Source organism: Clavibacter sp. GW821-FHT01D01 (assembly GCF_059422605.1).
Genome location: NZ_JBWKXC010000009.1, coordinates 1 through 55,485, shown reverse-complemented (window position 1 = coordinate 55,485; position 55,485 = coordinate 1). Strand labels below are relative to the sequence as shown.

Sequence of the window (55,485 nt, the reverse complement as noted above, 5' to 3'; positions counted from 1 at the left end):
TGACGCGCATCAGCGCGGTCTCGAAGGCGTGCCGCTCGGCCGCCACCTGCGCCACGCGGGGGTCGTCGACGGCGACCGCGTCGTCCAGGGCCTCCTCGGCGGCGTCGACCCGGTCGGACTCCGCGCGCAGCGCCGGGTCGGCGGCCAGGGCGAGGAAGCGGCCGGCCTGCACGGCGGCGCCGAGCGGACCGAAGATCCGCTCGGTGACCAGCAGGACGTCCAGGTCGTCCTGCCGGAGCGAGCCCGCGGGTGCGCCCTCGAGGCGGCCGGAGACCAGGCCGTCGAGCAGTCCCAGCCGGTCGCCGAGGGTCCGCATGCGCTGCACCCGGGCCCGCTGCCGCTGCAGCTCGGCCTCCTGCGCGGCGAGGGCGTCCTCCAGCCGCGCGAGGACGTCGGCGATCCCGTCGGCTCCGCCCGCGCCGCCGTCGCCGCCGGCGCCGTCGGGCGCGCGGCCGTCGTCCGCGGGGCGCGCGGGCGCCGGCCCGCCGGGTGCGGCGCCGTCGAAGGCGTCGCGGATGTCGTCGAGCGCGATCCCGGCGTCGGCCATGCGCCGGATCCACAGCAGCCGGATGATCTCCTCGTAGCCGTAGCGGCGCCGGCCGTCCGCGCCCCGCTCCGGCTCGGGCAGGAGGCCGATCTGGTGGTAGTGCCGGATCGACCGGGGCGTGATGCCGACGAACGCGGCGGCGTCGCCGATCTGGACCTGTCGGGGTGGTGCCGGGAACGGGTGCATGGCGGACCTCTCGGGGTGGGGCGGGATGTTCTCCGAGCAGACCACATGACGCTGCGTCAGGAGCAAGCCCGGTCCTCGCGGATCGGTGGACGCGTCAGTCGACGACGGCCGCGACCGCCTCGACCTCCACGAGCTGGTCGTCGTAGCCCAGCACGGTGACGCCGAGGAGCGTGCTCGGCGGGTCGTGCGGCGCGAGCGCGTCGCGCACCACCTCCCACGCCGTGACCAGGTCGGCCTGCCGGCTCGACGCGACGAGGACGCGGGTGCTGACGAGGTCGGCCGTCGTCGCGCCCGCCGCCTCGAGCGCGAGGCGCAGGTTCTCGACGCACCGGGCCGCCTGGGCGGCGTGGTCGCCGACGCCGACCGTGCGGCCCTCGGCGTCGAGGGGGCAGGATCCGGCGAGGAAGACGAGCCGGGCGTCGGCCGGGGCCGTGGCGGCGTAGGCGTACTCGGCGACGCCGGAGAGGGCAACGGAGCGGATCAGGGTCACGGCGGTCATGGGTCTCCCGTCTCGGTGCGGGCGGGGTCCGCCCGACGCCAGCCTGCCAGGGCAGCCGTGCGGCCCGGACGGGGGCTGGTCCCCGCGGCCCCGACGCCCTAGCTTGAGGGCATGGCGGCCGTGGGGGATCCGCGGCCGAGCGCGCGCGCCCCGACGGGCCTGCCCGCTCCCGGCCGCATCGGGGACGCGTCGGCGACGGCGCGGCCCGCTGGACGCGCGCCCGGGGCGGGCGGCGATCCGATGTCGCTGCGGGTCGGGGTCGAGCGCGGCATGGTCCGGACGACGGCCGTGGTCGCGCCCCTGCTCGTCCTCCTGTCCCTCCCCCGCCTCCTGGTGGACGATCCCGGGGCCGGGATGGCGCTCACGGTCGTTGCCCTCCTGCTGGCGGCGCTCCTCGTCGCCCTGGTGCCGCTCGCCCTGCTCCGCCCGGCCATGCCCGCCCGCGGATGGCTGCGCGTCGTCCCCGCCGTCTACGCCGCGCTCCTCCTGCTCGAGCCGCTCCGGATCGGCGCGCCCGGCCTGCCCGGACCGTTCCCGCTCCCGTGGCTCATCGGGCTGTCGCCCGTCGTCCTCAGCTGCATCGCGCTCGGCACGCGGCGCCCGCTGGCGGCCGGCATCGGCTGCGGCGGCGTCCTCGTGCTGCTGGTCGCGGTCCACGCCGGCCGGATGCCGTCCGCCCACCTGGCGGCGCAGGGCGTGTGGCTCGCGATCCTCTCGGCGGGCCTCGTCGTGGGCGTGCGGGAGCTGCGGGTCCGGGCCCGGAGCGCGGACGATGCCGGACGCCGCGCGCAGGAGCTGTTCGAGAGCAGCCGACGCGCGGCCGCCATGGCGGCGCAGCGCGTCCGGACGGACGCGCTGCTGCACGACACCGTGCTCGCGGCGTTCCTCGCCGCCGCGCAGGGCCTCGGCGACCGGGCGGTGCCCATGGCGCGCTCCGCGCTCGAGATCGTGTCCGACACCCAGGACCCGCTCGCCGGCAGCCCGGGGACGGTGCGGTTCGCGGAGGCGCTCGCGTCCGCGGAGCGGGAGCTCGCGCCGCTGGCCGGCCAGGTGCACCTCGACCTGGCCGCCGCGGAGGCGATCGAGCTGCCGTCCCCGGTGGCGGAGGCCGTCGTGTCCGCCATGCTGCAGGCGATCGCCAACAGCGAGCTGCACGCGGGACCGGGCGCCGTGCGCACCGCGACCGCGTGGGCGACGGCGGGCGGCGGCCTGCGGATCCGGATCAGCGACGACGGCTGCGGGTTCGACCCGCAGGGCCTCGCCCCGGCGCGGCTGGGCGTCCGGGTGTCGATCGTGGAGCGCCTGCAGCGCGTCGGCGCGTCGGCGGACGTGCGCTCGACCCCGGGCCGCGGCACCTCCGTGGTGATCTCGTGGCAGCCCGCGCCGCCGGCCCCGATGCCGGACAGCACGGCCAGCACGGACGGCGCGGACGGCATGGACGGCGCGGCCGGCGCGACCCGGGTCACGCTCATCCCGCGCCACGCGCTCTCCGGGGTGCTGACCGCCCTCGTCATGGTGGCGGTCCTCGTCGCGACCGCGGAGGCCGCGTTCTTCTTCCAGGCGGTCGGTCCGCTCCTCGCGGCGATCCTCGGGACCGCGGTCCTGCCCTCGATCGTGCGGGGAGCCCGCCGGGGGTCGATGCGCACCCGGACGGCCTGGTCGCTCGCCGCCGTGGGGGCGGTGATCTGCGGCGTCGCGACCCTCGGCGTCTCCCCGGACGAGGTCGACTCGGTCACGATCTCGTGGTTCACCTGCGGCGTCCTCGCGGGCTGCGCCCTGGTCTGGATGGCGGGCCAGCGGCTCCCGCCCCTGGCCGCGACCGCCTGCCTCGTCGTCGCGATCGGCATCTGGGCCGGCCCCGCGGGCATCATCCGCCTCGGGCTCGCCGGCGAGGTGGTCCTCGTCATCGGCGGCCTGATGATGCACCGCGCCCTCCGTCGCGTCACCGAGGCGACGCGCGTCGCCGCCGCGGCGGAACGGGAGACGCTGGCCCGGCGGGCCGAGCTGGACGCGTCGGAGCAGGAGCGGCACGCGCGGCTCCGCTCCGCGCACCGCAACGTCGCGCCGCTGCTCGGGCGCATCATCCGCGAGGGCGGGCGCCTCGACGCGGCCGCGCGCGCGGAGTGCCGCGTGGTCGAGCAGACCCTCCGCGACGAGATCCGCGGCCGCCTGCTGCTCAACGACGCGACGCGCGCCGCGATCCTCCGTCACCGGCGCCGCGGCGCGGTCGTGCAGGTGCTCGACGACGGGGGCCTCGACGACGTCCCGGCCGCCGCGCTCGGGGCGCTCCTCGACGAGGTGGCTGAGCTGCTGGGGCCCGTCCGGTCCCGCCGCATCGTCATCCGGGCGGCGCAGCCCCGCTCCCGCACGGCGATCTCCCTCGTGGCGTCCTCCCCCGACGAGACGGCCGCGGCGCTCGGCCTCGACACCGACGACGACGTCGACCTGTGGGTGTCCCTCCCCCGGCCGGCCGCGTCCGAGCCGACTGCGTCGGAGTCGGCCCCGGCCTCCTCCCGCGACGCCTAGGGCGCCGGCGCCGCCGCCGGGCGCGCTTCCCGTGCGCGCGCGAGGATCCCGCCGATGACCTCGGACTTCGCCTCCGCGTAGTCGTTCATGTCGTCCCAGCGGCGCGTCATGAGCGCCCGCTTCGTGCGCGCGTACAGGTCCCGGTCGGCGACGTCGGAGCGCAGCCGGTCGCGGAGGAGCAGGTAGGCCTCGATCGCGTCCGCGCCCGCCTCGTAGACGTGCACGTGGACGTCGCGCGCGGGCGTCCGCACGAGCCGGTGCCCGGGCTCCCGCACCCGGAGGACGTACCCGGCCGCGACCAGCTGCGCCACGTGGTCCTCCTCCGCCGTGATGTCCGGCACCACGAGCACCACGTCGACGACGGGCTTGGCCGCGAGGCCCGGCACGGAGGTGGAGCCGATGTGCTCGACGGCGAGCGCCGCGTCGCCGACCGCGGCGAGGATCCGCGCGCGGTGCTCCCGGAAGGCGTCCGCCCACGCCGGGTCGTGCTCGCGGAGCGGGACCGCGAGCGCCTCGGGACCTCCCACGAGCTCCAGGCCGGTCACGTCCGGACGGCGGCGGGCGGGGCGACGGCCGGGGTCAGGGTCATGCATCACCGGGTCATCCTGCCAGGGCGGCCGGCAGCCGCACCCGCACCCGGCGTCAGTCCGCTCCACCGCCCGGGAAGGCGACGTGCTGCATCACCCACGCGTGCATGACGACCGCGGCGGCCGCGGACGCGTTGATGGATCGGGTCGACCCGAACTGCGAGATGGCCACGGTCATGTCGGCGGCCTGGATCGCCTCGTCGCTGAGGCCCGGCCCCTCCTGCCCGAAGACGAGCACGCAGCGCTCGGGGAGCGACGTGGTCTCCAGGAGCACGGATCCGTCCACGTTGTCGATCGCGATGACCGGCAGGCCCTCGCCCGCCGCCCACTCGACCAGGTCGGCGATCGTCGCGTGGTGGACGACGTGCTGGTAGCGGTCGGTGACCATGGCGCCGCGCTTGTTCCAGCGGCGCCGGCCGACGATGTGCACGGTGTCGGCGGCGAACGCGTTGGCGCTCCGCACGATCGACCCGATGTTCATGTCGTGCTGCCAGTTCTCGATGGCGACGTGGAACGGGTGCCGACGCTCGTCGAGGTCGGCGACGATCGCGTCCATGCGCCAGTAGCGGTAGCGGTCGATCACGTTGCGCGTGTCCCCGCGCTCGAGCAGCTCCGGGTCCAGGTGCGGCTCGTCCGGCCACTCCTCGGCCCCGCCCGGCCACGGTCCCACGCCGTGGGTGGAGAGCTCGACGGTCGGCGTCGGTCCGGCGGCGCTGCCGGCCCCCGCGGCGCTGCCGGCCCCGGCGGCGCCGTCCACCCCGGCGGCCGTCTCCCGCTCCGGCATCAGATGTAGATCCCCGGGTCGACGAAGAAGGCCGGGTCGACGTGCGCGTCGGGCCCACGGCCCACCCGCTTCCCCGTCTCGACGGCCGGGATGCCCGTGAGCACGGATCCGGCGGGTGCGTCCTTCACGACCACCGCGTTCGCGCCGATGACGCTGCCGGCGCCCACCGTGATCGGCCCGAGCAGCTTCGCGCCGGCGCCGATGGTGACCCCGTCGCCCACGGTCGGGTGCCGCTTGCCGTGCACGAGGCTCTTCCCGCCGAGCGTCACGCCGTGGTACATGAGCACGTCGTCGCCGACCTCCGCCGTCGCGCCGATGACCACGCCCATGCCGTGGTCGATGAACAGCCGTCGGCCGATGCGCGCGCCCGGGTGGATCTCGACGCCCGTCAGCGCCCGCCCGACCTGCGCGAGCAGGCGCGCCGGCAGCCGGATCCGCCGCCGCCACAGCGCGTGCGACACCCGGTGCAGCCACACGGCGTGCAGCCCCGGGTAGCCGAGCACCATCTCCAGGTACCCGCGCGCGGCCGGATCGTGGGCGCGGGCGGAGCGGAGGTCCTCGACGACGCGGTCGACTGCTCCCACGCCTAGTCGCGCAGGTCGTCGAACAGCACGGTCGAGAGGTACCGCTCGCCGTAGTCGCACACGATCGCCACGATCGTCTTGCCGGCGCTCTCGGGGCGCTTGGCGATCTCGAGGGCGGCCCAGACGATGGATCCGGAGGAGATGCCGCAGAGGATGCCCTCGTCGGTGGCGAGCGCGCGGGAGACGCGGATGGAGTCCTCGAGCGACACGTCGACGACCTCGTCGTACACCTCGGTGTCGAGGATCTCGGGCACGAAGTTCGCCCCGATGCCCTGGATCTTGTGGGGGCCGGGCTTGCCGCCGTTCAGGATGGGCGAGTCGAGCGGCTCGACGGCGACGATGCGCACGTCGGGCTTGCGCTCCTTGAGCACCTGGCCGACGCCCGTGATGGTGCCGCCCGTGCCGACGCCCGCGATGAACACGTCGACGGCGCCGTCGGTGTCCGCCCAGACCTCCTCGGCGGTCGTCTCGCGGTGCTTCTGCGGGTTCGCGGCGTTCGCGAACTGCTTCGCCCAGATGGCGTTCGGCGTCTCGTCGACGATCTGCTTCGCCCGCTCGACGGCGCCGCGCATGCCCTCGGGGCCGGGAGTCAGCACGATCTCGGCGCCGTAGGCCCGGAGCACCAGGCGGCGCTCCATGCTCATGGTCTCCGGCATCGTGAGGACGACCTTGTAGCCGCGCGCCGCCCCGACCATCGCGAGCGCGATGCCGGTGTTGCCGCTCGTGCCCTCGACGATGGTGCCGCCCGGCTTCAGCTGCCCGGACGCCTCGGCCGCGTCGATGATCGCGACGCCGATGCGGTCCTTCACGCTGGATGCGGGGTTGTGCGACTCGAGCTTCACCAGCACCGTCGCGTCGAGGCCCTCGGTGAGCCGGTTGAGCCGGACGAGCGGCGTGCCGCCGACCAGCTGGGTGATGTCGTCGTAGACGCGACCTGCCATGGGTTCCACCTTCGTCGTGATCCTGGTCGGTGCGGGGCCGGGCCGCGCGCACCTGCTCGTCGTCGAGCCTATGGGAGCCCAACCGCGTGTGTCGCGGCGGCATTCCTGGGCGGCGGATGCTCTGCCTGGACATTCTGTGGAGAAGGCCGCCGCCGCCGGTGGCGCCCGGGCCAGGGTGCGCGCGACCATCCCGAGGCGATCCCGCGGCGTCCGTCATCCGCACCCGAACCGGGATCCCTCCTGCTCACGAAGGAGGGACATGCCCATCCCCGCGCGTCCAGTCACGATGATGCTCGTCGTCACCGCTGCCTCGCTGGTCGGGGCCATGACCGCAGCCGTGGGAGCGGTTCCCGGCACCGTGCCGGAAGCCGCGCAGCGCCAGTCGAGGGTCGTGCACGCGGGCGTCGGCAGCGCCGCCCCGACGACACCGGCAACCCTCCTGGCCTCCGCCCCCGCCATGAGCGACGCCGACCTCGACGGCCTCGTCGCTGTGCTGGACGCTCTGCCCGACGACGTCAAGTCGGCCGACCCCCGCACGACACCGCACTACGAGCGGCGTCTGAGCCGCGCGATCGATCGGGTGACTGCTTCGTCGGACACCGGCGACACAGCCCGGTCCTCAGCGGCGGACGACGCGCTCTACCTCATCGGCACGGGACGCGGCGCGCTGGCGACGGATCTCCGCGGCTCCGCTCCGACGGCTCGACTCACCATCGACTGGATCGGTTGCGCCGCGTCGATCGCCGGCGTCATCGCGCAGTACGGATTGCCGGTGTTCAAGGTGGTGAGCTTCATCAGGGAGGCGCGTGCGCTGTTCGGCAGCGCCTACGACATCCATCTGGCCATCCGCTACGGCCGGGCGGCCGCCGAGATGGGAGAAGAGGCGACTCAGATCATCGAAGCGCTCCTCGGGGTCGACGGCGTCGTATCGGCATGCTTCGGCGCCGCCGCCATGGACGTCTGACATGCAGTCCGGCGAGCCCTTCCACGACGACCGCGCGCCCTCGACATGGGAGCCACCACCCGTCTGGGCGCCGGTCGTCGGTCACTTCTCCGTCGCCTTCCTGAAGATGCCACTGGTGGTGGTGATCTGCTTCGGGGGGACTCGGATCTTCGGCCTCGGCAGCCCCACTCTCTCCGCGATCATCGGCGGGACCATCCTGCTCACGGCAGTCAACATCTGCGTGACGGTGGCGGCGGAACGGCCCTTCGTCCTTCGACGTCGCAGCCTGGTCCCCGGCGGATGGGGCTTCGCCCTCGTGCCATGGCTCGCGGGTGCGACGAGCGCATGCGCCCTGGCTGGCTTCCTCCTGCCCGGGACGGCCTCCGTGGTACTCGCGACCGCGATGACGGCGGTGGAGACGGTCGAGCTCGCGTGGTCGCGCCCCTGGCGCCCCGGCGACACCGATGCCGAGTTCCGCGAGAAGTGGGTGGCCGTGAGGGATCTGACGAAGGAGACATTCGCGCCCGACGTCGAGGAGATCCGTCACAGGCTGGACGAGCGGGCGATGGATGGGTACCGCCGGAAGATCGCCGAGCGTGACACCGAGCGGGCGCGGGACGAGGAGCAGGAGCACGACGAGAGGGACGGTCCGCCGCGGGACGCGTGACTCGGGGTCCGCGGACACGGCAGGCTGGACCCATGAGCGCGCGCATCGAGGTGGAAGGGCCCGGCGGGCCCGAGGTCATGACCCTGACGGACGGCCCGGTGCCGGATCCCGGCCCCGGCGAGGTGCGCATCCGCGTGCACGCCGCGGGCGTCAACTTCATCGACACCTACCGGCGCAGCGGCGTGTACCCGATGGCGCACCCGTACGTGCCGGGATCCGAGGCGGCCGGCGTGATCGAGGCGCTCGGCGACGGCGTGAGCGGCGTCCACGTCGGCGACCGCGTCGCCACGGCGGAGGCGGAGGGCACCTACTCCCAGCACGCGCTGGTGCGCGCCGAGACCCTCCTGCCCGTCCCCGACGGCGTCGAGATGGAGACCGCCGCGGCGCTCCCGCTCCAGGGCCTCACCGCGCACTACCTCGCGACGAGCTCCTACCCGGCCGGCCCCGGGGATCGCGCGCTCGTGCACGCGGGCGCCGGCGGCGTCGGCCTCCTGCTCACGCAGCTGCTCGCCGACCGCGGCGTCGAGGTCATCACGACCGTCTCGAACGAGGAGAAGGCCGCCCTCTCGCGCGCGGCCGGCGCGACGCACGTGCTCGGGTACGACGACGTGCCGGTCCGGGTGCGCGAGCTGACCGACGGCCGCGGGGTCGACGTGGTGTACGACGGCGTGGGCCGCGACACGTTCGACGGCTCGCTCGCGTCGCTCCGCATCCGCGGCACCCTGGTGCTCTTCGGCGGAGCCAGCGGCCAGGTGCCGCCGTTCGACCTGCAGCGCCTGAACTCCGGCGGATCCCTGTCGGTCACCCGCCCGACCCTCGCCCACTTCCTGCTCGACGCCGAGGAGCGGCGCTGGCGCGCGGGCGAGCTCTTCGCGGCCGTCCTCGACGGCTCGCTCGACGTGCGGGTCGGTGCGACGTACCCGCTGGCCGATGCCGCTCGCGCCCACGAGGACCTGGAGGCCCGGCGCACGACGGGCTCCATCGTGCTCATCCCCTGACACGGGAGCCCGCCGAACACTTGCCATGGAGGAAAATCAGATGTAGGTTTCCCTCATGGAAAACGACCGAGCAGCAGACGCGGCCGCCGCCCTCGACGGCCTCCACTCCGACCGCGAGGCCCTGGCCGCCCGCATCCCCGTGCCGCGCTGGCACCTCGCGGGATTCGGGGCCATCGCCCTCGCCTGGGTCGCCCAGGCCGTGACCCTCTCCCCCGGCGCCGGATACGAGCCGCCGCGGACCTCCTGGCTGCTCATCGCGGCCGCGGTCGTGCTGCTGGTGCTCATCCGCCGCCGCACGGGCATCCGGTTCCGCGGCGTCGGGCTGCGCGCGGTGCTCCTCGTCGCGGCCGCGCTCCTCGGCTGCCTCGTGCTGTTCTCGATCTCGCTGGGCCTCGTCGCGCAGGGCCTCGGCTGGGCCGTCGCGCTCACCGCGCTGGCCGCCTTCGGCCTCGTGACCTGGTTGTCGACGCTGGCGTTCCGCGCGGCCGTCGACGGGATCCGGCGCCGTGGCTGAGGCCGCCTTCGACGAGCTGATCCACGCCCCCGTCCGCCTCCGCATCTGCGGCATCCTCCGGCGGGTCGACCAGATCGACTTCGCCGTCCTGCGCGACACCCTCGGCGTCGCCGACGCCAGCCTGTCCAAGCACCTCCGGCAGCTGACGGAGAGCGGCTACGTCGCCTCGCGCAAGGCCTCCTCGGCCGGGCGCGCGGACAAGCGGCAGCTCACCTGGCTGTCGCTCACCGCATCCGGCCGCCGGGCGTTCGACGGGCACCTGGCCGCGCTGACCGACATCGCGGGGGCCGGGGCCGACGCCTGACCGGGCGGCCCACCGGACCCGCAGCCCGAGCGCCTAGCCTCGTCGCATGCCCGCACCCGGATCCGCGCCGACGCGCATCGGCTTCCTCACCACCGGCCCGTTCGACCCGGTCGATCCCGCCACCGGCCTCGAGGAGGCGCTGCGGCTCGTGGAGCTGGGCGACGCGCTCGGCCTCGACACCGCGTGGCTCCGGCCCGACCACCTGCGGCACGCGATCTCCTCCCCCGTCGCCATGCTCGCCGCGGCCTCCCAGCGCACGCGCCGCATCGGGCTCGGCACGGCGTCGATCCCCGTGCGCGCCGAGAACCCGTTGCGCCTCGCCGAGGACCTCGCGACCGTCGACCTCCTCTCCGGCGGGCGCCTGCGCCCCGGCCTCTCGGTCGGGAACCCGGGCCGCGTCGCCGCGGTCGACCGCGCCGTCCACCCGACGACGGCCGAGCACGAGGAGCCGGGCCGCGACCGCCTCCTCCGCTTCCGCGAGCTGCTGCGCGGCGGCCGCGTGCCGGGAGCGGACGACCGGCCCGACGCATCCGATGATGAGCACGACGAGGCCCTCACGCCCACGGTGCAGCCGTCGTCCCCCGGCCTCGCGGACCGCCTCGCCTACGGCGCGGCGACGCTCCGCACGGCGGCCTGGGCGGGATCGCACGGCTTCCGCCTGCTCGCCTCCGACGTGACTGAGCGCGGAACCGGCGGCGGCCACGGCTTCGCGGCCGACCAGCGCGCCCTCATCGACGCCTACCGGGCCGCGCATCCGGATCCGGCCGCCGCGCACGTCACGCTGGCGCTCGTCGTGGTGCCCACCGACGGCGCCACCTCGGAGCAGCGCGCCCGGTACGCGGACGACGCCGCGGCGCGCGCCGAGCGGGCCGCCCGGGCGGACCAGTCGGAGGGCCCGGGAGCCGGGTCGAGCATGGTCCGCGCTCCGGATCTCGTGGGCCCGTCCGACCGGCTGGCGGCCGCGCTGCTCGCACACCCGGCCGTGCAGGCCGCCGACGAGCTCGCCATCGCCCTGCCGGCGGGGCTGCCCACGGGCGACGTCACGCAGATCCTCACCGACGTCGCCCAGCACCTCGGCCCGGCGCTCGGCTGGTCGCCCGCGACCTCCTGACCCGGCCGGCGCCGGACCCTCGACGGCCCGTGCCCGCCGGGGCCCGGACGGGAGCCCCGGCCCGCCCGCCTAGCATCGGTCCATGCCCGCATCCGGTACCCCGCTCGCCCGCCTCGGCTTCCTCACCATCGGCACGTTCGACCCGGCGGATCCCGCCGAGGGCCACGAGGCCACCCTCCGGATCATCGAGAGGGGCGAGCAGCTCGGCCTCGACAGCGCGTGGCTCCGGCACCGCCACCTGCAGCACGGGATCTCCTCCCCCGTCGCCGTGATGGCCGCGGCCTCACAGCGCACGCGCCGCATCGACCTCGGCACGGCCGTCACGCCCATCGGCGCCGAGAACCCGTTCCGCCTCGCCGAGGACCTCGCGACCGTCGACCTCCTCACCGGCGGCCGCCTCCAGCCGGGCTTCTCGATCGGCACGCCCATGCGCTTCGACACGTACCGCGACGCGATCTACCCGACGACCGCCGACCTCGAGGACCTCGGCTACGACCGCCTCCTCCGCTTCCGCGACCTCGTGCACGGCCGGACCGTCAGCGACGCCGCCGCCCGCGAGGGACAGGAGGAGTACGCCTCCACCGTGCAGCCGCACGCCGCGGGACTCGCCGAGCGGATCTGGTACGGCGCCGCGAGCACGCGCTCCGCGGTCTGGGCCGGCGAGAACGGCTTCCGCCTCCTCACGTCGAGCGTGATCCAGGGCGAGCTCGGGCCGGACTTCGGCGCGAACCAGCGCGCGCAGATCGACGCGTACCGGGCAGCCCATCCGACCGGCGCCGACGCCCGGGTGTCGCAGGGCCTCGTCGTGATCCCCACCGACCGCGCGACCCCCGAGCAGCGCGCCCGCTACGAGGCGTACGCGGCGTCCCGGGCGCATCGGGTGGGCGTCCCGCAGGGTCCGCGGGGGCTGCTCTTCGCCGAGGACCTCGTGGGCACCTCGGAGGAGATCGCCGCGCGCCTGCACGCCGACCCCGCGTACCAGGCCGTCGACGAGGTCGCGTTCGCCCTGCCGTTCACCCTCGGCGAGGCCGACCTCGAGCAGATCCTCACCGACATCGCCGAGCTCCTCGGCCCGGCCCTCGGCTGGTCGCCCGCCGTCTGACCCGGCCCGCGCACGACGACGCCCCTCCCGCCCGACCATGAGGGTCGGTGCGGGAGGGGCGTCGTCCTTCGCCCTAGTCGCGACTTCGGCGCCGGCGGCGCTTCTGGAAGGACACGGAGACCAGGTACGTGACGCCGAACATGAGCACAGCGACCACGCTCGCGGGCACGGCCTGCGTGGCAGGGGAACGCCCGTCGAGCAGAGGCACGATCACCAACTGCGAGAAGAGGAAGAACGCGACGACGATGGACGACGATGCGAGGGCACGGCTTCGATCTGCTCGGTGGTCCTCCGGTTCAATCACGACGGCACTGCACTTCCAACGTCGGAAGGTAGATCCGCATGTTCCGGTTGCGTGTGCAGACGCCATGGGCTGTGGCTACCGCGACGATGGTCGCTCCCACCCCGACGCCGACTGCGCACGCGAGGCCACCGCTCTCCGGGCCGAGTGCCGCACAGATCAGCAAGCCCAGCGTGCCCGCCGCGCCAGCCGCTTGTTCGGAGGGGTCGAGGCTGACGTACGGGAACGGATCCGCCCCGGCTCGTACGAGAGGACTACCCAGCTCCTCCTGTGTCGGTGCCCCGACCACCGGCGCTCCTCCCGGTGAGTAGGTGTAGGTGATGGTCACTCCGTCGCCGATGCGGTACGTCACGCGCTGGCCGAATGCGGTACTGACGGCGTCCCGCGGAACCGCGCTCTCGCGGAGCGCGATGCCGGCTCTCTCGATGCGCTCCGTGGATGGAACAGCGTCGGAGACGTCCGCCGTTCGAGCAGGCCCGGAGGAGAATGAGGCGCTGATGCGGCTCGGGGGAGTCCTCGTCGGCGTCGCCGAGGCGCTGGACGCGAAGGAGAGCGTCGACAGTGCGACGGCTGCGATGACCCCCATGAGGGGGATCGGATGGATGCGCATGGTTGCTCCTAGCTAGTCGGAGTGCTTCGGGGGAGGTTCGCAGGTCGCGCACTTGCGCGAGCGAAGCGCACACACCCCGGCGGAGGCGGAGGTCAGCGCGACTTCATGTGCCGACCCGGCCGGGAGGCGACGACGCCCCTCCCGCGCGATGCGGGAGGGGCGTCGTCGATGATCCGGCGCGGGATCAGTGCATGCTGACGGCCTCGGTCGACGCGCCCTCGCGGAAGCGCTCGAGCGGGACGCGCACCATCGACCAGGAGATGATCGAGGCGCAGGCCACGCCGATCGCCGCGGCGAGGAACACCACGTGGTAGCCGTCCACCTGCTGCTGCAGCGGGTCCTGGACGCCGTCGGCGGTCGCGGCCGTGACGGCCGACGCGAACAGTGCGGTGAAGACCGCCGTGCCGATGGATCCGCCGATCTGCTGCGTGCCCGTGAGCGCCGCGCCCGCGACGCCCGCGTCCCGCGGCTCGATGCCGGAGAGCGCGACGTTCTGCATGGGCACGAAGACGCACGCGAGCCCGATGCCGAGGAGGATCTGCCCGGGGAGCACCTGCACGACGTAGGCGCCGTCGACCGTGACCCGGCTGAACCAGAGGAGACCGGCGGCGGCGACGAGCGGGCCGACCGTCATGAGCACGCGCGGGCCCACCTTCGGCAGCAGCCGCGCCACCTGCGGGGCGGTGAGCATGATCGACGCGGCCATCGGCAGCGACGCGAGGCCGGAGATCAGCGGCGACATGCCGAGCACGATCTGGAAGTGGAGCGTGAGGTACAGCAGCCCGCCGAGGAGCGCCGCGCCCACCATCACCGAGGTGAGGTACGCGCCGCCGCGGGTGCGGTCGGCGACCACGCGGAGCGGCAGGAGCGGGTTCCGCGCCTTCGACTCCCACCAGACGAAGGCGACCATGATGCCCACCCCGAGCGCGAGGAAGCCGATGGTCTGCGGCTGGCCCCAGCCCTCCTCCGCACGGGAGAAGCCGTAGACGATCGACGCGAGGCCGACGGTCACGAGCAGGGCGCCGGGCACGTCGTAGCTGCGGTCGCCGTCGGCGCGGCTCTCCTTCACCAGCGGGATGCCGGCCACGATCGCGACGATCGCGATCGGCACGTTGACGAGGAGGCACCAGTGCCAGCTCAGGTACTCGGTGAGCACGCCGCCGAGGAGGAGGCCGACGGCTGCACCGGATCCGGCGATCGTGCCGTAGACCGCGAACGCCTTGACCCGGTCGGGTCCGGACGGGAAGGTCACCGACAGGAGCGCGAGCGCGGCGGGGGCGAGGAGCGCCGCGAAGACGCCCTGGAGGCCCCGCGCGATGAGGAGCATCTCGCTCGAGGCGGCGAAGCCGCCGAGCGCGGAGGCGGCCGCGAAGCCGACCATGCCGAGGAGGAAGGAGCGCTTGCGCCCCCAGTAGTCGGCGATGCGCCCGCCGAGGAGGAGGAGCGAGCCGAACGCGAGCGCGTACACGGTGACGACCCAGGTGCGGTCGGCGTCGCTCATGCCGAGGTCGCGCTGCGCGGCCGGGAGTGCGATGTTCACGATGGTGCCGTCGAGCACGACCATGAGCTGGGCGAGGGCGACGACCGCCAGCAGGATCCACTTGCTGCGGGCGGAGGGGGCCGCCGGGGTGGCGGGGCCGGCCGGTGCGGCCGGGCCGGAGGCGGGGGAGGTCGAGGGCGGTGCGCTCTCGGGGGTGCGTGCGTGGGAGATCTGGTGCTCCTGAGGGTCGTGCGGCGCCCGGGCGGGCGAGGACGGTCCAATCTAGGGCCGCGGCGCGCGGAGAGTCAAACGAACCGGTTCGTTTGACATACGCTGTTCACATGGCAGAGACGACGGGGTCCGCCCGCTCCACCGATGACCGGCCCGACGACGTCCGGCACCGCATCCTCCTGGCCGCGCGCGAGGAGTTCGCGGCGCACGGGCTCGCGGGAGCGCGCGTCGACCGCATCGCCCGCTCCGGACGGGCCAGCAAGGAGCGGCTGTACGCGCACTTCACCGACAAGGAGTCGCTGTTCCACGCGGTGCTGAAGCTCAACGGCGTCGAGTTCTTCTCGGCCGTGACGCTGGATCCAGCCGATCTGCCGGGCTTCGTCGGCCACATCTTCGACCACGCCTACGAGCACCCGGAGCACCGCCGCATGCTCGCGTGGGCCCGGCTCGACGGCGTGACGCTCGACGTGCCGCACAGCGAGACCTCGCCGTCGGCGAAGGTCGAGGCCATCCGCCGCGGGCAGGAGGCGGGCACCATCGACCCGTCGTGGGACCCACAGCGCCTCCTCACCATGCTGTTCGCGCTCGCGCAGTCGTGGGTGCAGTCGCCGTACCCGGCGATGCACGACGACGGGCCCGCCGCACGCGCCGCGGACCGGGCGGCGGTCGTCGAGGCCGCGCGCCGGATCACGGCGCCGCCCTCCCGCTGAGGACGACGGGCCCCGCGGGTCGATCGTCACGGCATCCTGCGGATTCCCCGGATGAGGGGGACGGTTCCCAGGACTCGCCCGTACCGTGGGCCCATGTCCGACACCCTGACCCGCGAGTACGAGGCGGGGTCGAGCCACGCGCATCCCCTCCGCCGCTTCCTGCGCCGTTGCCGGGCCTGGATCGAGCTGCACCCGAGGGCCCGCTGGCTGTACCGGATCCTCGTCGGGATCCTCGGCGTCGCCATCGTCCTCGTCGGCGTCGTCCTCATCCCCCTGCCGGGGCCGGGCTGGCTCATCGTCTTCCTCGGCATCGCCGTGCTGGGCACCGAGTTCCCCGCGGCGCACCGCGTGAACGTGTTCCTCAAGCGCCAGCTCCACCGGTTCTGGGACGCCTGGCGCCGCTGGCGGGCCTCCCGCGCGGAACGCCGCGCCGCACGCGTGCGCTGACCCTCCCGCGCGGAGGCTCGCGCCCGGAGCCCCGCCCGCGACCGCGTCGCCGCCCCGCCCCCCTGCGACCCCGGCCCCGCCTCCCCCATGTGCCGCGCGCATCTCCCCCCTCCGGTCGATACGGCGGCGTGACGCGTGTCCCTAGGGTCGGACCATGTCCTCTCCCGCAGCGCACGCTCCCCGCGACCTCCCGCCGGGACGCGTCCCGGTGCCCGGACGGGTCCCGCGACCCGTCGGCGACGGCGATCCCGGCGACGGCAGAGCGCCGACCCGGGGCCGCGCCCTCGGCCGCACGCTCGTCATCGGGCGGGAGGCGGGGCTCATGCTCCTGGCGCTCGTGGTCGGCGTCGTCGCCTTCGGCGGCGTGCTCACGCTCCTCGAGGAGTCGGGGACGACGGGCGCCCGCGTCGACGTCCTGCTCCTCGTCGACGCCGGGGTCGGGCTCGTGGCCGTCGCGCTCCTGCCGGTCCGTCGCGTCGTGCCCCTCCCGATCGCCCTCGTGCTCGGGGTCGTCGCGGCCGTGTCGAGCGTCGGGCTGCCCGCCGCCGCCATCGCCCTGGCCTCCCTCGCCGCCCGCCGCCGCCCACGGGAGATCGCGCTGGCCGCCGGCACCTGGGTCGTCGCCGTCGGCACGTGGGAGCTCGCCGGGCTCTCCTACCTGCCCACGACGCCGCGCGAGGTCCCGGTCGTCGGCGCCCTGCTCGTCGCCATGCTCGGGCTCCTCGTCGTCGTCGGGCTCTACGTGGGCGGCCGACGCGAGCTGATGGCGTCGCTGCGGGAGCGCGCGCGCCTCTCCGACGAGGAGCAGGCCCTCCGCGCGGCGCAGGCGGCGGACCGCGAGCGCACCCGCATCGCCCGCGAGATGCACGACGTGCTCGCGCACCGGCTCTCGCTGGTCGCGCTGCACGCGGGGGCGCTGGAGTACCGCGACGACCTCGACCCGGCCGAGGTCCGCGCCACCGCGGGCGTCGTGCGGGACAACGCGCGGACGGCCCTCACGGAGCTCCGCGAGGTCCTCGGCGTGCTGCGCGACCCGTCCGGCGGTCCGGCCCTCGCGCCGCCCCAGCCGACGCTCGCCGACCTCCCCGGGCTCCTCGAGGAGGCGTGCGCGCTCGGCGTGGAGGTGCACGCCGACGTCCACCCCGACACCCGGGACGAGCTGCCGACCCTCTCGGCGACGACCTCCCGGCACGCCTACCGCGTCGTCCAGGAGTGCCTCACGAACGCCCGCCGCCACGCCCCGGGCGCACCGGTGACGCTCACGGTCGACGGGCGCGCCGGCGGATCCCTCCGCATCGCGGTCGAGAACCCGGTGCCGTCCGAGGAACCCGGCGCCGACGATCCGGCCGTGCCCCCGGCCGGTCACGGCCTCGCGGGCATCGCCGAGCGGGCGCTCTCGCTCGACGGCACCCTGGCGGTCGCCCGCCGCGACGGCCGGCACGTGGTGGAGGCGGTGCTCCCGTGGACCGCGTGAGCACCGGCGGCCCGACGGCATCCGGTCCGACGGCGCCCGATCCGACGGCGCCCGGCCCCGCAGCCGGGGGCACTGACCTCGCGGGCGTCGTGCCCGCGGGCGGCCCGCCCATCCGCGTGGTGATCGTCGACGACGACGCGCTCGTGCGCGCCGGCCTGGGGATGCTGCTCGGCGGCGGGCACGGGCTCGAGGTGGTCGGCGAGGCCGCCGACGGCCTGGCCGCGGGTCGCGTCATCGCCCGGACGGCGCCCGACGTCGTGCTCATGGACATCCGCATGCCGGTCTGCGACGGGATCGCCGCCACGGCCCGCGAGGTGGCCCGACGCCCCGACCTCCCCGTCATCGTGCTCACGACCTTCGACGCCGACGAGCTCGTGCTCGGGGCGCTGCGGGCCGGCGCGCGCGGGTTCCTGCTGAAGGACACCCCGCCCGTCGAGCTCGTGGCGGCGGTGCGCCAGGTCGCCGCGGGCCGCTCGATCCTGTCCCCCTCGGTGCTCGACACCGTGATCGGCGTGGCGGCCCAGCGCGACCGCGCCGACCGCACGGCCGAGCGGGCGCGCTTCGGTACCCTGACGGAGCGCGAGCAGGAGGTGGCGCTCGCCATCGCGCGCGGTCACTCGAACGCCCGCATCGCGGCCGACATGCACCTCGGCGTCGCGACCGTGAAGACGCACGTGGGCCACGTGCTCGACAAGCTCGGCCTCGAGGGCCGCGTGCAGGTCGCCGTGCTCGTGCACGAGGCCGGGCTCGCTCCGTCGGAGTGAGCCCGGCCTCGGGCGGTGCCGGCCGGAGCCGGTCAGGTGCGGCGGATCAGCCGGCGAGCGCCGGGTAGTCCGTGTAGCCCTCGGCGCCGGGGCCGTAGAAGGTGTCGCCGTTCGGCTCGTTGACCTCCGCGTCCTGCTCCCAGCGCTCGACGAGGTCGGGGTTGGCGATGACCATGCGGCCGACGGCGACCAGGTCGGCGCTGCCGTCCTCGACGAGGTCGACGGCGTCCTGGCGCTCGGTGACGACGCCGAAGCCGCTGTTGACCATGAGCGGTCCGCCGAACGTGGCGCGCAGGCCCTGCACGAGCTCGCCGCGCGGCTCGGCGTGCAGCACGCTGAGGTACGCGAGGCCGAGGGGCGCGATGCCCGCGAGGAGCGCCTCGTAGGTGGCGCGCGTCTCGTCGGCGTCCTCCTCGAGCACGTCCTGGATGTTGTGGCTCGGCGAGATGCGGATGCCGACGCGGCCGGCCCCGATCTCGCGCGCGACCGCGTGGGCCACGTCGATGCCGAGCTTCGCGCGGTTGGCGGGCGACCCGCCGTAGGCGTCCGTGCGGACGTTGGAGACGGGCGAGAGGAACTCGTGCAGCAGGTAGCCGTTGGCGGAGTGGATCTCCACGCCGTCGAACCCGGCGTCCACCGCGTTGCGCGCCGCGACCGCGAGCTCGTCGACGATGAGCGGGACCTCGTCGGTCTCCGGCTCGCTGGGGACGGGGTACGGGGCCTTGCCGGTGGGCGTGTGGACCTCGCCCTGGATGGCGATGGCGCTCGGCGCGAGCAGCGGCAGTCCGCCCGTGATCTCCTCGTGCGACACGCGGCCGCCGTGCATGAGCTGCATGACGATGCGCCCGCCGGCGGCGTGCACCGCGTCGGTCACCCGACGCCAGCCGGCGATCTGCTCGTCCGTCACGATGCCGGGCTGGCCCGGGTACGCCTTGCTGCGCTCGCTCGTGAACACGCCCTCGGACACGATGAGGCCCGTGGACGCGCGCTGGCGGTAGTACTCGACGACGAGGTCGCCGGGCACGCCGTGCTCGTCGGAGCGCATGCGCGTGAGCGGCGCCATGGCGACGCGGTTGGGGAGCTCGAGGGCGCCCAGGGTGAGGGGGGAGAAGAGCTTCACGTGGTGGATCCTTCGTCTCGCAGATGGCCGCCGCGCGCCCGGACGGGTCACGTCGGGCAGGGAGGCGGGGCCAGCGGCCCGAGCGGACCGCGCTCGGGCAACCCCCGCGCCCGTCCGCGGCATTCCGGGGGCGGCGCTTCTCCCAGGCCCTCGTCAGGCTGATCGCGCCCCGGGCGCGTCAGGAGGAGGGGTAGGGCTCCGTGCGCCGCGCGAGGACGACGTCGTCGGCGGCGAGGTCGTGCCAGCCGCGGAGGAGGTGGCGGGAGTCCCAGCCGACCGACGCGTACGGCAGCCACACCGTGAAGAGGGAGCCGATGGCGAACGCGTTCTGCACCACGCCGCGGAGCAGCGCGCGGCCGAAGCCGAGCATCCCGGGCTGCGAGAAGCGCTGGACGCGGATGCCGACCATCGCCTTGCCGGGCGTGGTGCCCTTCCAGCCGAGCCACCAGGTGGCGATGAGGAGGTACGAGACGAGGCTGAGGAACGTGGCGAGGACGGCCCCGCCCGCGTAGGTGTCCATGAGGTCCTCGGCGGCCTCGCCGAACAGCTGCTGGTCGACGATCCGCTGCTGCGCGATCCCCTGCAGCGGGATGATGAACGCGCCCGCGGAGAGCGCGCCGACGAAGCCGAAGACCACCTGGTCGAGGATCCGGCCGGCCGCGCGTCGCCCCACTCCCGCGAGACGCCAGGACGGGTCGATGTGCGGTGGCAGGGGGCGCTGGGCCGACGGGAGCAGCATCATCCCGTAGCCGGGCGGCGGGACGGCTCCCGGGTACGCGGCGGCCGGGTAGCCGGCGCCGGGGTACGCGGCCGGCGGGTACCCGGCGTCGGGGTAGGCGGCGGGGTACGCCCCGGGGTAGGCGGCCGGCGCGGCCGGTGCGGCCGGCGCCGGTGAGTACGCGGGCGGCGCGTCCTCGACCGCGGCGCCCTCCCGCGCGTGGTCCCGCGCGTCGTCCCGCCCCTGGTCGAGGTCCCGCTGCCCGTCGTCGTGCCTGTCGCTCATCGCGTCTCCCCTGGTCCCGCGCCCCCGCGGCGCGCGTCCAGATTATCCAGCGGGTGGGGGATCGAGGCGCCCGGACGCCAGGAGGGCCTGGCACCCGCATGGGTGCCGGGCCCTCCCGGTGATGATGACGTCGGCGTCAGCCCTGGATCTCCCCACGGGAGACGGCCTCGGCGTACTTGCGGAGGTCCGGTCCCGGCTCGAAGTCGATGAACCGGTCCTTCAGCTGCTCGAAGAGCCGCTGGTAGACGGTCTCCCAGTCCTGGCCCTCGAGCTCCCTGGCCGCCGTCTGCACGGCCTCCTGGAGCACGCGGTCGCTGTCCGTGAGGATCTTGTCGCGCGCCTCCTGGTTCCAGCGGATGTCGTCCGTCTGCATGATCAGGCCTGGACGTCGCCGCGCCAGGCGCCGTCCTCGGTGCCGCGCTTCTCGATGAACTCCTTGAAGTTCTTCAGGTCCGCCTTGATGACGTGGTCGTCCACGCCGATCGCCGCGCCCACCTTCTCGACGAGGCCCTTGGCCTCCCAGTCCAGCTGGACGGTGACGCGGGTCTCGGTGTCGCTCAGCTTGTGGAACGTGACGACGCCGGCGTGGTCCTCGTCGCCGCCCGTGGAGTTCCAGGCGACGCGCTCGTCGGGGTGCTGCTCCGTGATGTTGGCCTCGAACGTGCGCTCGACGCCGCCGATCTTGACCTTCCACTCGGTGAGCGTGTCGGTGACCTGCGTGATCGACTCGACGTAGCTGAGGAAGTTCGGGAACGACTCGAACTGGGTCCACTGGTTGTACGCGGTGCTGACGGGGACGTTGACGTCGACGGTCTCGATTACCTGGGGCATTGCTTCTCCTCGTGCGTTCTCGGTGCTGGGGTCGGATCCGCGTTCGATCCGAGAGCCCGGGCCCCGGTGTGGACACCGGGACGGGCACGCGTCCGACGCTACGCCGGGGCCCCCTCCCGTATCCCGCACCCGAGGAATGCACAGGGAACGTTCAACCGCCGGTCATCCCTCGGGGCTCGGGACCGGTCCGAGCATCCGCTGGACGAACGCGCGCGACCACGACGCGTAGACGCGGGAGGCCTGCGCGGAGTCGGGATCGCCGAGGTCGATGACGCTCTCGCGGGGGAACGGCACGGAGAGGGCGTCGGCGCGCGAGGCGACGATCTCCCCCGTCACGCGGTTGAGCAGGCGCGCGTGCCGGGCCGCCACGGCCCGCCACGGGGCGGGGATGCCGACGCTCTCCCGCAGGGGCGGGACCTCGGGGACGAGCACGCGCGCGCCCTCGGGCAAACCCTGGCACAGGTCGTCGATGGCGGAGCAGAGCAGCCGGCGCCAGGTGCGCTGCGGCGTCAACCGGATGCTGTCGCCGACGCCCACCATCAGCAGCACGACGTCGACGCCCGCCAGCAGGGCGCGGTCGCGGACCGTGCCGGCGGCCGTGTGGATCGTGAGGTCGGCGAAGGGGCGCGTGGTCCACTCGACGCCGCGGCCCGTGCGCCGCGCGAGCTGGCGCGAGAAGTGCCCCGCCATGCCGAGCTCGTGCGAGAGCACGCCGAACCCGACGGCCGTCGCCTCGCCGATGACGAGGACGCGCTGCGGGGACTCGCCGGGGACGAAGCCGGATCCCGCGTCGCGGGGGAAGACGGTGCTCCGGAGGCCGGCGCGGAGCGCCCGGTACTGCACGAAGATCGCGGGCCGGAGCACGGCCTGCGCGACACGTCGGATGCGTCCCGTCATGATCCGCACCCCCCGGCTCGTCGACGCGCCCAGCGTACCCGCGCTCAGACGCCGCGGGCGCGGAGGAACGGCATGGGCGAGGTGGCGACGCCGCCCTGCCGGATCTCGAAGTGCAGGTGGCAGCCGGTGGACAGGCCCGCGCTGCCGACGGCGCCGATCTGCTGGCCGGCCTGGACCGTCTGCCCGGTGCGCACCATGACGCCGTAGGAGTACATGTGGCCGTAGACGCTCGTGACGCCGCCCCCGTGGTTCAGGGTGATCGCGTTGCCGAAGCCGCTGGATCCGCCCGCGAACTGCACGGTGCCGGACGCCGTGGCGTAGATGGGCGTGCCGCAGCCGGCGCCGAAGTCGTCGCCCGCGTGGAGGCGCCAGTAGCCGAGGATCGGGTGCAGGCGCATGCCGTACGACTGGTACGAGCCGTAGCTGCGGATGGGCATGGTCCAGCCGGATGCGGACGGCTGGCCGCCCGAGGACGGCGGACGGGGCGCGTTGGCCGGCGGACGCGCGGCGGCGTTCGCGGCGGCGGCGGCAGCGGCGGCAGCGGCACGGGCATCGGCCTGGCGGCGCGCCTCCGCGGCCGCCTCCTCCTGCCGCTTCCGCTCGCCGATGGCGTACCCCTCCTCGACGGAGATGCGGGAGTCGCGCAGGGTGGTGAGCTGCGCCTGCAGCTCGGAGCTGCGGGCCTGCTGCTCGGCGAGGGCCTGATCGGCGCGGGCCTGCGCGGCCGACGCCTCCTGGAGCTTCGCCTCGGCGTCGGCGGCCAGGACGGCGAGCGCGTCCTTGGCGACGGAGGCCTGCTTGCCGAGCGACTCGGCGGTGCGGGCCGCCGTGACGGCGGCGGTGAACGCGGTGTCCTGGCGGTCGGCGAGCTTGGTGGCGGTGCCCATGCGGGACAGGAGCGCGTCGGCGTCCTCGCCGCCGCTCGTGAGCAGGCGGAGGGAGACGTCGCCGCCGCCCCCGCCGCTGCGGGCGAGCTGGGCGACGAGGCGGCCGACCTGGCGCTTGGCCTCGTCGGCATCGGCCTGGGCGCGCTCGGCCTTGGACTGCAGCGCCTGGAGCTCGCCGGTGGCCCGGTCGAGCTCGTCCACGGCAGCGGCGTGCTCGTCGGCGCGCTGGAGGGCCAGGGCGTTCGCGGCCTCGACCTCGGCGGCGAGCCCGGAGATGAGGGAGGTGATGCGCGTGACCTGCTCGGCGGTGGCCTGCTCGCTCGAGCGGGCGGCCTGAACCTCCGACCAGGTGGGGTACTCCTCCGCGGCCTGCGCGGACGGGACCCCGAGCCCCAGGAGGAGGCCGGATGCGGCGAGGGCGGCGGCCAGTCGGAGGCGCGGCGCGACGGTCGCCCGCGGGCGTCCGGGGACGCGGCGGGGGGTGCGAGCGGTGCGGGAGATGGCGGGCCTCGTCGAGGTCGGTGGAGCACGGATCCTCCGACGCTAACCGAAATCATCACGAACACCACCATCAACTTTCGTTTCAGTAGGTGAGGAAACCCGGTGGTTCGCAGTTTCCCGGACGTAGCCTGAGCGCGCGCTCCACCCGAGGCGCGCGGCTCCGGCCGCACCCGACAGTCGCCCCGGCGACCCGCACGGACGGCGGCACGCATGGGCATCGACCCGCAGGGCATCATCGAGGGCGCCGGCGTCTGGGGCCTCGTCGTCGTGTGCGCGATCGTCTTCGCGGAGAGCGGCCTGCTCGTGGGCTTCTTCCTGCCGGGCGACACGCTCCTCTTCTTCACGGGCGTCCTCACGTACACGGGCGCCATCGCCCTCCCCGTGCCGCTCGTGGTCCTCCTCGTGCTCGCCGCGGCGTTCCTCGGCGACCAGCTCGGCTTCGCGATCGGGAGGTCGGCGGGTCCGCGCGTCTTCGAGCGGAGGGACTCCGGGCTCTTCAGCCGTCGGAACGTGGATCGCACGCAGGGGTTCTTCGACCGCTTCGGCAGCTGGGCCGTGACGCTCGCGCGCTTCGTGCCCGTCGTCCGCACCTTCGCGCCGGTCGCCGCCGGGGTGGGCCGCATGCGCTACGGCCGGTTCGCGGCCTTCAACGCCGTCGGCGCGGCGGCCTGGACGGTGCTCGTGATCGGGCTCGGGTACGGCCTCGCGGGCATCCCCGGCGTGGCCGACGTGGTGGGTCGCTACATGGACGTCGTCCTCGTGGGGATCGCGGCGATCAGCGTCGGCGGCATCCTCCTCACGCTCCTCCGTCAGCGCCGCAGGGCCGCCGCGCACGGCGCCGACGGGCGCGGCACCGGCGCGTGAGAGCGTCGCGCCGACCCTAGGATCGGGCGGCAGGACGACCGGCGTCCGGTCGGGAGCGCGCATGACGGTCATCGAGGCGCCGGGCGGCCGTGCGCAGGCGCGCGGGGCGGGGATCGTGACCGCGGTCGTCGGGTTCGCCGGCACCTCCGCCGTGGTCCTCACGGGGCTCACGGCGGTCGGGGCGTCGCCCTCCGAGGCCGCGTCCGGGCTGCTGGCGCTGTGCGTCACGCAGGGGCTCGGCACCGTGCTGCTCGCCCACCGGTTCCGCCGTCCCATCACGCTGTCCTGGTCGACGCCGGGAGCGGCGCTCCTCATCGGCTCGGGCGCGGTCGAGGGCGGCTGGGCCGCGGCGGTGGGCGCGTTCCTCGTCTGCGGCATCCTCGTGCTCGCGACCGCGCTCTGGCCGCTGCTCGGCCGCCTCGTGCGCCTCATCCCGGCCAGCGTCGCCGCCGCGATGCTCGCCGGCGTGCTCCTCCCCCTCTGCGTCGCGACCGTGACGGCGGCGGTCGCGACGCCCCTCGTGGTGCTCCCCGTGGTGCTCGCGTGGCTCGCCGCCGCCCGCTGGGCGCCGCGCTGGGCGGCCCCGACGGCGCTGGCCGCCGCTCTCGTGGTGGTCGGCGTCTCGCTGGCCGTCGCGGGGCCCGCGCCCGGGTCGACGCTCGACCTCGCGCACCTCGTGCCGCGGATCGAGCTGACCGCGCCCGTGTTCACGGTGGCGTCGGCCGTCGCGCTCGGCGTGCCGCTGTTCGTCGTCACCATGGCGTCGCAGAACCTGCCGGGCGTCGCGGTGCTCGCGAGCTTCGGCTACGAGACGCCATGGCGCGCCGCGATGGCGACGACGGCCGCCGCGACCCTCGTGAGCGCGCCGCTCGGCGGCCACGCCGTGAACCTCGCCGCGCTGTCCGCCGCGCTGTCGGCGGCGCCCTCCGCGCATCCGGATCCGGACGAGCGGTGGCGCGCGGCCAGCACGGCCGGGTGGACGAACCTCGTGCTCGGGCTCGCGTCGGCGGCGCTGGCCACGGTCATCGTGGCCGGTCCCGCCGGCGTCGTCGCGGCCGCCGCCGGGCTCGCGCTCGCCCCGTCGCTCGCGTCGAGCCTCGCGTCGGCGGTGCGGGATCCGGGCGCCCACCTGCCCGCCATCGCGACCTTCGTCGTCGCGGCGTCCGGGATCACCGTCGGCGGCCTGGGCGCGGCGTTCTGCGCGCTGGTCGCGGGCGTGCTGGTGCACCTCGCCCTCCGACCGCGCCGGGCACCGCGTGCCAGACTCGATCGACACGAGGAGCGAGACCCCGCATGAGCCACGACCCCACCTCCCCCGCACCCCGGACGGATGCCGCCGAGCCCGGAGCGGATGCCGCCGCGGCGCCCCGCGACACCGAGCTGCAGAGCACCACCTGGACGCTGGTGCTCGCCCTGAGCGCCGAGCAGGTATCGGGCGACGGCACCACGTCCGCCCGCCTGGCCGAGGCGCACGCCGCCTTCGAGCGGCTGCTGCCCGCCGACCACGTCGTCGTCCGCTGGACGCGCGCGGTCGGCCGCGAGCTGACCGCCGAGGCCCGGCTCTGGACGCGATGGGAGCTGTTCACGCCCACGGTCGCGACGCCGCTGAAGCTCTGGTCGGAGGGCTACGTCGACGAGACGTGGTTCGCGGAGCGCCTCGAGGACGACCCGTTCGTGCCCGTCGTCATGAAGGCGCCCGAGGGCCGGGCGGGGGTCGGGGCGTGAAGGTCCTCGTCACCGGATCTCGCGGCAAGGTCGGCCGCGCGGCCGTCGAGGCGCTCGTCGCCGCCGGGCACGACGTCACGGGGGTCGACCTCGTGCGTCCCGTCTTCGACGCGGGCGTCGTCGTCCCCGGCCGCTACGTGATGGCGGACCTCACCGACCAGGGCGCCGCGTTCGCGGTCGTCGCCGGGATGGACGCCGTCGTGCACGTCGCCGCGATCCCCCAGCCCACCGGCAACCCGGCCCACGTCGTGCTGCAGACGAACCTCATGTCGACGTTCCACCTGATCGAGGCGGCCGTCCGGCTCGGCGTCCCGCGCTTCGTCAACATCTCCAGCGAGAGCATCGTCGGCAACTTCTTCCCCGAGCGGCCGTTCCTCCCCGACTACGCGCCGGTCGACGAGGACCACCCGCTGCACCCGCAGGACCCGTACGCCCTGTCGAAGGCCTTCGGCGAGCAGCTGATGGACGCCGCCGTGCGCCGCTCCGACATCCGCGTCATCTCGCTGCGCCCGAGCACCGTGCACAACGACGACAACTACGCGACGAACCTCGGGCCGCAGGTGCGCGACGCGTCCGTGCTCACCGCGAACCTGTGGAGCTACATCGACGCGGACGACCTGGCCGACGCGATCGTCCTCTCGGTCGCCTCCGACCTGCCGGGCCACGAGGTCTTCTACATCGCCGCGGCCGACAACGCGGGCGGCCACGACTTCGCCGCCGAGCTGCGCCGCCACTACGGGGACGCCATCGAGCTCCGGTCGCTGGAGCGCGTCGACTCGTCCGGCATCTCGACCGCGAAGGCGCGCCGCCTCCTCGGCTGGGAGCCGACCCGCAGCTGGCGCGACCACCTCGACGCCGACGGGAACGCGCTGCCGGGGGTGGGCGCCGCGCGCTGATCGGCGAGCGGCCCTCACCGCAGCAGCGGCATCCGGACGGCTCCGGGCGCTCGGCGGCGAGCGCGCGGGCGAGCGTCGTCACCCCCTCCGCACGTGCACGTGGGCGACCAGCCCGGGTCTCCTCGGGGACGCCACGGACGCCCTCCCTGGGCTGTCGCGGATGCATCGTGACGAGCCGCTGGACGATCGGGATCCCGCGTCGCTGGGCCTGATCGACGATTCGGCGCGGTCGTCCCGGCGTCCGGCGGTGCCTCAGACCGGTCGGCGCGCGAAGAGGCCGAGGGCGTAGGCGAGCAGCATGCCGCCCATCGCGAGGCCCGCGATCACGGCGACGAGCTCGGCCGCGGCGGTGAGGAGCCCGACGGCGCCGAGCACGACGAGCATCGCTCCCAGCCAGGTGAACATGCGCTCGTGGAAGGCCCAGGCGAAGGGCAGGAAGTGCAGCCCGACCACGAGCACGATCAGCGCCGGGCGGAGCTCTCCACGGCCGGCGTCGACCAGCGCGTCCGTGCCCACCCGGATGAGGGCGAGCTCGCCCACGACGCAGAGCAGGTACACGCCGATCGCGACCCGAGACGGCGGCACGAACCGGCCCAGACCACGAGGTCGGACGAACAGCATGCCGAGCGTCGCCACGACGAGCACGACGACGAGGACCTGGACCGCCACGGCTGCCGCGTCATCCAGGCCGCCCGCGTACGAGAAGACGAACGTCGCGGCGCCGACGAGACCGGCCAGCGCCCCGATGCGCCGAGGGTCGACGAAGCGGGGAGGCGTCCCCGCGCGATCCGTGCGGGCGCCCTGTTCCATGGGGCGAGTGTAGGACCGGGCTCCCCGGGAGTGGGGTGCCGGGTGCCGGGTGCCGGGTGCCGGGTGCCGGGACATGGAAACCCCTCTACGCGGGTGGTGACGGCAGGGCACTGGGGCCGCATGCTGGGGTCATGGGGATCCGAGCCACGACCGTGTCGCTGCTCCTGGTCGGCGCCGCGCTCAGCGGCTGCGCCGCCGGTGCCGATGACGTCTCCGCGGGGACGGGGGCGACCTCGGCGACGCCTGCCCCGGTGGACGAGCTGACCGCGCGCACGTTCGTCATGGACACCGGCGACGGGGCCGAGCTCTGCCTGGGCGGCGTCGGCGAATCCCTCCCTCCGTCGTGCGGCGGGCCCGACGCCGTCGGGTGGGATTGGGCTGCGGTGGAGGACGAGGAGACCCTGTCGGGCAGCACCTGGGGCCACTACGAGGTGCACGGCACCTGGGACGGCACCGCCTTCACGCTCACCCGCACGCCCGTTTCGTACGACCCTCGAGCCGCATCGACGCCGCTCCCCGATCCCACACCGGGCGTCCCCGCGGACCCGGCGGCGATCGCCCGCGCGATGGAGGACCACTCGAGCGCCATGGGCACGCCCGGCGGGCCGCTCTGGCTCGGCGAGTACCAGGGTCGCGTGTCGGTCGGCGTCATCCACGACGACGGCACGCAGCAGGCGGCGGCGGATGCCGAGTACGGGGAGGACGTCGTCGAGATCCACTCGGCGCTCCGACCTGCGGAGGGCGACTGACCCGATCGCCACGACGACGCCGACCTCGTCGGACGCGGTGATCGTCGCGCGATCGCACGGGATCACCACGCGAACGCGGGCATCGTCGCCGTGCTCGCGCTGGAGGAGCTCCGCGCCTCGGATCCGGTCGCCGCCCTCCCCCACGGTGCGCGCTCCATGCCGGTCATCGCCGTCGACGCGTGACCGACGGCGCCGACGCAGCGACCGCGTCCACGTCCACGTCCGCCCGGGGAGCCGGACACGGACGATCCGCGAGACCGGGCGAGCAGGCCGATCGATCTCAGGGAGTCGACGCAGTGACGATCGTCACGGGCGCTTCGATGGCGATCCTCTCGCCGCTGTTCGAGCGCAGCGCGACGACAGCGGGGCCGACGGGCAGGTCCGAGGGGAGGTCGAAGGTCTCGTCGACCGTCGACCTCGCTCCTGTCGGCGTCGGGCGGCCGAGCAGCACCTCCTCTCCACTCGCGGACGGGATGATGAGGACGGTGACGTCCGATGCGGCTCGGCTCGTGCCTCCCGTGTCCTCGCACCTCTCCTCGATGAAGTCCGCGCTGACGTGGATGGCCCCTCCGGGATGCACGGAGGACTCATGGAGATCGAGCGTCGTGACAGCGCAGGATCCCGAGGCGGACATCCCGGCGGCGCAGCCGGTCACGCTGAAGGCGGCGGTGGCCGCGATGACGACCGTCATCAGACCTGGTCGCCGAGTCCGCCTCATGCGAGCCAGTGAAGCACCGCGGACCGCTGCGCGCACCATGCGCGCATCGATCGTCATGGCACGACGCCCGACAGCCGACACCAGGCCGGCCGGCGCTGACCGGCCGGCGCTGACCGCCCGGCGCTGACCGCCCGGCGCCGCCCGTCGTCGGCCGCGCCCCCGCGTCGGTACGCTCACCAGGTGAGCAGCGCCGGGGATCCCATCGACCCGGGCGCCGCGCACCCCGGGTCCGCCGCCGGCACCACCCCGGGTGGCATCGAGGCCGCGGTCGCCGACGCCACGCCCGCCCCCGCATCGGGCACCTCCACGACCGCGGTGGGCGCCGCGCTCCAGGTCGGGACGATCGTGAGCGTCAGCCTGGGGTCATCGCTCGCCGGGCTCGTGATCCCCGTCGTCGGCGCCGTGATCGTCGTCGCCGCGCGCCAGGTGATGATGGCGGCGCTCGTGCTGCCCGTCGTACGGCCGCGGATCCTCCGCATGACCCGCGCGCAGCTCTTGCCCGCGGTGCTGCTCGGCCTGTCGCTGTCCCTCATGAACCTCTCGTACTACGCGGCCGTCGACCGGCTCGGCCTCGGGATCGCAGCGACCATCGAGTTCCTCGGGCCGCTCTCCATCGCGCTGATGGCCGCCCGCCGCCTCCTCGACGCCGTGTGCGCGCTCGTGGCGGCGGTGGGCGTGGTCGTGCTCACCGGCCTCGAGGGGCGGATCGACCCGTTCGGGCTGGTCTGCGCGGTCACCGCCGCGGTGTCCTGGGCGGCGTACATCGTCTGCACCCGCCGGGTCGCGGAGCGCCTGCCCGGTCTCGAGGGGATCGCCGTGGCGAGCCTCGTGAGCGTGGTCGCGCTGGGCCCCTGGGCGCTCGCCACGCTCGACGTGACCGCGCTCGACTGGCGCGTGGTCGGCCTCCTCGCCGCCATCGGCCTGCTGTCGTCGGCGGTGCCGTACTCGCTCGACACCGTGATCCTCCGCCGCATCACGCCGCGCCTGTTCGCCGTGCTCACGAGCCTCAGCCCCGTGGTCGCCGCCGTCCTCGGCGTGATCGTGCTGCAGGAGACGCTGACGCCCGTCCAGCTGGGGGCGATCGTGGTCGTCTGCACGGCGGCCGGCGTCGCCATCGCGACCCGCGCTCCGGCGGCTCCGGCTGCTCCCGCGGCTCCGACTGCTCCGTGACGCGCACAGCCCCCGCCGCCGGTCCAGGACCGGGAGCGGGGGCTGTCTCCGCGTCGAGCGCGGCTTCGGGGCGTCGCCGGAGGATCAGCCGACGCGGTGCACGCGCGGGTCCTTCGCGCCGTAGCCCGGAGCGTGGTACGGCCGGTCGTACGCCCACCGCTGCCCGTTGTAGACGGTGAAGGGCGAGGGAGCGAAGTTGGCGCCCGTGATCCTGCTGGTGCAGTCGTTCACGAAGGTGATGGTCGCGCCGTAGGCCTTGCTCCTGTTGGTGATGGGCACCTTCCACGTCAGCTTGTTGTGGCCGGGCCATCTCACGCCCTGGCACGTCGTGACGCCGGTCGCCCTCGACGTGACGAGGGCGCCGCCGACGTCGCCCGTCTCGTCGCTGATGTAGAGGTCGATGGAGCCCGTGCGGAGCGGGACCGCGGCGCTCACCTCGCCCGAGCCGTGGACCCCGGCCGCCTGCGCCGGCGATGCGGCCGCCATGGAGGCGAGGGAGAGGAGGACGGCGCCGACGGCGAGCGCGGTGCGCCGGCGCCAGCGCTTCGCGGAGGATGCGGGGGTGGGGGACATGGGGACCTTCCGAGTCGGGACAGCAGGGTGCACATCCGTGCAGGTGACCTGAACGATAGGACTCGCGGGTCCAGAGAGGATCCTGTCGTCCACAGCCGTCCGAGCGGTGCGGCCTCGCTGACGGCGTCAGCACCGGGCAGGTGCTCCGCACGGCGACGGCCCCCGCTCCCCAGCCCGAGGAGGGCGGGGAGCGGGGGCCGTCGCGGACGGGTCCGGTCAGCCCCGCGAACGGTGCGAGCCCGTGATGTTGGTGAGGTAGGTCTGTCCCGCCGACGCGACCACGAAGGGATGGTCGACCGACCTCATCTTCGCGAACGAGGCCGAGCAGCTGTTGACGACGCCGAACTGGATGCTCGTGACGCCGGAGGGGATGGGGACGGCGTTCCAGCCCGTCCTCGCCGGGATGCAGGTCACCTCCTGGCCCGCGACCCGGATGATGCCGGTGTAGCCCAGCGAGGGGGCGATGTAGACGTCGATCCCGTTCCAGTGACCGGGGTGGAAGGACGCCTCGGGCGCCGCCTGGGCGGGCGACGCCACGACGACGGAGGACAGGGCGAGGAGGGCGGCTCCCGCCACCAGGGTGACGCGACGGAGACGGCGGCGGGCGCCGGTGCGGGGCAGGGCGGATGACATGGGGACCTTCCTGATGGGGGACCGGCACGATCGTGACGGACGCGGAGAGCGTAGGAGCGCCCCGTCACCTCCGGCGGCGTCGCTGCACAGGCGCCGGGAGGCGGCGCGGCCGCGCCGATCCCGATGCCGCCCCCTCCCCGCTCCCCGCCCCGGCACCCGAGGCGCCGCTGCCGTGCGGACCGGGAGCGGCCTCAGCGAGCCGCGAGCTCCGCGAGCACCTCGGCGAGCTGGCCGACGGCCCAGACGAGGTCCTCCTCCTCCACCACGATGGGCGGCGCGAGGCGGATCGTCGAGCCGTGGGTGTCCTTCGCGAGCACCCCGCGGTCCGCGAGCCGCTCGCACACGTCGCGGCCCGTGGCGAGCGCCGGGTCGATGTCGATGCCCGCCCACAGCCCCCGGCCGCGCACCTCGAGCACGCCGTGCCCGACGAGGTCCGCGAGCCGGGCGTGCAGCACGGCCCCGAGCCGGCGGGCCCGCTCCTGCGGCTCGCCCGTGGCCAGCATGTCGACGACCGCGTGGCCCACGGCCGCGGCCAGCGGGTTGCCGCCGAAGGTGGATCCGTGCTGCCCCGGCTGGATGACGCCCAGCACGTCCGCGTCGCCGACGACCGCGGAGACGGGCACGATGCCGCCGCCGAGCGCCTTGCCGAGGAGGTAGAGGTCCGGGACGACGCCCGCGTTGTCGCACTCGAAGGTCGCGCCGGTGCGTCCGAGGCCCGACTGGATCTCGTCGGCGATGAACAGCACGCGCTCTCGCGTGCAGATCCGCCGGACGTCCGGGAGGAACGACGCGGGCGGCACGACGATGCCCGCCTCGCCCTGGATCGGCTCCACGAGCACGGCGACGGTGTCCTCGTCGATCGCGGCCTCGAGCGCCGCCGCGTCCCCGTAGGGCACGGTGACGAAGCCGGGCGTGAACGGCCCGAAGTCGGCGCGCGCCTCCTCGTCGTCGCTGAAGCTCACGATGGTGGTCGTGCGGCCGTGGAAGTTGCCGGCCATGACGACGATCCTGGCGCGGCCCGCGGCCACGCCCTTGACGCGGTAGCCCCAGGCGCGGGCGACCTTGATGCCGGACTCGACGGCCTCGGCGCCGGTGTTCATCGGCAGGACCATGTCCTTGCCGGCGAGAGCGGCGAGCGCCGTGACGAACGGGCCCAGCCGGTCGTTGTGGAACGCGCGGCTCGTGAGCGTGATGCGCCCGAGCTGCTCGGTCGCCGCCCGGACGAGGTCCGGGTGGGAGTGGCCGAAGTTCACGGCCGAGTAGGCGGCGAGGCAGTCCAGCAGGCGCCGGCCGTCGAGGTCGGTGACCCACGCACCCTGGCCGGACGTGACCACGACGGGCAGCGGGTGGTAGTTGTGCGCGGCGTGCGCCTCCTCGGCGTGGATCGCGCGGGATCCCGCGTCGGACGCGGCGGGGCGGTCGATGGTGTCGGTCATGTCCTCATCCGTCCCGGTCGTCACGGCCGCAGCTCGAGCGTGCAGCACTTCACGCCGCCGCCGCCGAGCAGCAGCTCGGACAGGTCGACGCCGATGGGGTCGTAGCCGCGCTCCCGCAGCGACGCCGCGAAGCCGACCGCCTTCTCGGCGATCACGACGTGGTAGCCGTCGCTGTAGGAGTTGAGGCCGAGGATCGACGCGTCGGTCGCGCTGACCTCGACGGCGTCGGGGTAGCGGCGCTCGATCTCGTCGAGGCTGGCCGAGTCGAAGGCGCTCGGCAGGTAGGCGATGTTCTCGTCGTCGAGCACCGCGATGGCGGTGTCCAGGTGGTAGAACGACGGGTCCACCAGACGCAGGGTCACGACCTCGCGGTCGAAGATCCGGGCCACCTCGGCGTGGCTGGTGCTGTCGCTGCGGAAGCCCGTGCCCGCGAGGATCGTGTCGCCGACGAGGAGGATGTCCCCCTCGCCCTCGTTGACCTGCTCGGGCACGCGCACGTCGAAGCCGGCCTCGCGGAACCAGTCCATGTAGGCCGGGCCCTCGGGCTGGCGCTCCGGGTGCTGGAAGCTCGCGCCGTACGCGATGCCGTCGAGGGTGAAGCCGCCGTTGGCGGCGTAGACCATGTCCGGGAGGCCCGCGATGCCGTCGATGAGGTCGACCTGGAACCCGAGGCCGACGTAGGTGTCGTGCAGGGTCTGCCACTGGCGCACGGCGAGCGAGGTGTCCGTCGGGACGGCCGGGTCCATCCAGGGGTTGATCCGGTAGACCACGTCGAAGTGGTCGGGGCGGCACATGAGCACGCGGCGGGCGGTCGGCGTGCGGCCGGTCCCGGTCGGGGTCTCGCGGGAGAGGGTGGAGGGCATGGTGCTCCTGCTTCGTGCGGCGCGCCTCGCGGCGCGGTCGTGGAGGCGGACGATGTCCCAGAGCCCCGAGGGGACGCCTTCCGGACAGCCTGGCAGGCGCATCACGCCGGTTCGAGGGATCCCCGCGCGGATTCCGCGCGTCAGGGCCCCGTCCGGCGCACGATCCCGCCGTAGGCTCGCGGCATGGACAACCTGGACCACCGGATCATCGACCTCCTCCGCCAGAACGGCCGTGCCGGGTACGGCGACATCGGCGGGACGGTGGGCCTCTCGGCCAGCGCGGTGAAGCGGCGGGTCGACCGCCTGGTGGCCGACGGCGTGATCCGCGGCTTCACGATCCAGGTGGACCCGGCCGTCGACGGCCTGAGCACCGAGGCCTACGTGGAGCTGTTCTGCCGCGGGACGGTCGCGCCCGACGAGCTGCGCCGGATCCTGCAGGGCGTCCCCGAGGTGGTCGACGCGGGCACCGTGACGGGCGACGCGGACGCGATCGTCCGCATCCGCTCCCGCGACATCCCGAGCCTCGAGGACGCGCTCGAGAAGGTGCGCCTCGCCCCGAACGTCGACCACACCCGGAGCGCCATCGTGCTGTCGCGGCTGGTGAACCGGACGCTGGAGTAGCGTGCGGCGTCGCCCTGCCGCCGGCTACGCGAAGAGCGCGACCAGGATCACGACGAAGATGACCACGAAGAGCGCCGGGAGGGCGTAGCGCACGAGGTTCGTGAGGCCCTCGGCGGCGATGATCGTGCGGGCCGCGTGCGAGGTCGCGCCGGAGTCGCGGAGGTCGCGCGAGATGGCGATGGCCTGCGAGGTGATGGAGAACTGGATCGCGGCGCCCATCGCGCCCGTCGCCAGCAGGATGAGGGCGGCCGCGAGGCGCGTTCCGAGATCGGCGTCGGCGAGGCCGGTGCGGAGCAGCACCACGGTGGAGGTCAGCAGGAAGACGGGGCCCAGCTGGCTCGTGATGAGCTGCTTGCGGGCGCGGGACCACATGGTCATCAGCTCGAGCTCGGACATTCGGGGCCTCCCATCGGCGGCCGGTGCGCGCCGCGCTCCCATCCTCCCCTGCCGACGCCGTCCCGTGCGCGCGCCGCGCATGTCGCGCCGTCCGGCGGGAGGCCGGTGGATAGCCTCGGCGCATGGACCCCGAGCCCGGCTACCGCATCGACCCGGGATCCGCGACCCCGCCCTACGAGCAGCTCCGCGCGGAGATCGCGCGCCGAGCCGCGGACGGCGAGCTGACCGTGGGCGCGCGGCTGCCCACCGTGCGGGCGCTCGCGGAGCGGACCGGGGTCGCCGTCAACACCGTCGCCCGCGCGTACCGGGAGCTCGAGGGGGACGGGGTGATCGAGACGCGCGGGCGCGCCGGCTCGTTCGTCGCCGCCCAGGACGACGTGCCCGCGGCGCTCCGGACGGCAGCGGTCGCGTACGCCGGCCTCGCCGGGCGGCTGGGCGTCCCCGCGGCGGAGGCGCGGCGCCTGGTCGACGAGGCGCTCGCCGCCGGGCGACCCGCCGGTCGGCCCGCCGGCTGATCCGCCGACCGCCCTCCCGCGGACACGCCGCCCTCCCGCGGACACGCCGCCCTCCCGCGGAGCCGCCGCTCGACGACGCCGGGTCGCCGCGCGTCCACCTCCCGTTCACCCGGAGGCCCGACAGTACGGACGCCGCCCCCGCCGAACGGAGACCCCATGCCCGACCCGTCCTCGGAGGCGGCGACGCCGCAGGTCGGCGCCGTGCAGCGGGCGCTCGACCGGGCCGACGCGGTGACGCCCGCGCGCACGCTCGTCGACGTCCTCCGCGCCACGGTCGCCGCGCACCCCGACGCGTCCGCCATCGAGGACGCCGACGGCGCCCTCAGCTACCGCGAGCTCATGGCGCGCGTCGTGCAGGTCGCCGCCTCGCTGCGGGCGGCGGGCGTGACCACGGGCGACCGGGTCGGGATCCGCATGCCGTCCGGATCCCGCGACCTCTACGTCACCGTGCTCGGCGTGCTCGCGGCGGGCGCCGCCTACGTGCCCGTGGACGCCGACGACCCCGAGGAGCGCGCCCGTCTCGTGTTCGGCGAGGCGCGCGTCGCGGGCGTCGTGACGGGCACGGGCGAGTTCACGCCCCGCGTCCCGGATGCGGCGGACGCCGCCCGGCCCGCCGCGGCCCTCCGCGTGCTGCCGACCGCCGCCGCGCACGCCTCCACGTCCGCGCTGCCGCTCGTCGCGCCGCCCGCCCCGGAGGACGACGCGTGGATCATCTTCACCTCCGGGTCCACCGGCACCCCCAAGGGCGTCGCCGTCACCCACCGCTCGGCCGCCGCGTTCGTCGACGCCGAGGCGCGCCTGTTCCTGCGGGACGAGCCGATCGGCCCGGGCGACCGCGTGCTCGCCGGCCTCTCGGTCGCGTTCGACGCCAGCTGCGAGGAGATGTGGCTCGCGTGGCGCCACGGCGCGTGCCTGGTGCCGGCCCCCCGGAGCCTCGTGCGGAGCGGCATGGACCTCGGGCCGTGGCTCATCACGCACGGCGTCACCGTCGTGTCCACCGTGCCGACCCTCGCCGCGCTGTGGCCCGCGGCGTCGCTCGAGAACGTGCGCCTGCTCATCTTCGGCGGCGAGGCCTGCCCGCCGGAGCTCGCCGAGCGCCTCGCCACCGACGGGCGCGAGGTCTGGAACACCTACGGCCCGACCGAGGCCACCGTCGTCGCGTGCGCCGCGCCGCTCGGTGGGGCGGGTCCCGTGCGCATCGGCCTGCCGCTCGACGGCTGGACGCTCGCCGTCGTCGACGCGGACGGCGCCCGCGTGCCCGAGGGCGGGGTGGGCGAGCTGATCATCGGCGGCGTCGGGCTCGCGCGGTACCTGGATCCCGCGAAGGACGCGGAGAAGTACGCCCCCTTCCCCGCGCTCGGCTGGGACCGCGCCTACCGCTCGGGCGACCTGGTGCGCTTCGAGGAGGCGGGCCTCGTCTTCCAGGGGCGCGCCGACGACCAGGTGAAGGTCGGCGGCCGCCGCATCGAGCTGGGCGAGATCGAGGCGGCGCTGCAGGCGCTCGACGACGTGCAGGGCGCCGCGGTCGCCGTGCGCACCACGGGCGCGGGCAACCCGGTGCTCGTCGGCTACGTCGTGCCGCGCGACGCGGCGGCCTTCTCCCGCGAGGACGCGGTGCGACGCCTCCGCGCCGCACTCCCGGCCGCGCTCGTGCCGCTCCTCGGCGTCGTCGACGCGCTCCCCACGCGCACGTCCGGCAAGGTCGACCGCGCCGCCCTCCCCTGGCCGCTGCCCGGGGCGACGGGCGACGAGGGCGCCGGCCTCGACGCCGAGCTGCGGCCGCTCGCGGAGATGTGGTCCGCGGCGCTGGGCACGCCCGTGGCGAGCGCCGACGCGGACTTCTTCGACCTGGGCGGCGGATCGCTCTCGGCGGCGCTCCTCGTGGCGCGGATCCGCACCCTCGACCCCGAGTTCACCGTCGCCGACGTCTACGCCCACCCCCGCCTCGGCGCGATGCAGGCGGCCATCGCCGGACGCGCGCCGCGGGCCGAGCGCACCCGGCCGCGCGTGGACGTGCGGCCCACGCCGCGACGCGCGCAGTGGATCCAGACTCTCCTCGGCGTGCCGCTCCTCGCGCTCCAGAGCCTCCGCTGGCTCGCGCTCCTGCTCACGGGCTCCGCCCTGCTGCGCCCGCTGGGCGGCTTCGACGCGCTGCCCGAGGTCCCGTGGTGGCTGCTCGCGCCCGGGCTCCTCGTGTTCGCGACGCCGTTCGGCCGCATGGCGATCGCCGCGGCCGCCGCCCGCCTCCTCCTCCGCGGCCTCCCGCCCGGCGACCACCCGCGCGGCGGCCGCTGGCACCTGCGGATCTGGCTGGCCGAGCAGGTCGCGCAGCAGATCGGCGCGGTCGGGCTCGCGGGCGCGCCGTGGATCGCCTACTACGCGCGGGCGCTCGGCGCGCGCATCGCCGACGACGTCGACCTGCACACGCTGCCGCCCGTCACGGGCATGCTCCGCATCGGCCGCGGCGCCTCCGTCGAGCCCGAGGTCGACCTGTCGGGGTACTGGATCGACGGCGACACCGTGCGCGTCGGCGCGATCCGCATCGGCGCGGGATCGACCGTCGGCACGCGGTCGACGCTCCTGCCCGGCACCCGCATCGGCAAGGGCGCGGAGATCGCCCCCGGGTCCGCCGTCTTCGGGCGCGTGCCGGCGGGCCAGCGCTGGGCCGGCTCCCCCGCGGCGCGCGAGGGCCGGGCCCGCGTCTGGTGGCCCGCGCACCGGCCGCCGCGGAACACGCGCTGGGTCGCGGCGTACGGCGCCGCCTCGGTGGCGACCGCGCTCGTGCCGGTGGTCGGCTTCGCGGCGGGCGGCGGGATCCTCGCCGCCGCGATCCGCGGATCCGCCGACCTCGCGGACGTCGGGTGGCGCGGCCTCGGGGCGCTCGTGACCGCCGTGCTCGTCACCGGCCTGGTGCTGGCGCTCCTGGTCGTCGCCGCGGTGCGCCTCCTCGGCCTCGGCGTGACCGAGGGCGTGCACGCCGTGCGCAGCCGCGTCGGCTGGCAGCTGTGGTCGACCGAGCGCCTCCTCGACCTCGCGCGGACCCTGCTGTTCCCCCTCTACGCCGGCCTCTTCACGCCCGTCTGGCTGCGGCTCCTCGGCGCCCGCGTCGGTCGCGACGTCGAGGCCTCGACCGTGCTGCTCATCCCCGCGATGACCACGATCCGCGACGGCGCCTTCCTCGCCGACGACACCCTCGTGGCCGGCTACGAGCTCGGCGGCGGGTGGATGCGCGTCGCCCGCGCCGAGATCGGCCAGCGCGCGTTCCTCGGCAACTCGGGCATGGCGGGCCCCGGCCACCGGGTGCCGAAGGACGGACTCGTCGCCGTGCTCTCGGCCGCGCCCACCAAGTCGAAGGCCGGATCCTCCTGGCTCGGCTCCCCGCCCGTCCGACTCCGGCGCACGGTCGCCGCCGCCGACGACTCGCGCACGTTCCGGCCGCCGACGCGGCTGCGCGTCGCCCGCATCCTGTGGGAGCTGCTGCGCGTCGTGCCCGTCATCGTGACGTGCGCGATCGGCTGGGCCGTGCTCGTGACGCTGGCCGCGCTGACGGCGGCGTGGGGCCCGCTCGTCGCGTTCCTGCTCGGCGGCGTCGTGCTGCTGGCGGCCGGCGCGGTCGCGGCGGGCGTCTCGACCGCGGCCAAGTGGATCCTCATCGGCCGCGTCCGCGCGGCGGAGCACCCGCTGTGGTCGTCGTTCGTGTGGCGCAGCGAGGTGTCCGACGTGTTCACCGAGATGGTCGCCGCGCCGTGGTTCGCGTCGTCCGCCGCCGGCACGCCCGCGCTCGTCTGGTGGCTGCGCAGCCTCGGCGCGCGCATCGGGCCCGGGGTCTGGTGCGACTCGCACTGGCTGCCGGAGGCGGACCTCGTGACGCTCGGCCGTGCATCCACGATCAACCGCGGGTGCGTCGTGCAGACGCATCTGTTCCATGATCGGATCATGAGCATGGACACCGTCACCCTCGACGCCGGTGCGACCCTCGGGCCGCACAGCGTCATCCTCCCCGCGGCGCGCATCGCCCGCGAGGCGACCGTCGGCCCCGCGAGCCTCGTGATGCGCGGGGAGCTGGTGCCCGAGGCGAGCCGCTGGAGCGGCAACCCGATCGGCCCGTGGCGCGAGGTGACGCTCGGCCGGTACCTGCCCGCCGCGTCCGCCGGTCGCCGGTGAGGGCCGCGGCAGGCCCGTCGTCCGGCGACGACTACACCCCCGAGGTCGGATCCGCGGCGTACGCGGTCGAGCGCTACGACCTCGACCTCGACTACCGCGTCGCCCGCAACCGGCTGAAGGCGCGCGCCGTCATCACGGCCGTGGCCCGCGAGCCGCTCCCCCGGTTCGAGCTCGACCTCACGGGCCTCCGCGCGGGCGACGTGCGCGTCGACGGCCGCCGCGAGACCCGGCACGTCCAGCGCGGCGGGCGCCTCGTCGTCACCCCCGCCGAGCCCATCGCCGCGGGCGCGTCCTTCACGGTCGACGTCGCCTACTCCGGCGAGCCCGGGCCGCGCCGCACCGTCTGGGGCGACCTCGGCTGGGAGGAGCTCGGCGACGGCGTCCTCGTCGCGTCGCAGCCGAGCGGCGCGTCCACCTGGTTCCCCTGCAACGACCGGCCGGACGACCGGGCCGCGTTCCGGATCCGCGTCGCCTGCGAGGTCGACTACTCCGTCATCGCGAGCGGCCGGCTCCTCTCCCGCGTCGAGCGCTCCGGCCGCGCCACCTGGACGTACGCGCAGGACGCGCCGACCGCGCCCTACCTCGCGACCGTGCAGATCGGCCGGTACGCCGAGCGGCGGGTGCCCGCCGGATCCACCGAGGCGGTCTACGCGTACCCGAAGCCGCGCGAGGCGCGCGTGCTGCAGGACCTCGCGGAGGTGCCGCGCATGATGGCGTTCTTCGAGACGCTCTTCGGGCCGTACCCGTTCGACGAGTACCGGGTCGTGGTCACCGACGACGAGCTCGAGATCCCGCTGGAGGCGCAGGCCATGGCCGTGCTCGGCTCGAACCACGCCGACGGCACGGGCGCGTCGGAGCGGCTCGTCGCCCACGAGCTCGCGCACCAGTGGTTCGGCAACGCCGTCGGCCTCGCCGCCTGGCGGCACATATGGCTCAACGAGGGCTTCGCCTGCTACGCGGAGTGGCTGTGGTCGGAGGAGTCCGGCGGTCCCTCGGCCGACCAGCTGGCCCGCCAGCACCATGCGCGCCTCGAGCGCGACGGCACGCAGGTCGGCATCGGGGACCCCGGGCCCGAGTCGATGTTCGACGACGTCGTCTACAAGCGCGGCGCCCTCGCGGTGCACGCGCTGCGGCTGACGCTCGGCGAGACGGGCTGGCGGGATCTGATGCGCCGCTGGACGGATCCGGCCTGGACGGCGCCGCGCACCACCGCCGACCTCGTGGGCGCGGCCGGCGACGCGGGCGCCCTGCTCCGAGCGTGGCTGGCGGACGGGCCGCTGCCGGCGCTGCCGCGGGTGGGGCGGCGCTGACGCACGTCATCGCGCGAAGGACCCCAGTGCTCCCATCGCTCTTATACTTGGGATCCATGTATAACGACGGTGAGCGACACCCGAGCCTCTCGCTCAGCCCGTACACCCCGGGATCCGTGCCGACGAGCCTGCCCGGCAGGGCGGAGAGGCTGCAGCAGTTCCGCGAGGCGGCCCAGAGGGTGAGCGCGGATGGGCAGTTCGTCCCTCGTGTCCACGTCGATCACGGCCCGCGCGGCATCGGCAAGACGTCCCTGCTGCGGGAAGCCCAGCGCATCCTCGGCGGCTACCGGATCCGGACCGTGCTGATCACCGCCGATCCGGCAGAGGACCTCGTGCATTCCCTGCTCAGCGAGCTGAAGCAGGTGGTGGGGAGCGGCACGCGCCTCCGGAGGGCAGCCCTCGAATCCATCGACTCGGCGACGCTCACCGTGGGCGCGCCGGGGATCGCGCATGTGGACGTCACCCTCACCTCGCCCGGGCGGACGCGCACGGCGGCCTCCGCGAAGCAGCTGCAGCTCGCCCTCCGCGCGGCTCTCGCCTCGGTCGTGCACGACGGCGACGCCGGGATCGTCATCCTGATCGACGAGATCCAGGAAGCGGATCCCGAGAGCCTGCGGACCATCGCCTACGCCTGGCAGGAGATGAACCCGCTCCGGCCCTTCGACCCCGACCAGCCCCGGACCGCGCTGTTCGCCGTCGGCCTTCCCGGCGCCCCCACCAGGATCAACAAGGCCGTGACGTTCAGCGAGCGCTTCCGCTTCCAGGCGATGCACGGGTTGTCGGACGCCGGCGCGCGGGAGGCGCTCGAGTCGACGGCAGCGGCGGCAGGCGTCCGGTGGGATCCACCTGCGCTCGACCGGGGAGTCGCGGAGTCGCGCGGCTACCCCTACAAGGTCCAGTTGATCGGGGACGCCTCCTGGCGCGCGGCAGCGCACCGGCTGGATGCCGAGGGACTCGCGCCGGACGACGTCATCACGCTGCCCGACCTCTCGGCGGCGCTTCCCGTCGTGGATGCGGAGATGCGCACGCTCTTCACCGCCAGATGGCGTGGCGCGAGTCCCCGGCAGCAGGACATGCTGGTCGCCATCGCGCGCCTCGGCGGCGAGGACGTGAAGCGGGCGGCCCTGGCCGAGGCACTCGGCACGACCACGCGGGCGATCTCGGTCCCGCGACAGAAGCTCCTGGACAAGGGGCTCGTGGACGCGAACAAGCACGGCCACCTGTCGTTCACCGTCCCCGGCTTCACCGAGTTCGTGATCGATCAGGCCGAGAACGAGTGATCTCGGGATCGTCGACGTGGGCGGGGACCCCTCCGCTGGACAGCTGGACCACCACGACCGAGGTCAGCGCCGACGGACCGGCGTGGTGTCGCGCGACGGCTGCCATGAGGCCCTCGTCGAGAGCCACGTCCACGACGCGGTAGTGCCCGTCGTCGCCGTCGATCCATGCCGAGAGGCCGTCTGCGTCCGCCGCGAAGCGGACGCGCGACGGATCCACGAGCAGTCCACGCCCGTCCGCCTTCAGCACCGCCTCGCTGCGGACCCACCCGGCGAGCATCATCCCGGACGGCACCTCCCGGCCGCGTGGCTCCGCGTCGATCCCGATCGGCCCGTGCCCGCTCACCGCGACGACGACCGCGTCGCCCGCGTGCGCGACGCTCGCGTGCAGGGCGTCGAGCGCGCGGGATCCGCCGAGCACCGGCCGCCCGTGCGGCCCGCCGCAGGTCGCGCAGCGGGCGCGCACGGTGACGTCGGCGGGGTCCCCGCCCACCAGCTCCGCGGCGAGCGCCCGGAGCGCGTCCCGTCCGGCGGCGGTGCGAGCTGCCCGGTCGGCCGTGGCGTCCACGCGCACGGCCGCGACCCGGACCGCGCCGTCCCCGGGCCTCACGACGCTCCGACGCGGGGGGTCCGCGCCGAGGTCCCGTCCATCCGCCCATCGTGACAGGAGGGGGGACGTTCGCGTGATGTCCACCCCGCCGCCTTCCGCCGTGACGCCGACGCGTGCGACAGTCGGGCATGGTCAGGTGGATCCGGAACTCCGTCATCGGTCTCGTGGTGGTCGCCCTGCTCGGCGGGGCGCTCGTCCTCGCCGGCTGGACGGTGTCCGAGACGCACTTCGCGCGACCCGACGCGGGCTTCGACCGGGAGGTGGCGCGGCTGGAGGCGCTTCCCGGCGTGCGCGTGGCCTCCGCCGAGCGCTGGGTGGAGGCGCCCACGTTCGCCGGCGCGCAGGCGCGCGTCGACGTGGAGGTCGCCGCCGACGACCTGCCGGGGGTGCTGGCCGCCACCTGCGACTCCGGGTACCCCGGGCCGGTCGCGTGGTCGCTGGTCGTCGACGCCGGCGCGTCGACCACGGTGATCGTGGATGACGACGTCCCCGCCGCGGGATCCCGCTGCCTCGACGTCGGGTTCGACGTCCCGGGCATCGTGGAGGCGGCCGGCACCCTCGTCCCGGGCGTCGACCTGCAGCCGGTCCTCCGCGAGGACGACAGCCTCGCGCTCGTGGCGGTCGAGCTCGAGGGCGGCGACATCGCCGGGTCCCTCCCGCTCGTCGCCCACGCCGACGACCTGCGCGACGCCGCCGGCCTCACCGCGGACCGGACCGTGCGGATCGAGACCATGACCCTGGGGATCACGATGGGACCGGGCGAGCACGACCGCTGGCAGGCGCTGGTCGACAGGCTCGTCGCCGAGGACGGGGTGACCCAGCTCTCCGCCGACGACGCGGACTCGCAGATGGACGGCGTGGCGAAGGTGCAGGTCGCCGTGCCCGCCGCGGCGCACGACGCCGTCGAGGCGCGGATCCGGGCGTCGGGCCTGAGCGTCGCCGACCTCCCCGTGCGCTTCCTCCCCGACGACGGCCCGGTCGCCGACGCGCGGTAGCCGGGCGGCCGCGGGCGCCGCCCTCCGCGGCGGCGACCGTCAGAGGCGCACGGGGGTGCGCCGCAGGTCCTCGTGGCGCGCGGAGATCGACGCGCCGAGCAGGACCAGCCGCAGCGTCCGCTCGGCGGCGTCCTGGAGGAGGCGCTCGCCCTGGTCGACGGCGTCGCTCAGGGGCATGGGGATGGTCATGATCGACGCGATCGCGTCGATGCCGATGTCGTGCACGGACGGGGCGCCCTCGCCGATCGACCCGGCGATGGCGAGCACGGGCACGCCCGCGCGCTGGGCCCGCGACGCGATCTCGGCCGGCACCTTGCCGCGCGGGGTCTGGTAGTCGATCGCGCCCTCGGCGGTGATGACGAGGTCGGCGCGCGCGATCAGGCCGTCGAGGTCCACGGAGCCGAGGCCGATGCCCAGCAGCGCGTCGAAGCGCGACACCAGGCGCGCACCGATCCCCGCGGCGAGCCCGGCCCCGAGGCCGCCCGAGGCCCCCGTCCCCCCGCCGAGGCGGAGGTCGAGGCCGGCGGCCGGCGGCGCGTCCCGGGCGAGGACGGCGGCCCAGGTCTCGAGCGCGTCGGAGAGCAGCTCGACCTGCTCGGGGGTGGCTCCCTTCTGCGGGCCGAAGACCCGGGCCACCCCGCGGTCCCCGCAGAGGACGTTGTGGATGTTGCAGGCGAGGACGACCTCGGTGGCCGCGAGGCGCGGGTCGAGGCCGGACAGGTCGAGCTCGTGCAGGCGGGCGAGGTGCTGCCCGCCGTCGGGCAGCTCCGCGCCGTCGTCGTCGAGCAGGCGCGCGCCCATCGCCGACAGCGCGCCGGCCCCGCCGTCCGAGGTCCCCGAGTCGCCGCAGCCGACGATGACCGTGGTGGCCCCGTCGTCGAGGGCCGCGAGGATGAGCTCGCCGACGCCCCGCGTGGTCGTCCGTCCCGGGTCGCGGTCGCCGCGCGGCACGAGCCGGAGCCCCGCCGCCGAGGCCATCTCCACCACGGCGGTCGAGCGGGCGCTCCCCCCGAGGCGCGCCCAGTGCGCCTCGACCGGCTGGCCGACGGGGCCGGTGACGCGGGCGGCGACGAGGTCCCCGCCCGTGGTCCGCGCGAGGATCTCGGCGGTGCCCTCCCCGCCGTCGGGGATGGGCACCAGGTCGAGGTGCACGCCGGGGAGCACCCGGCGGACCCCGGCGCCGATGGCGCGGGCGACGGTCTCGGCGTCGAGGCTCTCCTTGAACCCGCTGGGGGCGATGAGGATGCGGTGGGGCACGTTCATGGACATGGGACTACCTCGGGCTCGGTCGGGCGGATGGAGGGACGGGCGGGCGGAGGGACGGGCGCGTGAACGGACGGGTCAGGGGAGGAAGAGCGGCAGCCCCATCAGGGGCCACACCCACCAGGCGAAGGCCGCGATGATCGCGAGCATGACCGGGCCGAGGACCGCCGAGAGCCGCAGGAGCTGCGCCGGCTCGAAGCCCGGGGCGCCCTCGACGGCCGCGAACATCGCGACGGGCTTGGCCGAGCTCGTCAGCGTGTGGCAGAACCCGGCCGCGGCCGTGGAGGCGAAGGCCGCCGCCGCCGGATCGACGCCCACCCCCGGGGCGAGGGCGACCACGATGGGCACGAGCGCCGCGGAGCGGGCCGAGCGGGACTGGATGACCAGGTGGGCCGCGAGCGACACGGCGATCACGGCGATCACGAACACCGGGCCCGCCGCGCCGCCGAGCGCCCCGAGGGGCGCGAACGCGCCCTGGGCCAGCCACTCGGCGGCGCCGGTGGAGGTCAGCGCGGTGCCGAGCGTCAGGGTCGCGGCGAGGAACAGGAGCAGCGTCCACGGCACCGCCTTCAGCGCCTTCCCGAGCGACGTCGAGCCGTAGCGGGGCGACGTGGCGACGAGGGCGCCGAGGAGCGCGACGACGGCCGGGTGGAGGCCGTGCAGCGGCTCCGTGCACCAGAGCACGATGACGGCGCCCAGCAGGAGCGCGGCCCGGGACTCGACCGCGGTGAGCGCGCCGGAGACGGGCGTGGGAGCGTGCGCCTGCAGGTCGGCGATGCCGATCGCGAGGTGCCGCCGCCGGTCGTCCGCGTCGGTGAACAGGAGCAGCACGATCTCGCACGCCACGTGGGAGCTGACGAGCGCGACGGGCAGCCCGAGCAGCATCCAGCGGACGAAGTCGAACCCCGTGCCCGTGGCCGTCTCCACGATCTGGCTCGTGATCAGGTGCGCCCCGGCGCCGAGGAGCGACGCCGCCGCGGACAGCAGGATGACCGTCGGGAACAGCAGCGACAGGGCGACGACGACCCTGCCGCGGTCGGCGAGCACGCGGGCGAGGGCGAGGAACACGGGGAGCGCGAGGGCGGCGCGGCCGGACGTCGCCGGCACGGCGAAGGTCGTCACGACGAGCGCCGCGGTCACGAGGTGGAACAGCTGCCGCGGCGTCCGCGCCCCCACGATCACGCTCGCGGCCCCGCGGAGCGCCAGCCCGGACGAGGTGACGCCGGAGGCGATGACGAAGGCCGCGAGCAGGAGCCAGACCGTCTCGTCGCCGAGGGACTGGAACAGCTCGTCGGTGTCGATGACGCCCATCACGACGAGGGCGGTGGCGGCTCCCAGGGCGACGTACGTGTCGTCGACGGGCGTGAAGATCCAGAACCAGACGGCGAGCACGAAGACGACCAGGGCGGCCGCCGCCGCGCCGTCGAGCCCCGCCCCGGGTCGGGACACCGTGGAGGCGAGCAGCACGACGACGACGATGCCCGCGACCGCGCCGAGGATGCGGGGCGTCCGCCGCGCCGTGAAGAGGCGGCGGAGGTCGCGGCCGTCCGCCGGATCGCCCGCGGGCGGGTCCGGCGGCGGCGGCGTGGTGGCGTACCGGACGCCGCTCATCGGAGCCGGTATCCCGCGCCGCGGACGGTCTCGACGCGGGCCGCGCCGATCTTGGCGCGCAGGGCGCGCACGTAGGCGTCGACCACGTTCGAGGCGGGATCGAAGTCCGGCCCCCAGATGCTGCCGATGATCTGGTCGCGCGACAGCACCTGCCCGGGGTGCCGGAGGAACAGCTCCAGCAGCGCGAGCTCGCGCGGGGTGAGGTCGTGGGCGTGCGGTCCGATCTGCACGCGCCGGCCGCGGACGTCCACCACCATGCCGTCGTGGACGAGCGCGGCCTCCGGCGTGAGCCGCTCGAAGTCGTCGAGCCGGAGCCGGACGCGCGCGAGCAGCTCCGCGAACTGGAACGGCTTCGACATGTAGTCGCTCGCCCCGCCCTCGAGGCCGCTGACGGTGTCGACGACGGAGTCCCGGGCCGTGAGGACGATCACGGGCACGTCCACGGCCTCGCCGCGCAGCTGGAACAGGACGGTGAAGCCGTCCATCACGGGCAGGCCGATGTCGAGCACGACGAGGTCGAACCGCCCGGTCCGCGCCATGAGCAGCGCGGTCTCGCCGTCGGCGACCACGGTGGTGTCGTAGCCCGCGCCGCGGAGACCCCGGCCGATGAACGTCGCGATGTTCCGGTCGTCCTCGGCGATCAGCACGTTCCTCGCCCTCACGGCGCCGCCCCGTCCTCGGGCGCGACCTCGTCGTCCGCCGCGCCGACCGCGACCGGCGCGGGCACGGTGATGCCGAACGTCGCCCCGTCCCCCGGCGTGCTGGTGAGCCAGGCGGATCCGCGGTGCGCGTCGGCGATGGCCCGCACGATGGCGAGCCCGAGCCCCGCGCCATCGCGCCGCCCGGTGCCGTTGCCGTGGTGCGGGGCCGCGTCGTTGGCGCTGCCGTGGTGGAACCGCTCGAAGATGCGGCCGGCCTCGTGCTCCTCGACGCCGGGACCGTCGTCCGCGACCCAGAACACCACCACGCGGTCCGCTGCCCGGCCCTCGTACCGCGAGCCGAGCCGGATGGTCGATCCCGTCGCGGTGTACTGCACGGCGTTGGCGGCGAGCTGGAGGACGGCCTGCGTCACGCGCTGCTCGTCCACCCGGACGGTGCCCTCCGCGATCTCCATGAGCCGCCAGCGCCGGTCGCCGAGGGCCTGCGCCTTCGTCTCGATGTCGAGGGTGAGCGACGTGGCGTCCACCTCCTGGACCTTGACGAAGTTGGGCTGCTCGGCGCGCGCGAGCATGAGGAGGTCCGACACGATCCGCCCCATGCGGGCGAGCTCCGTGTCGACGAGCCGCAGCGTCTCGGCGCGCCGCTCGGGCTCGCTCTCGAGCAGCTCCAGGTGCCCGCGGACGACCGTGATCGGCGTGCGGAGCTCGTGGCTGGCGTCGTCGACGAACTTCTGCTGCGTGGTCGACGCCCGCTCGAGCCGGTCGAGCATCGCGTTGAAGGTCTCCGCGACGGCGGAGATGTCGTCGCGTCCGCTGACGGGCACGCGCCCGGTCAGGTCGTGCTCGGTGATGTCCTTGGCGACCTGGTGCACCTGCCGGATGGGAGCCAGGATCTGCCCGGCGACGAGCCACGCGATGACCGAGCTGAGCAGCAGGCCGCCCAGGGCGACCCAGGCGATGGTGACGATGGCGTCGTCGACCCCGTCCCGTTCCTGCTCGGTGAACTGCGCGATGACGAGCGCGCCGGTCTCGTCCCCGACGACGAACTCCGCGCGGCCCCACCGGACCGGTCCGTCCTCGGTGTCGGGGAGGGATCCGGACCGCTGCCGCGGGTCCAGCATGTCCTCCAGCAGGTCGTCCGAGTCGGCGAGGTCGGGGGTCGATCCGCGGTCCGGCGTCTGGGTGCCGACGACCTCCGCGCCGATGACCCCGGCCATCGACTCCCCGGTGCCGGGCGACTGCCGCGCGAGGTAGGTGGCCAGCAGCCGCTCGGCGGAGCCGAACGGGCGCGTGGTCGTCGGGTCGACGCCCTCCGTCGCGAACCGCGCGAACTCGTCGAACTCCTGGGCGATCTCGGCGTTGGCGTCCTGCTCGACCTGGGTGAGGAAGATGCTGCGGGCGGTCACGGAGACGGCGATGAGCGCCATCATCGTGGTCAGCAGGATCCAGCCGGTGATGCGCCACCGTGCGGGGATCGACGACCCCCGCTGCACGGACGCGCCCGGGGGCACCGGGGCGGCGGGCGCGGCGGCGGCCGTCGCGGGGCGGGGCACGGGGCCGGTCACGGGGCTAGTCGTCGGTGTCGCTGCCGGTGTCGTCGTCATCATCGCCTCCCCCGTCGTCGTCGCCGCCGTCGTCGGCGGGCGGAGCAGGAGCGGGGACGGGAGCGGGCGCGGGCGCGGGCGCGGGAGCGCCGCCCGACGTGGCCTCGCCGGCCGGGGCCTCCACCGCCGGCGGCACGCTCGTCGGATCGGCGGACGTCGGGGCGGGCGTCGGCTCCACCGCGGTCGCGGGGTCCTCGGGCAGGGTCGCGGGGACCCGGATGGGCTCCTCGGGGACCACGGGATCACCCGGCGCGGTGGTCAGCGCCTGGCTCCCGAGGGCCAGGAGGACGGGGACGGCCAGCAGACCCGCGAGGACGGCGTACTTCTTCGTCAGGGCCACGATCCGAGCATGTCGGAGCCGCATGAAGGGAACATGAAGGACGGCGCCCGGCGGCGGCGCCGACCGCGGCGGGCGCCGGATCCAGCCCCGGATCAGCCGAGCTCGCGCACCAGCCGCTCGTCCGTCTCGGTCGCCTGCCGGGTGCGGCCGGAGTCGTCCACGTACTCGTAGGCGCTCGTCGTCAGCTCGCCCGTGCCGCGGTAGCCCAGGCGCTCGTATAGGGCCCGGGCGCGCGGGTTGTCCGACGCGACCCCGACCGCGAGGCGGCCCGGCGCGACGCGCGCCTCGGCGGCGCGGATGATCGCCGTGCCCACTCCCCGCCCGCGGGCCGTCGGATCCACGTGCAGGTTCCGCAGCTCGGGATCCGTCCCACGGAGGTCGAGCTGGCCGACGCCGAGGTGCCGGTCGCCGTCCCAGGCGACGAGCAGCACGGAGTCCCCCGTCTCCTGCAGCTCCCACATCGCCCGCGCGAAGCCGCGGCCGGGCGGCTCCGCGCCCTCGAGCCGCGCCACCTCGGACGCCGCGAGCGCGCGGACCTCGACCCCCGTCGGCACCTAGATGACAGCCTCGCTCCAGTCGTTCGGGTTGCCGAAGCGGTGCGCGGTGATGCTGATGGCCTGCTCGCGCAGGAAGGTCAGCATCTCGACGCGCCCGGCCGCGGTGACCTCGTCGGCGAAGACGGCCACGTCGGGCGTCCCGCGGAGGGCGTCCGACAGCGACCGCGCCTCGACGAGCCGCGAGTCGCGGGCGGCGACGAGGCGCACGCGCTCCGTCGCGATGCCGGAGGAGGAGACGCGGGCGAGCCACGCGTCGTCGGTCTCGATGGTCACGTGCACGCTCGGCAGGTCGTCGAGCACCTGGCCGAGGCCGGCGGGCAGGATCCCCGGCACCGACACGTGCATCTCCGCGCGCGCCAGCCGCCCCGCCGCGAGCACCCGCAGGAGCTCCGCGAGCGAGCCCGACTCGGTGAGCCGCACCGTGACGGGCAGCGGCCGGTAGCGGAACAGGTTCCGCTCCACGCCGAGGGCGCTCGGGTCCTTCACCTGCCCGAACTCCTCGTGCCACGCGACCGCGTCGCTGAGCGCCGACCGGCGGACCAGGTCGAAGTCCTCGTACCGGATCGCGGGCTGCGCCGACTCGATGAGCTCCGTGACCCGCGGCGACAGGCCGCGCAGGTGCAGGGAGCTCGAGTGCCGGCCCGCGTCGGACACCCAGGAGCCGAGGCCCATGAGGTAGTTCGGGCCGCCCGCCTTCGTGCCGGATCCGACCGAGGAGCGCTTCCAGCCGCCGAACGGCTGGCGCTGCACGATGGCGCCCGTGATCCCGCGGTTGACGTACAGGTTCCCCGCCTCGACGGTCTCGAGCCACTGCTCGAGCTCCCGCGCGTCGAGGCTGTGCAGGCCCGCGGTGAGGCCGTACGGGATGGCGTTCTGGAAGCGGATCGCCTCCGCGAGGCTCCGCGCGCGCATGACGCCGAGCACGGGCCCGAAGAACTCGGTGAGGTGGAAGTACGACCCCGGCTGCACGCGGTCCCGGACGCCCGGGGACCACAGCCGGCCGCTCTCGTCCATCTGCTCGGGCTCGACGAGCCACCTCTCGCCCACGCCGAGCTGGGTGAGCGCGTGCTTGAGCTTGCCCGCGGCCGGCTCGATGATCGGCCCCATCTGCGTGGTCGGGTCCGACGGGTACCCCACGCGCAGCGACGAGACGGCGTCGGTCAGCTGCGTGAGGAACCGGCGGGACCTGCCGACCGAACCCACGAGGATCACGAGGCTCGCCGCCGAGCACTTCTGGCCGGCGTGGCCGAACGCGCTCTTCACGACGTCGGCCGCGGCCAGGTCGAGGTCGGCGCTGGGCGTGACGATGATGGCGTTCTTGCCGCTGGTCTCGGCGAGGAGCGGGAGGTCGCTCCGCCACGAGCGGAAGACCTCGGCGGTCTCGTAGCCGCCCGTGAGGATCACGCGGTCGACGGCCGGGTGCGCGACGAGGTGCTCGCCGTACTCGGCCTCGCCCGCGTCCACCAGCGCGAGGAGCTCGCGCGGCACGCCGGCCTCGCGGAGCGCCTCGACGAGCACGGCGCCGGAGCGGCGGGCCTGCCCGGCGGGCTTCAGGACCACGCCGCTGCCGGCCGCGAGGGCCGCGAGCACGCTGCCCGCGGGGATGGCGACGGGGAAGTTCCACGGCGGCGCGACCACGGTGACGCGCGACGGCACGAAGCGGGCGCCCTGCACCCGGTCGAGGTCGCGGGCGCGCTCGGCGTAGTAGTGGGCGAAGTCCACGGCCTCGCTGACCTCGGGATCGGCCTCGGCGATGGTCTTGCCGGTCTCCGACGCCATGACCTCGATGAGGCGCGCGCGGTTCCGCTCGAGGGCGACGCCCACGCGGTGCAGCAGCGCCGCGCGCTGCTCGCCCGGGCGGGCGCCCCACGCGGCGGCGGCCGTGCGCACGCCGTCGATGACGTCGTCCAGCTGGTCGGTCGAGCCGATGCGCGCGGCGTCGATGGTCGCGACGCCGAGCTGCGAGGCGGCCACGCGCGACAGGATCTCCCGGCCCCAGGCGCGGTTCGTCGGCAGGGCCGGATCCGTGTCGGGCGCGTTGCGGAACGGCGTCGGGGAGGCGTCGGGGTCCCCCAGCGCCTCGGGCGTCAGCAGGGAGCCGCGCGTGAGGCCCTGCACCACGTTGGTCAGCTGCGGGTCGACCTCGTCCTCGGGCTCCTCCGGCGTCTCGGGCGCCGCGAGCGGGTCCACGTCGTCGAGCTCGGGCGGGAAGCGCCGGTCCTGCGTGCGGTTCGGCGCCGGGATCGCGTCGTCGACGCCCGCGAGCGACGCGCGGAACCGCGACTCCTCACGCGCGAACAGCTCGGCCGACGTGCTCAGCTCGAACACCGCCGACATGAAGTTCTCCTGGCTGGCGTTCTCCTCCAGGCGGCGGATGAGGTACGAGATGGCCACGTCGAACTCGGTGGGGTGCACGACGGGCGTATAGAGGAGGAGCCCGCCGACGGTGCGCTTCACGGCCTCGGCCTGGCCGGTCGCCATGCCGAGCAGCATCTCGAACTCGATCCGGTCGGTCACGCCCCGCTCCTCGGCGAGGAGCCACGCGTAGGCGACGTCGAACAGGTTGTGACCGGCGACGCCGACCTTCACGGCGTCGGCCGCGGCGGGCTGGAGCGCGTGCTCGAGCATCCGCTTGTAGTGCGTGTCGGTCTGCTCCTTGGTGGCCCAGGTGGCGACCGGCCAGTCGTGCATGGCGCCGTCCACGTGCTCCATGGCGAGGTTGGCGCCCTTGACGATGCGGACCTTGACGGGCGCGCCGCCCGCCGCGCGCCGCGCCGTAGCCCACGTCGTGAGGCGCTGGAGCCCCGCGAGCGCGTCGGGCAGGTACGCCTGCAGCACGATGCCCGCCTCGAGGTCCTTCAGCTGCGGCTGGTCGAGCACGCGCGTGAACACCTCGATGGTGAGGTCGAGGTCCTTGTACTCCTCCATGTCGAGGTTGATGAACTTCGGCGCCGCGGCCTCCGCCGCCAGCTCGTACAGCGGGGTCAGCCGCTCGACGACCTTGTCGACGGCCTCGTCGAACGCCCACATCGACAGCTGCGACACGACCGACGACACCTTGATGGACACGTAGTCCACGTCGTCGCGGGCGAGGAGCTCCCGAGTGCCGGCCAGGCGGCGGGCCGCCTCCTGCTCGCCCAGCACGGCCTCGCCGAGGAGGTTCAGGTTGAGGCGGGATCCGCCGGCGCGCAGCTTCTCGATCGCCGGGCCGAGCTTGTCGCTCGTCGCGTCGACGATGAGGTGGCCGACCATCTCGCGGAGCACGCGGCGCGCGACGGGCACGACCACCTGCGGGAGGACGGGCCCGAGGATCCCGCCCGCGCGGATCGCGCCCTGCATGTACCAGGGGAGAAAGCCGGGGGTCTTCCCGGTGAGCGCGGCGAGGCTGTTGCCGGCGACGGGCAGGTCCTCCGGGCGGACGACCCGGTCGACGAAGCCGATGGTGAAGTCGAGCCCGTGCTCGTCCTTGAGGACGCCCGCGAGCCGCTCCGCCGACGGGTCGGCGGGGTGCGTGGCGGCCTCGGCGAGCCACGTGCGCACGAGGGCGACGGCCCGGTCGGCGAGGTCGTCGCGGTCCGGGGCGATCACGGGGACGGCGGAGGTCCCGGGGGCGGATGCGGTCTCGGCGGTCATGCGGGCCTCTTCGTCTCGTCTCGTGCGGGGCCGACCTCGTCGGCGGTCGCGCTGCACGCGCGCCCTCCCAGTGTGCGACCATGCTCCCATCGGATGCGCTGAACGTTTCCGATGATCATCGTGCGGCCCTGCCGATGATTCCACGCATCGGCCGGAACCGCGGGAGGCGCACGTGCTCGAGATGCGGCGCCTGCGCCTCCTCCGCGAGCTGAAGCTCCGCGGGACCATCGGCGCGGTCGCCGACGCGCTCTCCTTCAGCCCCTCGTCGGTGTCGCAGCAGCTGTCGCAGCTGGAGAGCGAGGCGGGGGTCACGCTCCTGCGGCGGGTCGGCCGCCGGGTGGTGCTCACGCCCCAGGCGGAGATCCTCGTGGAGCACACGACCGCGCTCCTCGAGCGGCTGGAGCGCGCCGAGACCGAGGTCAACGCGTCGCTCGCGAACGTCTCCGGCACCATCCGCATGGCCGCGTTCCAGTCGGCGCTCCTCGCGCTAGTGCCGCCCGCGCTCACGATCCTGCGTGACGACTACCCCGACCTGCGGGTCGAGATCACGATGCGGGAGCCCGAGTCGGGCCTCCACGACGTGTGGGCGCGCGATCACGACCTCGTCATCGCCGAGCAGTACCCGGCGCACGCGGCGCCCCGGCCCGCCGACCTCGACCGCGAGGAGCTGTGCGTGGATCCGCTCCGCCTCGGCCTCCCGCCCGGCCGCGACGACATCCGCTCGGTCTCGGACGCCCGGCGCCTGCCCTGGGTGATGGAGCCCGCGGGGACGGCGTCGCGCCACTTCGCGGAGCAGGTGTGCCGGGTCGCGGGCTTCGAGCCGGACGTGCGCTTCGTGACGGCCGACCTGCAGGCCCACATCGACCTCGTGCGCGCGGGTCACGCGGCGTCGGTGCTCCCGGACCTCGTCTGGGCCGGGCGCGAGCCCGACGTGCGGCTCGTCGGCCTGCCCGGCTCGCCGCGCCGGACGGTGTTCACCTCGTCGCGCGTCGGGAGCCTCGACCGGCCCGGGATCCGCGCGTGCCGCGACGCCCTCGCCCGCGCCGTGGAGGTCATGGGCCACGGCGCGGGCTGAGGACGCCCCCCCCCCTGCGGCCGGGCGGCGCGCGGTCGGGACGCGCGGGTGGGCGGTCGGGCGGCACGTCGTCAGGCGGCGGGCGGCCCGTCGCCGGCCGGGCCGGTGCCGGGTCCCGCGCCGTCGGCGGGCCGGCGCCGACCGGTGACGACGATCAGGACGACGGCGGCTGCGGCGAGCACCACGATCCCGAAGCCCACGCCCACGATCACGCCGAGGTAGGGCGCGACGCCCGCCTCCTGCGCGGCCGCGGTGCCCGCATCCGCCGCGGACGGATCCGCGGCGTCCTCGGCGGAGCCCGCCTCCGGCGCGGACGACGAGGCACCGGATCCGGCCGCCCCGTCCTCCGCCGCCCCGCAGCCCGGCCCGCTGTCGGTCCCCGCGGAGGCGACCGCCCCCGCCGGCGCCCGGTACGTGAACGCGATGGAGTCGGAGACGGGGTGCCCGTCCGCGGAGACCACGCGCCACGTGACCCGGTACTCGCCGGATCCGCCGAGCGCGACGGGCACGGAGACCACGCGCCCGGCGTTCACGGCGCACCCGGTCTCGAATCGGGTGCCGGCGCCGTCGGGGCCGGTCACCTGCACGACGGAGGAGCCGCCCGAGGCGGGGGCCGAGCCGTCGGATGCGTCCGCACCGGCGCCGAGGTCGAGGATCACGTCGCTGAAGGTCAGCGCGACCTCCGTCGGCGGCACGTCCACGGTCGAGCCGGCGGCGGGCGAGCTCGACACCAGGTAGTCGTGCGCCGAGGCCGGCGGCGCGCCGTCCGGTCCGGTCCCCTGCGCGAGCCCCGCGACCGCCAGCGCGGCCGTCGCGAGAGCGGCGCCGGCGACGGCGGCTGCCACCCGGCGGAGCGCGCCGTGCCGGGG

General features: G+C 75.1%; 56 protein-coding genes (1 of these 56 only partly in view). 25 read left to right on the top strand and 31 right to left on the bottom strand.

From position 1 onward, the window contains the following. A protein-coding gene (locus AC07VC_RS12480; protein WP_494675137.1) for a MerR family transcriptional regulator crosses the window boundary here: on the bottom strand, positions 1-733 show its 5' portion. Its footprint begins 233 nt before the window's first position; 733 of the gene's 966 nt are visible here — the first part of the coding sequence; its start codon is at positions 731-733; its stop codon lies beyond the left edge, outside the window. Positions 734-827: 94 nt separating this feature from the next. Further along, complete coding sequence (locus AC07VC_RS12475; RefSeq protein ID WP_317229202.1) at positions 828-1,232, bottom strand: RidA family protein; 405 nt, start codon at positions 1,230-1,232, stop codon at positions 828-830. Between the two features lie 111 nt (positions 1,233-1,343). Between AC07VC_RS12475 and AC07VC_RS12470 the strand changes: the two genes are divergently transcribed. Continuing rightward, entirely contained in the window at positions 1,344-3,758 is a 2,415-nt protein-coding gene (locus AC07VC_RS12470) for an ATP-binding protein (protein ID WP_494675136.1), read from the top strand. Here the strand turns inward: AC07VC_RS12470 and AC07VC_RS12465 are convergent. From AC07VC_RS12465 to cysK, 4 genes are read right to left on the bottom strand one after another with little or no spacing between them, the layout of a single operon-like run. Beyond that, complete coding sequence (locus AC07VC_RS12465; protein WP_494675135.1) at positions 3,755-4,351, bottom strand: GrpB family protein; 597 nt, start codon at positions 4,349-4,351, stop codon at positions 3,755-3,757. The two genes, AC07VC_RS12470 and AC07VC_RS12465, sit on opposite strands and share 4 nt — an antisense overlap. Positions 4,352-4,400: 49 nt before the next feature. Continuing rightward, positions 4,401-5,129, bottom strand: a complete 729-nt coding sequence (locus AC07VC_RS12460; protein ID WP_494675134.1) for a TrmH family RNA methyltransferase — start codon at positions 5,127-5,129, stop codon at positions 4,401-4,403. Next, positions 5,129-5,713 carry a serine O-acetyltransferase EpsC gene (epsC, locus tag AC07VC_RS12455; protein WP_494675133.1) on the bottom strand — a complete coding sequence of 195 codons (585 nt, stop codon included), beginning with the start codon at positions 5,711-5,713 and terminating at the stop codon, positions 5,129-5,131. Before epsC ends, AC07VC_RS12460 begins: the two co-directional genes overlap by 1 nt. A gap of 2 nt (positions 5,714-5,715) precedes the next feature. Next, entirely contained in the window at positions 5,716-6,654 is a 939-nt protein-coding gene (gene cysK / locus AC07VC_RS12450; RefSeq protein ID WP_494675132.1) for a cysteine synthase A, read from the bottom strand. A gap of 259 nt (positions 6,655-6,913) precedes the next feature. Here cysK and AC07VC_RS12445 point away from each other — a divergent pair, with 259 nt between their 5' ends. The 7 genes from AC07VC_RS12445 to AC07VC_RS12415 all read left to right on the top strand — a co-directional run bounded on the left by AC07VC_RS12445 (position 6,914) and on the right by AC07VC_RS12415 (position 12,293). Further along, a complete protein-coding gene (locus AC07VC_RS12445) occupies positions 6,914-7,618 on the top strand; it encodes a hypothetical protein (RefSeq protein ID WP_494675131.1) in 705 nt (234 codons plus the stop codon). 1 nt (position 7,619) lies between these two features. Continuing rightward, positions 7,620-8,264, top strand: coding sequence for a hypothetical protein (locus AC07VC_RS12440; RefSeq protein WP_494675130.1), 645 nt, complete (start codon positions 7,620-7,622; stop codon positions 8,262-8,264). A gap of 32 nt (positions 8,265-8,296) precedes the next feature. Further along, positions 8,297-9,262 (top strand): quinone oxidoreductase family protein, encoded by a 966-nt coding sequence (locus AC07VC_RS12435; RefSeq protein WP_494675129.1) that lies wholly within the window; start codon positions 8,297-8,299, stop codon positions 9,260-9,262. Between the two features lie 55 nt (positions 9,263-9,317). Then, entirely contained in the window at positions 9,318-9,776 is a 459-nt protein-coding gene (locus AC07VC_RS12430; RefSeq protein ID WP_494675128.1) for a hypothetical protein, read from the top strand. After that, positions 9,769-10,080, top strand: coding sequence for a transcriptional regulator (locus AC07VC_RS12425; RefSeq protein ID WP_494675127.1), 312 nt, complete (start codon positions 9,769-9,771; stop codon positions 10,078-10,080). The genes AC07VC_RS12430 and AC07VC_RS12425 overlap by 8 nt, the downstream gene beginning before the upstream one ends. 46 nt (positions 10,081-10,126) lie before the next feature. Then, on the top strand, positions 10,127-11,191 hold the full coding sequence (locus tag AC07VC_RS12420) for an LLM class flavin-dependent oxidoreductase (RefSeq protein ID WP_494675126.1): 1,065 nt from the start codon (positions 10,127-10,129) through the stop codon (positions 11,189-11,191). An 82-nt stretch (positions 11,192-11,273) separates the two neighbouring features. Beyond that, positions 11,274-12,293 carry an LLM class flavin-dependent oxidoreductase gene (locus AC07VC_RS12415; RefSeq protein WP_011931870.1) on the top strand — a complete coding sequence of 340 codons (1,020 nt, stop codon included), beginning with the start codon at positions 11,274-11,276 and terminating at the stop codon, positions 12,291-12,293. A gap of 73 nt (positions 12,294-12,366) precedes the next feature. Here the strand turns inward: AC07VC_RS12415 and AC07VC_RS12410 are convergent, their stop codons facing one another. From AC07VC_RS12410 to AC07VC_RS12400, 3 genes are all read right to left on the bottom strand, one after another. Then, positions 12,367-12,597: a hypothetical protein gene (locus AC07VC_RS12410; RefSeq protein WP_104293620.1), complete on the bottom strand. Its 231-nt coding sequence runs from the start codon at positions 12,595-12,597 to the stop codon at positions 12,367-12,369. Beyond that, positions 12,590-13,204 (bottom strand): hypothetical protein, encoded by a 615-nt coding sequence (locus tag AC07VC_RS12405; protein ID WP_494675125.1) that lies wholly within the window; start codon positions 13,202-13,204, stop codon positions 12,590-12,592. Before AC07VC_RS12405 ends, AC07VC_RS12410 begins: the two co-directional genes overlap by 8 nt. Positions 13,205-13,388: 184 nt before the next feature. Then, positions 13,389-14,768 (bottom strand): MFS transporter, encoded by a 1,380-nt coding sequence (locus AC07VC_RS12400; RefSeq protein WP_494675124.1) that lies wholly within the window; start codon positions 14,766-14,768, stop codon positions 13,389-13,391. 257 nt (positions 14,769-15,025) lie between these two features. Here AC07VC_RS12400 and AC07VC_RS12395 point away from each other — a divergent pair, with 257 nt between their 5' ends. The 4 genes from AC07VC_RS12395 to AC07VC_RS12380 all read left to right on the top strand — a co-directional run bounded on the left by AC07VC_RS12395 (position 15,026) and on the right by AC07VC_RS12380 (position 18,310). Then, complete coding sequence (locus AC07VC_RS12395) at positions 15,026-15,625, top strand: TetR/AcrR family transcriptional regulator (RefSeq protein ID WP_317229217.1); 600 nt, start codon at positions 15,026-15,028, stop codon at positions 15,623-15,625. Positions 15,626-15,718: 93 nt separating this feature from the next. Then, positions 15,719-16,072, top strand: a complete 354-nt coding sequence (locus AC07VC_RS12390; RefSeq protein ID WP_317229218.1) for a TIGR02611 family protein — start codon at positions 15,719-15,721, stop codon at positions 16,070-16,072. Between the two features lie 154 nt (positions 16,073-16,226). Next, entirely contained in the window at positions 16,227-17,546 is a 1,320-nt protein-coding gene (locus AC07VC_RS12385; RefSeq protein ID WP_494675123.1) for a sensor histidine kinase, read from the top strand. Positions 17,547-17,635: 89 nt separating this feature from the next. Then, positions 17,636-18,310 carry a response regulator gene (locus tag AC07VC_RS12380; protein ID WP_494676546.1) on the top strand — a complete coding sequence of 225 codons (675 nt, stop codon included), beginning with the start codon at positions 17,636-17,638 and terminating at the stop codon, positions 18,308-18,310. A 46-nt stretch (positions 18,311-18,356) separates the two neighbouring features. On the opposite strand, the gene AC07VC_RS12375 is transcribed toward AC07VC_RS12380, so the two are convergent. From AC07VC_RS12375 to AC07VC_RS12350, 6 genes are all read right to left on the bottom strand, one after another. Further along, positions 18,357-19,430, bottom strand: coding sequence for an alkene reductase (locus AC07VC_RS12375; protein WP_494675122.1), 1,074 nt, complete (start codon positions 19,428-19,430; stop codon positions 18,357-18,359). A gap of 178 nt (positions 19,431-19,608) precedes the next feature. Further along, positions 19,609-20,433, bottom strand: coding sequence for an RDD family protein (locus tag AC07VC_RS12370; RefSeq protein WP_494675121.1), 825 nt, complete (start codon positions 20,431-20,433; stop codon positions 19,609-19,611). 136 nt (positions 20,434-20,569) lie between these two features. Next, positions 20,570-20,806, bottom strand: coding sequence for a hypothetical protein (locus tag AC07VC_RS12365; protein WP_317229222.1), 237 nt, complete (start codon positions 20,804-20,806; stop codon positions 20,570-20,572). Positions 20,807-20,808: 2 nt separating this feature from the next. Then, entirely contained in the window at positions 20,809-21,264 is a 456-nt protein-coding gene (locus AC07VC_RS12360) for an SRPBCC family protein (protein WP_094115078.1), read from the bottom strand. Positions 21,265-21,426: 162 nt separating this feature from the next. After that, positions 21,427-22,161, bottom strand: a complete 735-nt coding sequence (locus AC07VC_RS12355; protein WP_494675120.1) for an SGNH/GDSL hydrolase family protein — start codon at positions 22,159-22,161, stop codon at positions 21,427-21,429. A gap of 44 nt (positions 22,162-22,205) precedes the next feature. Further along, complete coding sequence (locus tag AC07VC_RS12350) at positions 22,206-23,249, bottom strand: peptidoglycan DD-metalloendopeptidase family protein (RefSeq protein WP_494675119.1); 1,044 nt, start codon at positions 23,247-23,249, stop codon at positions 22,206-22,208. 510 nt (positions 23,250-23,759) lie between these two features. Here AC07VC_RS12350 and AC07VC_RS12345 point away from each other — a divergent pair. The 4 genes from AC07VC_RS12345 to AC07VC_RS12330 all read left to right on the top strand — a co-directional run bounded on the left by AC07VC_RS12345 (position 23,760) and on the right by AC07VC_RS12330 (position 27,034). Next, positions 23,760-24,413, top strand: coding sequence for a DedA family protein (locus AC07VC_RS12345; protein ID WP_494675118.1), 654 nt, complete (start codon positions 23,760-23,762; stop codon positions 24,411-24,413). A 61-nt stretch (positions 24,414-24,474) separates the two neighbouring features. Next, positions 24,475-25,710 (top strand): benzoate/H(+) symporter BenE family transporter, encoded by a 1,236-nt coding sequence (locus AC07VC_RS12340; protein WP_494675117.1) that lies wholly within the window; start codon positions 24,475-24,477, stop codon positions 25,708-25,710. Then, complete coding sequence (locus tag AC07VC_RS12335) at positions 25,707-26,138, top strand: hypothetical protein (protein ID WP_494675116.1); 432 nt, start codon at positions 25,707-25,709, stop codon at positions 26,136-26,138. The genes AC07VC_RS12340 and AC07VC_RS12335 overlap by 4 nt, the downstream gene beginning before the upstream one ends. Continuing rightward, positions 26,135-27,034 carry an NAD-dependent epimerase/dehydratase family protein gene (locus tag AC07VC_RS12330; RefSeq protein WP_317230630.1) on the top strand — a complete coding sequence of 300 codons (900 nt, stop codon included), beginning with the start codon at positions 26,135-26,137 and terminating at the stop codon, positions 27,032-27,034. Before AC07VC_RS12335 ends, AC07VC_RS12330 begins: the two co-directional genes overlap by 4 nt. A 252-nt stretch (positions 27,035-27,286) precedes the next feature. Here AC07VC_RS12330 and AC07VC_RS12325 read toward each other — a convergent pair whose 3' ends face one another. Beyond that, positions 27,287-27,844, bottom strand: a complete 558-nt coding sequence (locus tag AC07VC_RS12325; RefSeq protein ID WP_494675115.1) for a DUF7010 family protein — start codon at positions 27,842-27,844, stop codon at positions 27,287-27,289. Positions 27,845-27,975: 131 nt separating this feature from the next. On the opposite strand from AC07VC_RS12325, the gene AC07VC_RS12320 reads away from it, so the two are divergent. Continuing rightward, a complete protein-coding gene (locus AC07VC_RS12320) occupies positions 27,976-28,593 on the top strand; it encodes a hypothetical protein (RefSeq protein ID WP_494675114.1) in 618 nt (205 codons plus the stop codon). Between the two features lie 280 nt (positions 28,594-28,873). On the opposite strand, the gene AC07VC_RS12315 is transcribed toward AC07VC_RS12320, so the two are convergent. After that, positions 28,874-29,173 (bottom strand): hypothetical protein, encoded by a 300-nt coding sequence (locus AC07VC_RS12315; RefSeq protein WP_494675113.1) that lies wholly within the window; start codon positions 29,171-29,173, stop codon positions 28,874-28,876. A 318-nt stretch (positions 29,174-29,491) separates the two neighbouring features. On the opposite strand from AC07VC_RS12315, the gene AC07VC_RS12310 reads away from it, so the two are divergent. Next, entirely contained in the window at positions 29,492-30,481 is a 990-nt protein-coding gene (locus tag AC07VC_RS12310) for an EamA family transporter (protein ID WP_494675112.1), read from the top strand. Positions 30,482-30,565: 84 nt separating this feature from the next. Here AC07VC_RS12310 and AC07VC_RS12305 read toward each other — a convergent pair whose 3' ends face one another. The 4 genes from AC07VC_RS12305 to ddaH form a co-directional block, all read right to left on the bottom strand. Beyond that, positions 30,566-31,054, bottom strand: coding sequence for a hypothetical protein (locus AC07VC_RS12305; RefSeq protein ID WP_494675111.1), 489 nt, complete (start codon positions 31,052-31,054; stop codon positions 30,566-30,568). Positions 31,055-31,270: 216 nt separating this feature from the next. Next, positions 31,271-31,687 (bottom strand): hypothetical protein, encoded by a 417-nt coding sequence (locus AC07VC_RS12300; protein WP_494675110.1) that lies wholly within the window; start codon positions 31,685-31,687, stop codon positions 31,271-31,273. Positions 31,688-31,878: 191 nt separating this feature from the next. Beyond that, the gene (gene rocD, locus AC07VC_RS12295) at positions 31,879-33,123 is read right to left on the bottom strand and encodes an ornithine--oxo-acid transaminase (protein ID WP_494675109.1); all 1,245 of its coding nucleotides are present in this window, start codon (positions 33,121-33,123) and stop codon (positions 31,879-31,881) included. A 20-nt stretch (positions 33,124-33,143) separates the two neighbouring features. Continuing rightward, entirely contained in the window at positions 33,144-33,986 is an 843-nt protein-coding gene (ddaH, locus tag AC07VC_RS12290; protein WP_494675108.1) for a dimethylargininase, read from the bottom strand. 183 nt (positions 33,987-34,169) lie between these two features. Between ddaH and AC07VC_RS12285 the strand changes: the two genes are divergently transcribed. Continuing rightward, a complete protein-coding gene (locus tag AC07VC_RS12285) occupies positions 34,170-34,607 on the top strand; it encodes an Lrp/AsnC family transcriptional regulator (protein ID WP_011931848.1) in 438 nt (145 codons plus the stop codon). 24 nt (positions 34,608-34,631) lie between these two features. On the opposite strand, the gene AC07VC_RS12280 is transcribed toward AC07VC_RS12285, so the two are convergent. Next, positions 34,632-35,003: a hypothetical protein gene (locus AC07VC_RS12280; protein ID WP_317231021.1), complete on the bottom strand. Its 372-nt coding sequence runs from the start codon at positions 35,001-35,003 to the stop codon at positions 34,632-34,634. Between the two features lie 122 nt (positions 35,004-35,125). On the opposite strand from AC07VC_RS12280, the gene AC07VC_RS12275 reads away from it, so the two are divergent. The 4 genes from AC07VC_RS12275 (at position 35,126) to AC07VC_RS12260 (ending at position 42,272) form a co-directional block, all read left to right on the top strand. After that, a complete protein-coding gene (locus tag AC07VC_RS12275; RefSeq protein ID WP_494675107.1) occupies positions 35,126-35,518 on the top strand; it encodes a GntR family transcriptional regulator in 393 nt (130 codons plus the stop codon). Between the two features lie 156 nt (positions 35,519-35,674). Next, positions 35,675-39,682 (top strand): Pls/PosA family non-ribosomal peptide synthetase, encoded by a 4,008-nt coding sequence (locus AC07VC_RS12270; RefSeq protein ID WP_494675106.1) that lies wholly within the window; start codon positions 35,675-35,677, stop codon positions 39,680-39,682. Next, positions 39,679-40,992 (top strand): M1 family metallopeptidase, encoded by a 1,314-nt coding sequence (locus tag AC07VC_RS12265; RefSeq protein WP_494675105.1) that lies wholly within the window; start codon positions 39,679-39,681, stop codon positions 40,990-40,992. Before AC07VC_RS12270 ends, AC07VC_RS12265 begins: the two co-directional genes overlap by 4 nt. A gap of 56 nt (positions 40,993-41,048) precedes the next feature. After that, positions 41,049-42,272, top strand: coding sequence for a DUF8462 domain-containing protein (locus tag AC07VC_RS12260; RefSeq protein WP_494675104.1), 1,224 nt, complete (start codon positions 41,049-41,051; stop codon positions 42,270-42,272). Here the strand turns inward: AC07VC_RS12260 and AC07VC_RS12255 are convergent. Further along, positions 42,235-42,879 (bottom strand): 4'-phosphopantetheinyl transferase family protein, encoded by a 645-nt coding sequence (locus AC07VC_RS12255; RefSeq protein WP_494675103.1) that lies wholly within the window; start codon positions 42,877-42,879, stop codon positions 42,235-42,237. The two genes, AC07VC_RS12260 and AC07VC_RS12255, sit on opposite strands and share 38 nt — an antisense overlap. 128 nt (positions 42,880-43,007) lie before the next feature. Here AC07VC_RS12255 and AC07VC_RS12250 point away from each other — a divergent pair, with 128 nt between their 5' ends. Continuing rightward, positions 43,008-43,874 carry a hypothetical protein gene (locus tag AC07VC_RS12250; RefSeq protein WP_494675102.1) on the top strand — a complete coding sequence of 289 codons (867 nt, stop codon included), beginning with the start codon at positions 43,008-43,010 and terminating at the stop codon, positions 43,872-43,874. A 39-nt stretch (positions 43,875-43,913) separates the two neighbouring features. Here AC07VC_RS12250 and AC07VC_RS12245 read toward each other — a convergent pair whose 3' ends face one another. The 7 genes from AC07VC_RS12245 to AC07VC_RS12215 all read right to left on the bottom strand — a co-directional run bounded on the left by AC07VC_RS12245 (position 43,914) and on the right by AC07VC_RS12215 (position 53,541). After that, positions 43,914-45,143 (bottom strand): glycerate kinase family protein, encoded by a 1,230-nt coding sequence (locus AC07VC_RS12245; RefSeq protein WP_494675101.1) that lies wholly within the window; start codon positions 45,141-45,143, stop codon positions 43,914-43,916. Positions 45,144-45,215: 72 nt separating this feature from the next. After that, the gene (locus tag AC07VC_RS12240) at positions 45,216-46,748 is read right to left on the bottom strand and encodes an SLC13 family permease (protein WP_494675100.1); all 1,533 of its coding nucleotides are present in this window, start codon (positions 46,746-46,748) and stop codon (positions 45,216-45,218) included. After that, positions 46,745-47,410 carry a response regulator transcription factor gene (locus AC07VC_RS12235; protein WP_494675099.1) on the bottom strand — a complete coding sequence of 222 codons (666 nt, stop codon included), beginning with the start codon at positions 47,408-47,410 and terminating at the stop codon, positions 46,745-46,747. The genes AC07VC_RS12240 and AC07VC_RS12235 overlap by 4 nt, the downstream gene beginning before the upstream one ends. Beyond that, positions 47,407-48,972 (bottom strand): sensor histidine kinase, encoded by a 1,566-nt coding sequence (locus AC07VC_RS12230; protein ID WP_317229949.1) that lies wholly within the window; start codon positions 48,970-48,972, stop codon positions 47,407-47,409. Before AC07VC_RS12230 ends, AC07VC_RS12235 begins: the two co-directional genes overlap by 4 nt. Positions 48,973-48,976: 4 nt before the next feature. Next, positions 48,977-49,351 carry a hypothetical protein gene (locus AC07VC_RS12225; RefSeq protein WP_494675098.1) on the bottom strand — a complete coding sequence of 125 codons (375 nt, stop codon included), beginning with the start codon at positions 49,349-49,351 and terminating at the stop codon, positions 48,977-48,979. 92 nt (positions 49,352-49,443) lie between these two features. Continuing rightward, entirely contained in the window at positions 49,444-49,905 is a 462-nt protein-coding gene (locus tag AC07VC_RS12220; protein WP_494675097.1) for a GNAT family N-acetyltransferase, read from the bottom strand. Continuing rightward, positions 49,906-53,541 (bottom strand): proline dehydrogenase family protein, encoded by a 3,636-nt coding sequence (locus AC07VC_RS12215; RefSeq protein ID WP_494675096.1) that lies wholly within the window; start codon positions 53,539-53,541, stop codon positions 49,906-49,908. A 172-nt stretch (positions 53,542-53,713) separates the two neighbouring features. Between AC07VC_RS12215 and AC07VC_RS12210 the strand changes: the two genes are divergently transcribed. Beyond that, positions 53,714-54,616: a LysR substrate-binding domain-containing protein gene (locus AC07VC_RS12210; RefSeq protein WP_494675095.1), complete on the top strand. Its 903-nt coding sequence runs from the start codon at positions 53,714-53,716 to the stop codon at positions 54,614-54,616. A gap of 71 nt (positions 54,617-54,687) precedes the next feature. Here AC07VC_RS12210 and AC07VC_RS12205 read toward each other — a convergent pair whose 3' ends face one another. Next, a complete protein-coding gene (locus AC07VC_RS12205) occupies positions 54,688-55,461 on the bottom strand; it encodes a copper resistance CopC family protein (RefSeq protein ID WP_494675094.1) in 774 nt (257 codons plus the stop codon). Between the last annotated feature and the right edge of the window lie 24 nt (positions 55,462-55,485).

Excerpts from the sequence above, each read along its gene's own strand:
- AC07VC_RS12475 (WP_317229202.1), bottom strand. The coding sequence starts at position 1,232 with ATGACCGCCGTGACCCTGATCCGCTCCGTTGCCCTCTCCGGCGTCGCC.
- AC07VC_RS12470 (WP_494675136.1), top strand. The coding sequence starts at position 1,344 with ATGGCGGCCGTGGGGGATCCGCGGCCGAGCGCGCGCGCCCCGACGGGC.
- AC07VC_RS12465 (WP_494675135.1), bottom strand. The coding sequence starts at position 4,351 with ATGCATGACCCTGACCCCGGCCGTCGCCCCGCCCGCCGCCGTCCGGAC.
- AC07VC_RS12460 (WP_494675134.1), bottom strand. The coding sequence starts at position 5,129 with ATGCCGGAGCGGGAGACGGCCGCCGGGGTGGACGGCGCCGCCGGGGCC.
- cysK (WP_494675132.1), bottom strand. The coding sequence starts at position 6,654 with ATGGCAGGTCGCGTCTACGACGACATCACCCAGCTGGTCGGCGGCACG.
- AC07VC_RS12445 (WP_494675131.1), top strand. The coding sequence starts at position 6,914 with ATGCCCATCCCCGCGCGTCCAGTCACGATGATGCTCGTCGTCACCGCT.
- AC07VC_RS12440 (WP_494675130.1), top strand. The coding sequence starts at position 7,620 with ATGCAGTCCGGCGAGCCCTTCCACGACGACCGCGCGCCCTCGACATGG.
- AC07VC_RS12435 (WP_494675129.1), top strand. The coding sequence starts at position 8,297 with ATGAGCGCGCGCATCGAGGTGGAAGGGCCCGGCGGGCCCGAGGTCATG.
- AC07VC_RS12430 (WP_494675128.1), top strand. The coding sequence starts at position 9,318 with ATGGAAAACGACCGAGCAGCAGACGCGGCCGCCGCCCTCGACGGCCTC.
- AC07VC_RS12420 (WP_494675126.1), top strand. The coding sequence starts at position 10,127 with ATGCCCGCACCCGGATCCGCGCCGACGCGCATCGGCTTCCTCACCACC.
- AC07VC_RS12415 (WP_011931870.1), top strand. The coding sequence starts at position 11,274 with ATGCCCGCATCCGGTACCCCGCTCGCCCGCCTCGGCTTCCTCACCATC.
- AC07VC_RS12405 (WP_494675125.1), bottom strand. The coding sequence starts at position 13,204 with ATGCGCATCCATCCGATCCCCCTCATGGGGGTCATCGCAGCCGTCGCA.
- AC07VC_RS12400 (WP_494675124.1), bottom strand. The coding sequence starts at position 14,768 with ATGGTCGTGCTCGACGGCACCATCGTGAACATCGCACTCCCGGCCGCG.
- AC07VC_RS12395 (WP_317229217.1), top strand. The coding sequence starts at position 15,026 with ATGGCAGAGACGACGGGGTCCGCCCGCTCCACCGATGACCGGCCCGAC.
- AC07VC_RS12390 (WP_317229218.1), top strand. The coding sequence starts at position 15,719 with ATGTCCGACACCCTGACCCGCGAGTACGAGGCGGGGTCGAGCCACGCG.
- AC07VC_RS12385 (WP_494675123.1), top strand. The coding sequence starts at position 16,227 with ATGTCCTCTCCCGCAGCGCACGCTCCCCGCGACCTCCCGCCGGGACGC.
- AC07VC_RS12370 (WP_494675121.1), bottom strand. The coding sequence starts at position 20,433 with ATGAGCGACAGGCACGACGACGGGCAGCGGGACCTCGACCAGGGGCGG.
- AC07VC_RS12365 (WP_317229222.1), bottom strand. The coding sequence starts at position 20,806 with ATGCAGACGGACGACATCCGCTGGAACCAGGAGGCGCGCGACAAGATC.
- AC07VC_RS12360 (WP_094115078.1), bottom strand. The coding sequence starts at position 21,264 with ATGCCCCAGGTAATCGAGACCGTCGACGTCAACGTCCCCGTCAGCACC.
- AC07VC_RS12355 (WP_494675120.1), bottom strand. The coding sequence starts at position 22,161 with ATGACGGGACGCATCCGACGTGTCGCGCAGGCCGTGCTCCGGCCCGCG.
- AC07VC_RS12345 (WP_494675118.1), top strand. The coding sequence starts at position 23,760 with ATGGGCATCGACCCGCAGGGCATCATCGAGGGCGCCGGCGTCTGGGGC.
- AC07VC_RS12340 (WP_494675117.1), top strand. The coding sequence starts at position 24,475 with ATGACGGTCATCGAGGCGCCGGGCGGCCGTGCGCAGGCGCGCGGGGCG.
- AC07VC_RS12335 (WP_494675116.1), top strand. The coding sequence starts at position 25,707 with ATGAGCCACGACCCCACCTCCCCCGCACCCCGGACGGATGCCGCCGAG.
- AC07VC_RS12325 (WP_494675115.1), bottom strand. The coding sequence starts at position 27,844 with ATGGAACAGGGCGCCCGCACGGATCGCGCGGGGACGCCTCCCCGCTTC.
- AC07VC_RS12320 (WP_494675114.1), top strand. The coding sequence starts at position 27,976 with ATGGGGATCCGAGCCACGACCGTGTCGCTGCTCCTGGTCGGCGCCGCG.
- AC07VC_RS12305 (WP_494675111.1), bottom strand. The coding sequence starts at position 31,054 with ATGTCCCCCACCCCCGCATCCTCCGCGAAGCGCTGGCGCCGGCGCACC.
- AC07VC_RS12300 (WP_494675110.1), bottom strand. The coding sequence starts at position 31,687 with ATGTCATCCGCCCTGCCCCGCACCGGCGCCCGCCGCCGTCTCCGTCGC.
- rocD (WP_494675109.1), bottom strand. The coding sequence starts at position 33,123 with ATGACCGACACCATCGACCGCCCCGCCGCGTCCGACGCGGGATCCCGC.
- ddaH (WP_494675108.1), bottom strand. The coding sequence starts at position 33,986 with ATGCCCTCCACCCTCTCCCGCGAGACCCCGACCGGGACCGGCCGCACG.
- AC07VC_RS12285 (WP_011931848.1), top strand. The coding sequence starts at position 34,170 with ATGGACAACCTGGACCACCGGATCATCGACCTCCTCCGCCAGAACGGC.
- AC07VC_RS12280 (WP_317231021.1), bottom strand. The coding sequence starts at position 35,003 with ATGTCCGAGCTCGAGCTGATGACCATGTGGTCCCGCGCCCGCAAGCAG.
- AC07VC_RS12275 (WP_494675107.1), top strand. The coding sequence starts at position 35,126 with ATGGACCCCGAGCCCGGCTACCGCATCGACCCGGGATCCGCGACCCCG.
- AC07VC_RS12270 (WP_494675106.1), top strand. The coding sequence starts at position 35,675 with ATGCCCGACCCGTCCTCGGAGGCGGCGACGCCGCAGGTCGGCGCCGTG.
- AC07VC_RS12260 (WP_494675104.1), top strand. The coding sequence starts at position 41,049 with ATGTATAACGACGGTGAGCGACACCCGAGCCTCTCGCTCAGCCCGTAC.
- AC07VC_RS12250 (WP_494675102.1), top strand. The coding sequence starts at position 43,008 with ATGGTCAGGTGGATCCGGAACTCCGTCATCGGTCTCGTGGTGGTCGCC.
- AC07VC_RS12245 (WP_494675101.1), bottom strand. The coding sequence starts at position 45,143 with ATGTCCATGAACGTGCCCCACCGCATCCTCATCGCCCCCAGCGGGTTC.
- AC07VC_RS12240 (WP_494675100.1), bottom strand. The coding sequence starts at position 46,748 with ATGAGCGGCGTCCGGTACGCCACCACGCCGCCGCCGCCGGACCCGCCC.
- AC07VC_RS12215 (WP_494675096.1), bottom strand. The coding sequence starts at position 53,541 with ATGACCGCCGAGACCGCATCCGCCCCCGGGACCTCCGCCGTCCCCGTG.